At 38.0% G+C, this 57,671-nt stretch carries 51 protein-coding genes and 10 tRNA genes (2 of these 61 running past the window's edge); 16 read left to right on the top strand and 45 right to left on the bottom strand.

What is annotated here, in order from left to right; all coding sequences use genetic code 11:
• Together pta and JEP71_RS03895 are read left to right on the top strand one after the other, a co-directional pair.
• Positions 1-126 carry the end of a phosphate acetyltransferase gene (gene pta, locus JEP71_RS03890; protein WP_109374115.1) on the top strand. It extends 2,019 nt beyond the left edge of the window, so only the last 126 of its 2,145 coding nucleotides appear in the window; the start codon falls outside the window, past its left edge; the stop codon is at positions 124-126.
• 398 nt (positions 127-524) lie between these two features.
• A complete protein-coding gene (locus JEP71_RS03895) occupies positions 525-668 on the top strand; it encodes a Hok/Gef family protein (RefSeq protein WP_109374114.1) in 144 nt (47 codons plus the stop codon).
• A gap of 71 nt (positions 669-739) precedes the next feature.
• Here the strand turns inward: JEP71_RS03895 and alr are convergent, their stop codons facing one another.
• The 4 genes from alr to JEP71_RS03915 all read right to left on the bottom strand — a co-directional run bounded on the left by alr (position 740) and on the right by JEP71_RS03915 (position 4,183).
• Positions 740-1,963, bottom strand: coding sequence for an alanine racemase (gene alr, locus JEP71_RS03900; protein WP_109374113.1), 1,224 nt, complete (start codon positions 1,961-1,963; stop codon positions 740-742).
• Positions 1,964-2,155: 192 nt separating this feature from the next.
• Positions 2,156-3,412 carry a PTS ascorbate transporter subunit IIC gene (locus JEP71_RS03905; protein WP_196533828.1) on the bottom strand — a complete coding sequence of 419 codons (1,257 nt, stop codon included), beginning with the start codon at positions 3,410-3,412 and terminating at the stop codon, positions 2,156-2,158.
• 10 nt (positions 3,413-3,422) lie between these two features.
• Positions 3,423-3,710, bottom strand: coding sequence for a PTS sugar transporter subunit IIB (locus JEP71_RS03910; RefSeq protein WP_196533829.1), 288 nt, complete (start codon positions 3,708-3,710; stop codon positions 3,423-3,425).
• Between the two features lie 29 nt (positions 3,711-3,739).
• On the bottom strand, positions 3,740-4,183 hold the full coding sequence (locus JEP71_RS03915; protein WP_198619763.1) for a PTS sugar transporter subunit IIA: 444 nt from the start codon (positions 4,181-4,183) through the stop codon (positions 3,740-3,742).
• Between the two features lie 227 nt (positions 4,184-4,410).
• On the opposite strand from JEP71_RS03915, the gene JEP71_RS03920 reads away from it, so the two are divergent.
• Positions 4,411-5,457 (top strand): LacI family DNA-binding transcriptional regulator, encoded by a 1,047-nt coding sequence (locus tag JEP71_RS03920; protein WP_109374110.1) that lies wholly within the window; start codon positions 4,411-4,413, stop codon positions 5,455-5,457.
• Here the strand turns inward: JEP71_RS03920 and yfcD are convergent.
• Positions 5,454-5,996 carry an NUDIX hydrolase YfcD gene (gene yfcD, locus JEP71_RS03925; RefSeq protein WP_099073791.1) on the bottom strand — a complete coding sequence of 181 codons (543 nt, stop codon included), beginning with the start codon at positions 5,994-5,996 and terminating at the stop codon, positions 5,454-5,456. The genes JEP71_RS03920 and yfcD overlap by 4 nt on opposite strands.
• A gap of 198 nt (positions 5,997-6,194) precedes the next feature.
• On the opposite strand from yfcD, the gene JEP71_RS03930 reads away from it, so the two are divergent.
• Positions 6,195-6,809: a glutathione binding-like protein gene (locus JEP71_RS03930; protein ID WP_109374109.1), complete on the top strand. Its 615-nt coding sequence runs from the start codon at positions 6,195-6,197 to the stop codon at positions 6,807-6,809.
• Positions 6,810-6,875: 66 nt separating this feature from the next.
• On the top strand, positions 6,876-7,781 hold the full coding sequence (locus JEP71_RS03935) for a TIGR01777 family oxidoreductase (RefSeq protein ID WP_198625796.1): 906 nt from the start codon (positions 6,876-6,878) through the stop codon (positions 7,779-7,781).
• Between the two features lie 354 nt (positions 7,782-8,135).
• Here JEP71_RS03935 and JEP71_RS03940 read toward each other — a convergent pair whose 3' ends face one another.
• From JEP71_RS03940 to JEP71_RS03990, 11 genes are all read right to left on the bottom strand, one after another.
• Positions 8,136-8,717 carry a UbiX family flavin prenyltransferase gene (locus JEP71_RS03940; RefSeq protein WP_198619761.1) on the bottom strand — a complete coding sequence of 194 codons (582 nt, stop codon included), beginning with the start codon at positions 8,715-8,717 and terminating at the stop codon, positions 8,136-8,138.
• A 119-nt stretch (positions 8,718-8,836) separates the two neighbouring features.
• Positions 8,837-10,354, bottom strand: a complete 1,518-nt coding sequence (purF, locus tag JEP71_RS03945; protein WP_075670606.1) for an amidophosphoribosyltransferase — start codon at positions 10,352-10,354, stop codon at positions 8,837-8,839.
• A 30-nt stretch (positions 10,355-10,384) separates the two neighbouring features.
• Positions 10,385-10,876, bottom strand: a complete 492-nt coding sequence (cvpA, locus tag JEP71_RS03950) for a colicin V production protein (RefSeq protein ID WP_023581692.1) — start codon at positions 10,874-10,876, stop codon at positions 10,385-10,387.
• A 185-nt stretch (positions 10,877-11,061) separates the two neighbouring features.
• The gene (dedD, locus tag JEP71_RS03955; protein WP_196533833.1) at positions 11,062-11,715 is read right to left on the bottom strand and encodes a cell division protein DedD; all 654 of its coding nucleotides are present in this window, start codon (positions 11,713-11,715) and stop codon (positions 11,062-11,064) included.
• On the bottom strand, positions 11,705-13,003 hold the full coding sequence (gene folC, locus JEP71_RS03960) for a bifunctional tetrahydrofolate synthase/dihydrofolate synthase (protein WP_198625797.1): 1,299 nt from the start codon (positions 13,001-13,003) through the stop codon (positions 11,705-11,707). The genes dedD and folC overlap by 11 nt, the downstream gene beginning before the upstream one ends.
• Positions 12,996-13,958 (bottom strand): acetyl-CoA carboxylase, carboxyltransferase subunit beta, encoded by a 963-nt coding sequence (gene accD, locus JEP71_RS03965; RefSeq protein ID WP_109370914.1) that lies wholly within the window; start codon positions 13,956-13,958, stop codon positions 12,996-12,998. The genes folC and accD overlap by 8 nt, the downstream gene beginning before the upstream one ends.
• A gap of 169 nt (positions 13,959-14,127) precedes the next feature.
• The gene (locus JEP71_RS03970) at positions 14,128-14,829 is read right to left on the bottom strand and encodes a DedA family protein (RefSeq protein ID WP_109370915.1); all 702 of its coding nucleotides are present in this window, start codon (positions 14,827-14,829) and stop codon (positions 14,128-14,130) included.
• Between the two features lie 24 nt (positions 14,830-14,853).
• On the bottom strand, positions 14,854-15,738 hold the full coding sequence (gene truA, locus JEP71_RS03975) for a tRNA pseudouridine(38-40) synthase TruA (protein WP_232797506.1): 885 nt from the start codon (positions 15,736-15,738) through the stop codon (positions 14,854-14,856).
• Positions 15,738-16,748, bottom strand: a complete 1,011-nt coding sequence (locus JEP71_RS03980; protein WP_196533837.1) for an aspartate-semialdehyde dehydrogenase — start codon at positions 16,746-16,748, stop codon at positions 15,738-15,740. The genes truA and JEP71_RS03980 overlap by 1 nt, the downstream gene beginning before the upstream one ends.
• A gap of 45 nt (positions 16,749-16,793) precedes the next feature.
• On the bottom strand, positions 16,794-17,936 hold the full coding sequence (pdxB, locus tag JEP71_RS03985; protein ID WP_198625798.1) for a 4-phosphoerythronate dehydrogenase PdxB: 1,143 nt from the start codon (positions 17,934-17,936) through the stop codon (positions 16,794-16,796).
• 149 nt (positions 17,937-18,085) lie between these two features.
• Positions 18,086-18,868 (bottom strand): AraC family transcriptional regulator, encoded by a 783-nt coding sequence (locus JEP71_RS03990; protein ID WP_198625799.1) that lies wholly within the window; start codon positions 18,866-18,868, stop codon positions 18,086-18,088.
• Between the two features lie 121 nt (positions 18,869-18,989).
• On the opposite strand from JEP71_RS03990, the gene JEP71_RS03995 reads away from it, so the two are divergent.
• Positions 18,990-19,910 (top strand): DMT family transporter, encoded by a 921-nt coding sequence (locus JEP71_RS03995; RefSeq protein ID WP_109370919.1) that lies wholly within the window; start codon positions 18,990-18,992, stop codon positions 19,908-19,910.
• Between the two features lie 563 nt (positions 19,911-20,473).
• Here the strand turns inward: JEP71_RS03995 and fabB are convergent.
• A complete protein-coding gene (gene fabB, locus JEP71_RS04000; protein ID WP_088495099.1) occupies positions 20,474-21,685 on the bottom strand; it encodes a beta-ketoacyl-ACP synthase I in 1,212 nt (403 codons plus the stop codon).
• 205 nt (positions 21,686-21,890) lie between these two features.
• Between fabB and mnmC the strand changes: the two genes are divergently transcribed.
• Positions 21,891-23,939, top strand: coding sequence for a bifunctional tRNA (5-methylaminomethyl-2-thiouridine)(34)-methyltransferase MnmD/FAD-dependent 5-carboxymethylaminomethyl-2-thiouridine(34) oxidoreductase MnmC (mnmC, locus tag JEP71_RS04005; RefSeq protein WP_198625800.1), 2,049 nt, complete (start codon positions 21,891-21,893; stop codon positions 23,937-23,939).
• 207 nt (positions 23,940-24,146) lie between these two features.
• Here the strand turns inward: mnmC and JEP71_RS04010 are convergent, their stop codons facing one another.
• The 7 genes from JEP71_RS04010 to prmB form a co-directional block, all read right to left on the bottom strand.
• Entirely contained in the window at positions 24,147-24,695 is a 549-nt protein-coding gene (locus JEP71_RS04010; RefSeq protein WP_198625801.1) for a GNAT family N-acetyltransferase, read from the bottom strand.
• 109 nt (positions 24,696-24,804) lie between these two features.
• Positions 24,805-25,701, bottom strand: coding sequence for a hypothetical protein (locus JEP71_RS04015; protein WP_198625802.1), 897 nt, complete (start codon positions 25,699-25,701; stop codon positions 24,805-24,807).
• 328 nt (positions 25,702-26,029) lie between these two features.
• The gene (locus JEP71_RS04020) at positions 26,030-26,302 is read right to left on the bottom strand and encodes a YfcL family protein (protein ID WP_109370924.1); all 273 of its coding nucleotides are present in this window, start codon (positions 26,300-26,302) and stop codon (positions 26,030-26,032) included.
• A 154-nt stretch (positions 26,303-26,456) separates the two neighbouring features.
• Positions 26,457-27,011, bottom strand: a complete 555-nt coding sequence (locus JEP71_RS04025) for an elongation factor P hydroxylase (protein ID WP_088495095.1) — start codon at positions 27,009-27,011, stop codon at positions 26,457-26,459.
• Between the two features lie 17 nt (positions 27,012-27,028).
• Positions 27,029-27,829, bottom strand: coding sequence for a sulfite exporter TauE/SafE family protein (locus JEP71_RS04030; protein WP_198619753.1), 801 nt, complete (start codon positions 27,827-27,829; stop codon positions 27,029-27,031).
• Positions 27,830-27,997: 168 nt separating this feature from the next.
• The gene (gene aroC, locus JEP71_RS04035) at positions 27,998-29,083 is read right to left on the bottom strand and encodes a chorismate synthase (RefSeq protein WP_198625803.1); all 1,086 of its coding nucleotides are present in this window, start codon (positions 29,081-29,083) and stop codon (positions 27,998-28,000) included.
• Positions 29,084-29,177: 94 nt separating this feature from the next.
• Positions 29,178-30,047 (bottom strand): 50S ribosomal protein L3 N(5)-glutamine methyltransferase, encoded by an 870-nt coding sequence (gene prmB, locus JEP71_RS04040; protein WP_232797528.1) that lies wholly within the window; start codon positions 30,045-30,047, stop codon positions 29,178-29,180.
• A gap of 643 nt (positions 30,048-30,690) precedes the next feature.
• Between prmB and smrB the strand changes: the two genes are divergently transcribed.
• Complete coding sequence (gene smrB, locus JEP71_RS04045; RefSeq protein WP_109370928.1) at positions 30,691-31,233, top strand: endonuclease SmrB; 543 nt, start codon at positions 30,691-30,693, stop codon at positions 31,231-31,233.
• 88 nt (positions 31,234-31,321) lie between these two features.
• Here the strand turns inward: smrB and sixA are convergent, their stop codons facing one another.
• From sixA to JEP71_RS04065, 4 genes are all read right to left on the bottom strand, one after another.
• A complete protein-coding gene (gene sixA, locus JEP71_RS04050) occupies positions 31,322-31,795 on the bottom strand; it encodes a phosphohistidine phosphatase SixA (protein WP_196533845.1) in 474 nt (157 codons plus the stop codon).
• Positions 31,796-32,182: 387 nt separating this feature from the next.
• The gene (gene fadJ, locus JEP71_RS04055) at positions 32,183-34,339 is read right to left on the bottom strand and encodes a fatty acid oxidation complex subunit alpha FadJ (RefSeq protein WP_198619750.1); all 2,157 of its coding nucleotides are present in this window, start codon (positions 34,337-34,339) and stop codon (positions 32,183-32,185) included.
• Positions 34,339-35,643 carry an acetyl-CoA C-acyltransferase FadI gene (gene fadI, locus JEP71_RS04060; protein ID WP_109370932.1) on the bottom strand — a complete coding sequence of 435 codons (1,305 nt, stop codon included), beginning with the start codon at positions 35,641-35,643 and terminating at the stop codon, positions 34,339-34,341. The genes fadJ and fadI overlap by 1 nt, the downstream gene beginning before the upstream one ends.
• Before the next feature lie 234 nt (positions 35,644-35,877).
• Positions 35,878-36,174 carry a YfcZ/YiiS family protein gene (locus JEP71_RS04065; protein WP_006533378.1) on the bottom strand — a complete coding sequence of 99 codons (297 nt, stop codon included), beginning with the start codon at positions 36,172-36,174 and terminating at the stop codon, positions 35,878-35,880.
• A gap of 345 nt (positions 36,175-36,519) precedes the next feature.
• Between JEP71_RS04065 and fadL the strand changes: the two genes are divergently transcribed.
• On the top strand, positions 36,520-37,875 hold the full coding sequence (gene fadL, locus JEP71_RS04070) for a long-chain fatty acid transporter FadL (RefSeq protein ID WP_198625804.1): 1,356 nt from the start codon (positions 36,520-36,522) through the stop codon (positions 37,873-37,875).
• Between the two features lie 78 nt (positions 37,876-37,953).
• On the opposite strand, the gene mlaA is transcribed toward fadL, so the two are convergent.
• The 5 genes from mlaA to JEP71_RS04095 form a co-directional block, all read right to left on the bottom strand.
• Positions 37,954-38,691 carry a phospholipid-binding lipoprotein MlaA gene (mlaA, locus tag JEP71_RS04075; RefSeq protein ID WP_109370934.1) on the bottom strand — a complete coding sequence of 246 codons (738 nt, stop codon included), beginning with the start codon at positions 38,689-38,691 and terminating at the stop codon, positions 37,954-37,956.
• A gap of 208 nt (positions 38,692-38,899) precedes the next feature.
• Positions 38,900-39,094, bottom strand: a complete 195-nt coding sequence (locus JEP71_RS04080) for a hypothetical protein (RefSeq protein WP_198625805.1) — start codon at positions 39,092-39,094, stop codon at positions 38,900-38,902.
• Between the two features lie 224 nt (positions 39,095-39,318).
• The gene (locus JEP71_RS04085) at positions 39,319-39,615 is read right to left on the bottom strand and encodes a fused DSP-PTPase phosphatase/NAD kinase-like protein (protein WP_198619747.1); all 297 of its coding nucleotides are present in this window, start codon (positions 39,613-39,615) and stop codon (positions 39,319-39,321) included.
• Between the two features lie 188 nt (positions 39,616-39,803).
• Positions 39,804-39,878: transfer RNA gene (locus JEP71_RS04090), tRNA-Arg, on the bottom strand.
• Positions 39,879-40,074: 196 nt separating this feature from the next.
• Positions 40,075-40,851, bottom strand: a complete 777-nt coding sequence (locus JEP71_RS04095; RefSeq protein ID WP_109370937.1) for an AraC family transcriptional regulator — start codon at positions 40,849-40,851, stop codon at positions 40,075-40,077.
• A 104-nt stretch (positions 40,852-40,955) separates the two neighbouring features.
• On the opposite strand from JEP71_RS04095, the gene JEP71_RS04100 reads away from it, so the two are divergent.
• The 4 genes from JEP71_RS04100 (at position 40,956) to phsC (ending at position 46,286) form a co-directional block, all read left to right on the top strand.
• Positions 40,956-41,759, top strand: coding sequence for a sulfite exporter TauE/SafE family protein (locus JEP71_RS04100; RefSeq protein ID WP_198625806.1), 804 nt, complete (start codon positions 40,956-40,958; stop codon positions 41,757-41,759).
• Between the two features lie 879 nt (positions 41,760-42,638).
• Complete coding sequence (gene phsA / locus JEP71_RS04105; protein WP_198625807.1) at positions 42,639-44,918, top strand: thiosulfate reductase PhsA; 2,280 nt, start codon at positions 42,639-42,641, stop codon at positions 44,916-44,918.
• A gap of 13 nt (positions 44,919-44,931) precedes the next feature.
• On the top strand, positions 44,932-45,510 hold the full coding sequence (locus tag JEP71_RS04110) for a 4Fe-4S dicluster domain-containing protein (protein ID WP_198625808.1): 579 nt from the start codon (positions 44,932-44,934) through the stop codon (positions 45,508-45,510).
• Positions 45,507-46,286: a thiosulfate reductase cytochrome B subunit gene (gene phsC / locus JEP71_RS04115; protein WP_198625809.1), complete on the top strand. Its 780-nt coding sequence runs from the start codon at positions 45,507-45,509 to the stop codon at positions 46,284-46,286. The genes JEP71_RS04110 and phsC overlap by 4 nt, the downstream gene beginning before the upstream one ends.
• Before the next feature lie 923 nt (positions 46,287-47,209).
• On the opposite strand, the gene JEP71_RS04120 is transcribed toward phsC, so the two are convergent.
• The 8 genes from JEP71_RS04120 to JEP71_RS04155 form a co-directional block, all read right to left on the bottom strand.
• Positions 47,210-47,512 (bottom strand): helix-turn-helix domain-containing protein, encoded by a 303-nt coding sequence (locus tag JEP71_RS04120; protein ID WP_196533856.1) that lies wholly within the window; start codon positions 47,510-47,512, stop codon positions 47,210-47,212.
• 2,204 nt (positions 47,513-49,716) lie between these two features.
• Positions 49,717-49,792 (bottom strand) — tRNA-Val (locus JEP71_RS04125).
• A gap of 14 nt (positions 49,793-49,806) precedes the next feature.
• Positions 49,807-49,882, bottom strand: a tRNA-Lys gene (locus JEP71_RS04130).
• Between the two features lie 40 nt (positions 49,883-49,922).
• Positions 49,923-49,998 (bottom strand) — tRNA-Lys (locus tag JEP71_RS04135).
• Positions 49,999-50,036: 38 nt separating this feature from the next.
• Positions 50,037-50,112: transfer RNA gene (locus JEP71_RS04140), tRNA-Lys, on the bottom strand.
• A 41-nt stretch (positions 50,113-50,153) separates the two neighbouring features.
• Positions 50,154-50,229: transfer RNA gene (locus JEP71_RS04145), tRNA-Val, on the bottom strand.
• Between the two features lie 43 nt (positions 50,230-50,272).
• Positions 50,273-50,348: transfer RNA gene (locus JEP71_RS04150), tRNA-Val, on the bottom strand.
• 40 nt (positions 50,349-50,388) lie between these two features.
• Positions 50,389-50,464, bottom strand: a tRNA-Val gene (locus tag JEP71_RS04155).
• 321 nt (positions 50,465-50,785) lie between these two features.
• Between JEP71_RS04155 and gltX the strand changes: the two genes are divergently transcribed.
• The 3 genes from gltX (at position 50,786) to JEP71_RS04170 (ending at position 52,540) form a co-directional block, all read left to right on the top strand.
• Positions 50,786-52,204, top strand: coding sequence for a glutamate--tRNA ligase (gltX, locus tag JEP71_RS04160; protein ID WP_109370941.1), 1,419 nt, complete (start codon positions 50,786-50,788; stop codon positions 52,202-52,204).
• 157 nt (positions 52,205-52,361) lie between these two features.
• Positions 52,362-52,437, top strand: a tRNA-Ala gene (locus JEP71_RS04165).
• A 27-nt stretch (positions 52,438-52,464) separates the two neighbouring features.
• Positions 52,465-52,540: transfer RNA gene (locus JEP71_RS04170), tRNA-Ala, on the top strand.
• A 261-nt stretch (positions 52,541-52,801) separates the two neighbouring features.
• Here JEP71_RS04170 and JEP71_RS04175 read toward each other — a convergent pair.
• The 4 genes from JEP71_RS04175 to zipA all read right to left on the bottom strand — a co-directional run.
• A complete protein-coding gene (locus JEP71_RS04175) occupies positions 52,802-53,017 on the bottom strand; it encodes a DUF3820 family protein (RefSeq protein ID WP_023581656.1) in 216 nt (71 codons plus the stop codon).
• Between the two features lie 166 nt (positions 53,018-53,183).
• The gene (locus JEP71_RS04180) at positions 53,184-54,368 is read right to left on the bottom strand and encodes a NupC/NupG family nucleoside CNT transporter (RefSeq protein ID WP_099073755.1); all 1,185 of its coding nucleotides are present in this window, start codon (positions 54,366-54,368) and stop codon (positions 53,184-53,186) included.
• Positions 54,369-54,596: 228 nt separating this feature from the next.
• Positions 54,597-56,624, bottom strand: a complete 2,028-nt coding sequence (gene ligA, locus JEP71_RS04185; RefSeq protein ID WP_198625810.1) for an NAD-dependent DNA ligase LigA — start codon at positions 56,622-56,624, stop codon at positions 54,597-54,599.
• Between the two features lie 58 nt (positions 56,625-56,682).
• Positions 56,683-57,671 carry the 3' portion of a cell division protein ZipA gene (gene zipA / locus JEP71_RS04190; protein ID WP_409281909.1) on the bottom strand. The gene runs 37 nt beyond the window's last position, so 989 of the gene's 1,026 nt are visible here — the last part of the coding sequence; its start codon lies beyond the right edge, outside the window; it ends in the stop codon at positions 56,683-56,685.

Below are 57,671 nucleotides of genomic sequence, written 5' to 3' on the forward strand. Positions count from 1 at the left end.
ATCGGACCAATGTTACAAGGTATGCGTAAACCAGTGAATGACCTTTCTCGTGGTGCATTAGTGGATGATATCGTCTACACCGTTGCGTTAACAGCAATTCAAGCAAGCCAACAAGAAAACGCATAATTACTGAAGTTCGCTTCAAATAAAAAAACGCCAGATGATTGATTTCATCTGGCGTTTTTTTATTCTACAGATTTTTAATTTACTAAAATTCGAAGCAGTGTCAACATCGATTCTGTCTCCTTTATAAAGGAGGGTCAAGAAAAATCTCGCATATACCCCCCAATACAAACACAACTAACATATTGATTTTAATCGTTTATTTATATTGTTTTATTCAAAAAAAGATAGAAATGAGGTAGGTTTCTGTTAGTATGCAGGTGGGTGCTTGGATCATTTTGGTTCAAGCATTAGTGAGAGCCAAAAAGACGAAAGCCCCGAATTCTATTTTATTAAAATCCGAGGCAGTCCCAAACCAGACAACTTGATTCTGTCTCCTTTATAAAGGAGTGTCAAGAGAAATGGCTAAATTTGCCCTGATGGGGCTGATTGCTGTCTGTGTGACAGCACTGTGTTTATCATTACTTAGACATGAAAGATTATGCTCTTTCAATATTCGTAGTGGTCATACAGTAGTTCAAGCGACTTTATCTTGCGATAAATAGCTTTGTGGGGGAATTTTCCCCCACAATTTCTCATCACACGTTGTTGCGTTTGTGGTTACAAGCACCCTACTTTAATCCACTAATACCCGTTGGTTGGTTGCACCCCATAAAATCGACATCTCTGTAAATAATGCACCACTGATATCTTCAACTTCTTCAGCTGTAATTTCGCTATTACCTTGCTTACCAAAGAACACGACTTCATCCCCTGATTTGATATTTTTAAGATCTGTAATATCAACAATCACCGTATTCATTGACGTTTTACCTAAAACAGGCACACGTTGGCCACCAATTAAAGCATGCCCTGCATTACTAAAAACGCGGCGATAGCCATCTGCATAACCGACAGGAATATTCGCTAATACCGAGTCACGTTTTAGTGTGTAAGTACGGTCATAACCAACAGTATTACCTTTAGGATAATAATTGATTGAAGCAATATTCGATTTAAACGTCATAACACGTTTGTAATCTGTACTTGCGATAGTATCGCCATAGAAAATTCCGCCCACACGCACCATATCTAGCCATGATTCAGGTACGGTAATTGTGGCGAACGTATTTGCCATATGCAGAGTGACATCTTTACGATTTAGTCCTGTAACATCCAATACCTTTTGTGATTGCTGTTTAAAACGAGCAAGATCTTCTCTTACTTTATCAGCATCTTCTTCAGGATAGTGAGACATAATGCCAACCACTTTAAGGTTAGCTAATTGAGCAATTTGCTTCGCCTCTTCAAGCCCTGCATTATTATTCACTTCTAATCCATTACGAGACATTCCACCTGAATTTAAAGCTAAATGAATAGGGATCACTCTATTTTGTTGTTTAGCAATGGCATCTAATTTTCTAGCCATATCTAAATTACCAATCAATTCTTCCACGTTATAGCTTGTTGCCTGAGCCATCTCTTGCTCTGTGGCATTACGTACACGCATTAAACGGCCTTGGAATCCTAGATCACGAACTTCTTTTAGCTCTTGGTTATTCGTTACGCCAATACATTGCACATTATTTTCAATCATAACAGGTGCAACTAATGATAAATCATGACCATATGCATCGCCTTTTAAAACAGCACAAAGAGAGGATTTATCACCTAAAAGTGATTGTACTTTCTTCACATTAAAATCGAGCGCACTACGTGAGATTTCAATCCATGAGTTATTCACGATTGCAGGTTGAACCTGCGCCGTTTGAGTCACGGGAGGATTGTGATTAATCGGTTGTTGGCAAGCAGTGATAACAAAAAGTGGTAACAACGCAAGATATCGAATACCAAAAGACATCTTCTTTTTCCTTAGTGATTGTGATGTAAACCTATTTTTATAATTAATTAGGTACGAAAATATACACACAGTGAATATTCACTCAGGATAATAGCATTATTATTCACAAAATAAACATATAAATTCACATAAAAAAACGCCCCAATGAATTAATTTCAATGAGGCGTTTATCTATCTTAATTCTTAAAACAATCAGCGAACAATAATACCTAACAGAATACCGATAACACCAAAGTCTGCATCACTAAATGTAGTGTTAGCAATACCGATATCGCCAAGCACAGGCAAGAGGAATACAGGTAAGAAGGTAATTAATAAACCTTGAGCAAAGGCACCTAAAATAGCACCACGACGTCCACCGGTTGCATTACCAAAGACCCCCGCTGTTGCACCTACAAAGAAGTGAGGAACAACACCTGGAATGATCACCGTCCAATCTAAGGCATAAAGAATGAACATACCGATAACGCCAGCGGCAAAGCTACTTAAAAAGCCGACCAATACCGCATTAGGAGCATAAGGGAACACCACTGGACAATCTAAAGCGGGTTTTGCATTAGGGACTAACTTATCAGAAATACCTTTAAATGCTGGAACGATTTCAGCAATCACCATACGTACACCTTGCAGAATAATATAAACACCTGCTGCAAAGGTTATGGATTGCATCAATGAGAACATAAACCAGTTTTTGCCACCACTGACTTCACGAACAAAAGCATCGCCCGCAAATAAACACGTAATGATAAAAATAATACCCATTGTAAAGGCGATGGCAACAGGCGTATCACGTAAAAATAGTAAACTTTTAGGCACATTCATCTCTTCGGTTGAATGCTCTTTATTACCAAATTTACTGCCGATAAAACCAGCAACAACATAAGAGATAGTCGAGAAGTGTCCTAATGCCACATCATCAGAACCGGTAATTTTTTTCATATAAGGATGAGCAATGGCAGGGAAAAACACCATTGAAATCCCAACAACTAATGAACCTACCGCAACTAATACTGTACCTTCTAAGCCAGCGGTTGCCAGAATAACCGCCACCATCATAGACATAAATAAAGTATGGTGACCCGTTAAGAAAATAAATTTCCACGGGGTTAAACGTGCAATTAAGATATTAATCAACATGGCAAAGAACATAATCATAGCCATCTCTTTACCAAAGCTTTTTTGTGCAATAGAGACAATCGCCTCATTATTTGGCACAACGCCTTGAATACCAAATGCATGTTGGAAAATTGTTGAGAAATCACCCAGTGAGTTGATAACTAACCCTGCACCTGCACCTAAAATAACAAAACCCATAATGGTTTTTACGGTGCCTTTGATACATTCTGTCACTGGTTTTTTCTGGGCGATTAAACCAATTAATGCGATCAAACCCACTAAAATGGCTGGCTCTGAAAGCACATCACTCATTAGAAAGCGGAAAAAGTCCATGATAGGCTCCTTATAACGCGCCTAATTCACGTAATGCGACAGAAAGTTTTTCTTTCATCGCTACTTTGTCAATCATGTTATCCAATGAAACAACCTTTCCATTTACCGCTTGTGAATTGAGTTGCTCTGCAATATCACGCGTACCTACATAGATATCACTTGGTGTGCCTTTTGCTGATCCCAGATCAACGTGATCTACTTCTGCATTCACAGAAATATCTTTTAGGATACTTTTGATGCTCATTTCCATCATTAAGCTACTACCTAAACCATTTCCACACACAACTGTAATTTTCATGATATTCCCCTTGGTAATTTAAATCGTCATTAATAATTGTTGATAACGGCTAATACATCCGTTTTGCTTTTTGCATTAAATAGCTTTTGAATATCTGCATCGTTATCAAAAAGTTCGGCTAATTTCACAATGGCATTAATATGGCTATCGTTATCTGTTGCAGCCAAAACAATCAGTAATTTCACTGGATCGTTTTCATCAGCACCAAATTCAACACCTTGCTCAACAATCGTTAATGCAAGAGAAAGTTGATTAACACCATCTTCAGGACGAGCATGAGGCATCGCAATACCGGGGCCTAAAACATAATATGGCCCTATTTTTTCGTGTGATTTGTAAATTGCATCGATATAACGAGGTTCAATACAACCTTTATCAATCAATGGCTGACATGCCACTTTGACTGCATCTCTCCAATCGATAACGTTTGGAACCACTTGCACCACATCGGGCGTTAATAACGTTTTAAGCATACTTGCAACCTCGATAAGACTCTCTATGAGCTTCGTTATTAAGGATAGTAATCATTAATGGTAGCGCTATCTAGATAGATCATTCGTAATTGTGATAGCGCTATCATTTTAATGAAATGTTAATTGCAGAAAATGCCAACAATTGACACTGTATTGTTTCAGCATAATAGGAAGATTTCAGGTAGGATCTGCGGTTAATAAAATAGGCTAGGCAAGCATAATAACAAATGATCAAAACACGTAAGCGCCGAAATACAGGTCGAGTCACATTACAAGATGTCGCTAAACATGCAGGAGTCGGATCAATGACCGTCTCTCGTGCATTGCGAACCCCTGAATTAGTTTCTGATAAGTTACGAGAAAAAGTTAATCAAGCCGTAGAGGAACTTGGCTATATTCCTAATGCCTCGGCAGGTGCTTTAGCTTCAGCACAAAGTCATATTATTGCGGTACTGTTGCCCTCCTTCACAGATAGAGCCAGTGCAGATTTTATGCAATCTTTACAACAAATACTCAATCGCCATCAATATCAAATTTTAGTGGGTTGCTATGAGCACCAACCTCATAAAGCCAGCGATGTGATTAATATGCTGTTGCAAAGTAATCCTGCCGCATTAGTTGTCTTTGGTTCACAGCTTAGCCCAACTCATTTTTTGCATATCAGTAATGCCAATGTGCCTGTTGTCAGCGTTGCCAGCCAACCAGATGAACAAGCCGCTATTAGTATTGATTGTTCTTATGAGCAAGCGGCATATGATTTAACAAACCATTTAGTCACCCGAGGAAAGCGTTGTATTGGCTATATTGGTGCGTTACAAGGACAACGCCTGCACCACCAGCAAATAACCGGTTGGTCACGAGCGTTACTCAAAAATTATTTAAATGCTGAGCAAAGTGTCACTACACCTGATCCCGCATCTATGGCATACGGTCGACAAGCATTAACAGAGATTTTATTGCGCCAACCCGAACTAGATGCGGTCATTTGTAGCCATGAGAGTATTGCATTAGGTATGATTTTTGAGTGTCAACGTCGATTAATAAAGATCCCACAAGATCTGGCTATCGCTTGTTTAGAAGGCTCTGAAAATAGTGATCAGATATCCCCTTCTCTCACATCAATTCGTTTTGATTATCACAAAATGGGAAAAGAGGCAGGAAAACATCTGATAGCACTTTTACAACGTTTAAGAGACGAAGATGATAACGCTATATTCGAAGATACCGTTATCAACTATGCTTATCGATTTGAGTTAGGGCAAAGCACCCCTTAGTCCACAGTTTCTCTACTTTCTAGGCGTGTACTGTTGTTACGTGTTAACCAAAGAGAGAGGGCTTTTAATGAATCAGGCGTGAATTCATCACAGCGCTCAGTAATTTCAGAGGGAGTTAACCAACACACTTCCTCAATTTCTTCTGCTTGCAGTGCGAAGGGTCCATGAGAAACACAGCTAAACAAGCTTCCCCATACACGGCAACTTTCATCATCATAATAAAATTGACCATGCTCAGCAAAAGGGACTCCAGCAATACCTAACTCTTCTTCTGCTTCACGACGCGCACTTTCAAGTAAATTCTCACCTTGCTGAACCACACCACCCGCAGTAGCATCTAACCAACCAGGATAAAAATCTTTTATTTCAGTTCGACGCTGCGCCAAGATTTTCCCCATTCCATCATGAACAACGATATAAGTTGCTCTATGTCTTAGATTTTCAGCTCGCATTTGTTGACGTGTTGCTTGTGCAACGACTTCATTTTTATCATCAACAATATCAACCCATTCAACCAATGCCGTCTTTTCTTGTTCCATCCTCAACAAACCTTTTTTAACCGATACTAAACGATCGTAATTTTTATCCTGAATATACCAAAATCACTATTTTTCACCACTACAATAATCATACGTGACTTGTTTTATCCATCTTGCGCTTTTTTGCTTTTTATGATGTTAAAAGGCAGACTGTGATTATATTGTCTATTTAGTGCCTACTTTATTTTGGAGCTTTTAATGATTGACTTATATTATGCAGATACCCCAAATGGCCAAAAAATAACGCTTTTTCTTGAAGAAACTGGCATACCTTATCAGTTACATCGCATTGATATTAGTAAAGGCGATCAATTTAAACCTGAGTTTTTAGCAATTTCACCCAATAATAAAATTCCCGCGATTGTAGATAATTCACCTATTGATGGTGGTGAGCCTATCTCTATTTTTGAATCAGGTGCTATTCTTATCTATCTAGCTGAAAAAAGTGGCAAATTGCTCAGTCAAAATTTACGAGAAAAAACAACACAACTACAATGGCTGTTTTGGCAAGTGGGGGGATTTGGCCCAATGTTGGGACAAAATCATCACTTCACCCGTTATGCCACAGAAAAAGTCCCTTATGCGATTAAACGTTATACTGAAGAAACACAGCGTTTATATAGTGTATTAGAGAAAAGGTTAGCGCAGTCACCTTACCTTGGGGGCAAAGAGTACAGCATTGCGGATATCGCCACATATACATGGGCTCGTCTGCACGATCACCACAATATTGATTTAGCAAATTATCCCGCAATTGATAAATGGCTAAACAACATTAACCAACGCCCAGCTACGAAAAAACTCTTTAGCTAATATAAGCAATTTATATATCAGGATGATATTTATTCTTTATCAAGCAAGTAGATCAGGAGGATTGTGATGAAAATACTTATCACAGGTGGTACAGGATTAATTGGCAAAGCATTAGTTTGTGAGCTTGCGCTCGCCAATAATGATATTACGGTGCTTTCTCGTTCGCCTCAAAAAGTTTATTCGCATTTTTGTAATGAAATCACCTGCTGGACTCAACTCAACGATAAACAAAATCTTAATGAGTTTGATGCCGTTATTAATCTTGCTGGAGAACCTATTGCTGATAACCGTTGGACTCCCACTCAAAAGCAAAAACTGGTTAATAGCCGTTGTCATTTAACCCAGAAATTGGTTGATTTGATTAAAGCTAGCGATTCTCCTCCAGCAGTTTTCATTTCTGGCTCCGCAGTAGGTTTTTATGGCGATCAAGGTGATACACGAGTTACAGAAGAGACGCCAGCAAATCCTGAGTTTACACATGAACTCTGTGCAAAATGGGAACGTATCGCGCTTGAAGCTCAAACACCATTAACACGAGTTTGCTTGTTGCGTACAGGGATTGTACTTTCAACTCTCGGTGGCGCACTGCCTAAAATGAGCAAACCTTTCAAATTAGGATTAGGTGGCAAATTAGGGAGCGGAAAACAGTATATGCCGTGGATACATATCGATGATATGGTCAGTGCGATTGTTTTCTTGCTTAAGACCCAAGATGCTAAAGGCGCTTTTAACTTAACAGCACCTAACCCAGTACAAAATAAAGAGTTTACTCGCCTATTAGGAAAAGCTTTTAATCGCCCAGCATTAATGACGGTTCCCGAAAGTGTATTGCGTCTAGTGATGGGAGAAAGCGCGACATTAGTATTAGGTGGACAACAAGCCATTCCTGAAAAATTACTCAATGCAGGCTTTGAATTCCGTTATCCACAATTAGAAGAGGCATTAAAAGATATTATTACCACTGGAAAATAATCTCTTTTAATTCGAATTAGGTATTCTACCGAATAAACGTAGTCAACAACGCTGTACCTTGAAGTATGACGAGTAAATACTCTAAATAATTCAAGATGCAGCTAGGCGACAAGTGAATCTATTCCTTGAAAAAACGCCTAGGAGCATACATCAGTATGTGACTAGTGCGAATAAACGCAGTCAACAACGCTATACCTTGAAGTATGACGAGTAAATACTCTAAATAATTCAAGATGCAGCTAGGCGACAAGTGAATCTATTCCTTGAAAAAACGCCTAGGAGCATACATCAGTATGTGACTAGTGCGAATAAACGCAGTCAACAACGCTGCAACTTGAAGAATGACGAGTATACTTAGCGAGTGGGCTTATCGCCCTCCCACCTTTGAAATAAATCATCAGGTAAATCAATCTCAAACTGATCAAGTACACGATTTACTGTTTGATTAACAATATCATCAATCGTTTTAGGCTGAAAATAGAAGGCAGGTACTGGTGGCATAATCACTGCGCCTAACTCAGCAGCCTGTGTCATTAATCGCAAATGACCTAAATGCAGTGGCGTTTCACGCACACATAATACTAACTTACGCCCTTCTTTTAATACCACATCCGCAGCGCGAGTGACTAAGGTATCTGTATAGCTATGAACAATACCTGACAGGCTTTTGATTGAGCAGGGTAATATGACCATTCCATTGACACGAAATGATCCTGAAGAGATAGATGCGCCAATATCGCGATCGTCATAAATCACATCCGCTAAAGCATGAATATCTTTTAGCGAATAATCAGTTTCTAATGAAATCGTACGGCGTGCAGCTTGGCTAATCACTAAATGTGTTTCAACTGACGGCACTGATTTTAGTATCTCTAATAAACGTATACCGTAAATTGCACCACTGGCACCTGTTAGCCCAACTATCAGCTTTTTCATTATAATCCTCAGAATATATACCTTTGTTAATCATTATGATGATTAACCCTCAAAAAACAAGCGTCGATGCAGAACACACTGGCATCGACGCTTTATAAGGAAGGTATCTTACCGAAAAATCAGCCTTCGTTATAGATTTCCAAATTTTCTATTTCATTCTGATCACGAATTTTATGTTCATCATCACGACGTAGATTTTCTAAATAATCCAAGTAATCTTGATCGATATCTTTCGTAATATAAACACCGTCAAATACAGAACATTCAAACTGATTAATATCAGGATTCTCTTCTTGTACTGCGGCGATTAAATCAGTGAGATCTTGGAAAATAAGTCCATCAGCACCAATTAATTTACGAATTTCATCCACTTCACGTCCATGAGCAATAAGCTCATTGGCATTTGGCATATCAATACCATACACATTAGGGAAGCGAACTTCTGGCGCAGCTGAGGCAAAATAGACTTTCTTCGCACCCGCTTCTCTTGCGAGCTCGACAATTTGCTCTGACGTTGTGCCACGGACAATAGAGTCATCAATCAACAGAACATTTTTATCACGAAACTCTGCGCGATTTGCATTCAGTTTACGTCTAACTGACTTACGACGCTCTTGCTGACCCGGCATAATAAAGGTACGACCAACATAGCGATTTTTTACAAAGCCTTGGCGATAAGGTTTATTGAGAATATGCGCAATTTCTAAGGCAATATCACAAGATGTTTCAGGGATTGGGATCACAACATCAATGTGTAAATCATCCCATTCTTTGGCAATTTTAGCGCCTAATTTCTGCCCCATGCGTAAACGCGCATTATAAACCGAAATTTTATCGATAAAGGAATCAGGGCGAGCAAAGTAAACATACTCAAACAAACAAGGCATTAACTGCGGATTTTCAGCACATTGGCGAGTAAAGAGTTGGCCTTGCTCTGTGATATAAACCGCTTCACCCGGTGCAACATCACGTAAAAATTCAAAACCTAAAGTATCAAGCGCAACACTTTCAGATGCGACCATATATTCATGGCGACCATCTTCTAAGGTACGTTTACCCAAGACTAAAGGGCGAATACCAAAGGGATCACGAAAAGCCAGTAAGCCATGACCGATGATCAAAGCAACACAAGCATAAGCCCCGCGGAGTTTTTTATGCATTGCCGCAACGGCTGCAAAAATATTATCAGGCTCAAGCGGGAAATGGTCAAAACGGTCTAATTCGTATGCCAATACATTGAGCAGGATTTCAGAATCAGAGGTGGTATTGATATGGCGACGTGCTGTTTCAAATAATTGGCGACGTAATAAATGCGCATTGGTTAAATTACCATTGTGCGCCAACGTAATACCAAAAGGTGAATTCACATAAAAAGGCTGCGCTTCTGATGCACTAGAACTACCCGCAGTTGGATAACGGACATGCCCTATCCCGATAGTACCTTTTAAACGCAACATATGACGGGTTTCGAATACATCTTTAACCAGTCCGTTCGCTTTGCGAAGACGGAAACCGTTGTTACCGTCTATTGTTGCAATGCCTGCTGCATCTTGACCTCGGTGTTGTAACACCGTTAACGCATCATAAATTGATTGGTTTACTGGATTAGCTCCAGCGATACCGACAATACCGCACATGAATAGATCCTCATCAGCCAGACGGAGAGGTTATATTCTCTCCGACACGAAACTTGACGCATTTTGCAGGTAGTCAAAGAACCACCTAATAATATGGTTGAATTGAGGAATAAGCTCAGAACGTTGCCAATCAGCGCTATCTGCCATAGGCGTAAATGCGCCTAAAACAAAAAGTAATGCTGAAACTATCAGCACGCCTCTTAAAGCCCCGAAACAGACCCCCAATACACGATCTGTACCTGATAACCCTGTGCGTTGAACAAGAGAGCTAATCACATAATTCACAACAGCACCGACAATCAGTGTCGCAATAAATAACGTGACTATTGCAATCCCGTTACGAACCAGCTCATCTTCAAACCGGGTAAAATAGACGGCAAGATAAGGATAAAACTGACTAGCAACAAAGAAACCACAACCCCAGGTGATGAGTGACAATGCTTCACGAACAAAGCCACGGATCAGGCTGACTAATGCGGAAAAACCAATAATGGCAATGATGGCGTAATCTATCCAGACCATAAATTCTTTATCCAATAATGATGCTCCGCATTAATACGGAAGCATTCTAACAGAAAACGAAAACGTTTGCGTAATGCTAATTTTCGCTAATTTCAAAATAATTTACGGCGATATGAAAAATCATAATCGCCGCAATAAGTTAACGCTTTGTTACATCACTCATCTGATGACTCGTTTAGAAAAAATTAAGGCTTATATGCCCTTACCTCACCTTGTAAGCCCGTAAGCTCTTTTAAATGAGGCAAAATAGCCTGTAATTCTGACTTAGATGCACTAGGACCAATGTAAATTCGAGTCACTTGTCCAGCAACAGGACGTGCTGGTACGGTATATACCGGATAACCTGAGAAATGCATTTTCGCAATAATTTCTTCTACCTTCGCCGCATTTTTCAACGCACCTAATTGAACAACCCAAGCCTCGCCTTTCGGTGGCTGAGTTTCTTGTACTGGTGGTGCTGGTGGTTGTACTGGTGGCGTAACCACAGCCGGAGGCTCTGGTGTAGGCGTTGGCTGTTGTGGTGGTTGTACCGGTGGTGTAACAGGTACAACAGCAGGTGGTTCAGGTGTTGTAACAGCAGGTTGCTCGACACCTGTCACAGCTTCAGAAAGCATACCTTCAGATGCGCCTTCTGATGGAGTAGAAGGCACTGAAGTTTGCTCTATCGGGGCGATAGATTCTATTTCTTGCTCATCACCTGGTTTGGGTACTAAAGGAATAGAGGCGAACTGGTCTTCGTTATATTTCTTATCGCCGTCGAGCAGTGCAGGTAAAAAAATGACCCCTACTGCCACCAATACAACGGCACCGACTAAGCGATTTTGAAATTTACTTGCCACCCACACTCTCCTTTTCCAAAAGTTCCATCACATGCGCGACTGTATGAAATGAGCCACAAACCACAACAATATCGTTAGGAGCAGCATCGGACATTACTTGTTGCCATGCATTTTCAACACTATCGAATACCATTGGTTTCTCGAGATGTTGAGCTAACACATCCGCAGAAGCGCCACGAAATTCATTAAGTGGAGCTACATACCAATGATCAGCCAATGGTGTTAAGCACGCTAAAGTTCCTGCGATATCTTTATCACCCAGCATACCAACAACAATACGCACTTGAGTATCAGATTTTTGTGGTAATTGTGATAACTTTTCCGCTAAATATCCTGCTGCATGAGGATTATGTGCCACATCAAAGATAACCAAAGGATGTTGAGAAATTACCTGAAAACGACCTGGTAATTGTGCACGAGACATACCGTCGACAATACTTTGCTGTGTGATTGCTTGGCTGACTTTGTCATCAGATTTAAGCAAGCAACGAATAACCCCCATCGCTGTCGCCGCATTGGCTAGCGGAATATTAGGGATTGGCAGCGCATCAAATTCACAGTCAACACAACGCCAATGCCAGTGATCATCTTCAATAACAAAGGACCAATCTGTTCCACGACGGAAAAGCTTGGCTTGTTTTTCATTGGCAACTTGTGCAATGGAATGAGGCATATCTGGCTCACCCACAACAGCATAATGATTGGCTCGGAAAATACCGGCTTTCTCGTGGCCAATATGCTCTCTATCTGCGCCTAACCAATCAGTATGATCGAGGGCAATACTTGTGATAGCAGCAATATCCGCATCAACGATATTTGTCGCATCTAACCGACCGCCTAATCCTACTTCAAGAATAACAACATCAAGTTGTGCTTGTTGAAATAACTTCAGCGCAGCCAGAGTGCCATATTCAAAAAAAGTGAGCGAGATATCGCCTCTAGCTTGTTCAATTTCTGCAAAAACCTCACAGAAAGCATTTTCGGAGAGTTCTTTGCCTTGGATACGAACGCGTTCTGTATAACGAACAAGATGAGGGGAGCTATAAACGCCGACTTTCAATCCTGATGCTATCAAGATTGACTCTAGCATATGACAGGTTGTGCCTTTTCCATTCGTGCCTGAGACAGTGATTACCTTAGGCGCAGGACGTAACACATTTAATATTTTTCCTACCTTGCCTACTCGCTCTAACCCCATATCGATGGCGCTGGAGTGTAAATGTTCAAGATAAGAAAGCCACACCGACAAAGGCGATGTGGCTTTAGGAGCAGTTATGATATTAGACATCTTCTTTTTTATTCGTTTCGATGTTAATTTCTGGCTCGTTGTCTGTAGATTCAATTTCATCAGCAATCATTTCTTCACCGATGATTTCATCTTCATCTTCTACTAAATCATATTGAGTCAGCTTAGCCAGTAATTCAGCCAGCTCATCACGCATTTGAGGACGACGAATAATCATATCAATCGCCCCTTTTTCTAACAGGAACTCACTACGTTGGAAGCCAGCAGGCAGTTTTTCACGTACTGTTTGTTCAATAACACGGGGACCTGCAAAGCCAATCAATGCTTTAGGTTCAGCAACATTAATATCACCTAACATCGCTAAACTTGCAGAAACACCACCCATTGTAGGGTCAGTCATAACTGAAATATAAGGTAAACCACGCTCTTGCATTTTTGCTAATGCTGCACTGGTTTTGGCCATTTGCATTAATGACATCAGCGCTTCTTGCATACGAGCGCCACCACTTGCAGAGAAGCAAACTAATGGGCAGTTATCTTCGAGTGCTTGTTCAACCGCACGAACAAAACGCGCCCCAACAACAGAAGCCATTGAACCGCCCATAAACGCAAATTCAAAGGATGCAGCAACAACTGGCATCTTTTTCAGCGTTCCTTTCATCACGATTAATGCGTCTTTTTCTTGCGTTTGCTTTTGAGCAGCGCTAATTCTGTCTTTGTATTTTTTAGAGTCGCGGAATTTCAGAATATCTTTAGGTTCTAATTCGCTACCTAATTCTGTTGTACTTCCTGTATCAAGGAAAGTCTCAAGGCGACGGCGCGCTGAAATGCGCATATGGTGATCACATTTAGGGCAAACCTCTAAATTGCGCTCTAATTCTGCGCGATAGAGTACCTGCCCACAGCTATCACATTTAGTCCAAACCCCTTCAGGGATATTGGCTTTACGTGAACTTGTGATAGTGCTTTTGTTTAGAATTTTTTCAATCCAGCTCATTAATGGACCTTTTCGTCTGAATCTGACCTTCGCCAGTAAAATTATTGTTAGCGTATCAACCACAATACACTGGCTGTGTGGTTAGCAAAGTTTATGATGATACCGCTTACTGAATTTCAGCGCATCTCTTTATTATGGCTATTCTACGGCAAAAACTGATGATAACTGCTCAAACCTCTTTGTTATCACTTTCTTTCTTTGCTTTTGCACTCGCTCTACGATGGCGTAAGATCTCAATAACGCCCGGTAAAATAGAAATAACAATAATGGCAACAATTAGCAATTTTAAGTTCTTTTGAACTATATCTAAGTCACCAAAAAAGTATCCTGCATAAGTAAATAGCAGTACCCATGCAATTGCCCCAGTAACATTATAAAAGGCAAAGTGACGATATGACATTTTACCCATTCCTGCAACGAATGGCGCAAAAGTTCGGATAATCGGCACGAATCTTGCCAAAATTATTGCTTTACCACCATGCTTTTCATAAAAAGCATGGGTTTTATCTAGATATTCACGACGGAAAATCTTTGAATCAGGCTTACTAAACAGTTTTTCGCCAAAAAGTCGTCCAATAGAATAGTTAACCGCATCACCTAAAATAGCTGCACAAAGTAGCAGTAAAACAATAATATGAACATTCACATCATTAGTTTCTAATGAAGCTAAAGCGCCAGCAACGAATAATAAGGAGTCTCCGGGTAAGAAAGGCGTTACTACCAACCCTGTTTCACAGAAAACAATAAGAAACAAAATGGCATAAACCCATGTACCATATTGAGCAACAAGCTCAGCTAAATGGGCATCAATATGTAAAATAAAATCGATTAGAAATTTTATTAAATCAACAAATTGCGTTAATATTTCCATAAATCCTCAGAAAACTGGGTGTTTTTATGATTGAGATATCTCAATAGGGTTATCCGCTAAAAATAGTGGCCCCATTGCAGGTTTTGGTAATTCAAATTGCTCAGGATAATCCACAGATACCAAGTACAGTCCATTTGCTTTGGCTGTTGCAGCCGCTTTGGTTCTGTCTTTTAAGGCTAATAATTCAGCCATCCAAGTAATATTCTGATTGCCACACCCTATTTCTAGAAGACTGCCAACAATATTTCTCACCATATGATGAACAAACGCATTCGCTTTAATATCCACGACAACATAGTCACCATATCGAGAAACATTGACATGCATAACGTTACGCCATGGCGTTCGAGATTGACATTGGACAGCTCTAAAAGAGGTAAAATCATTTTCACCCAGTAGACATTGTGCTGCTTGATGCATGCGTTCAGCGTCTAAAGGATAATGAAAATGTGTCACTCCAGATGACAAGATAGCGGGACGATAGCGATGATTAAAAATCACATAGCGATAACGTCTTGCTGTTGCACTAAAGCGAGCATGAAAATCGTCAGAAACTGTTTTTACCCAACGTACTGCAATATCCGCAGGCAAATGGGTATTCACTCCCATAGTCCAAGCGGGATCTTTGCGATGTGCCGTTGTTTCAAAATGGACAACTTGCCCCGTTGCGTGAACACCAGCATCTGTCCTTCCAGCACAAAAAACCGATATAGGCTCATTAGCCACTTGTGAAAGTGCTTTTTCTAGCCGTTCTTGTACACTACGCACTTCATTTTGGCGTTGCCAGCCATAATAGCGACTACCATCATATTCAACGCCTAAAGCAATTTTTATTGTTGTGCTTTCAGAGGCAACCGCTGACTCAGTCAAGGGCTGTTCTGTCACTTCAGCACTCACTTGCACATTCATTAGTAAAACTGCTCCTGCATTAATTGCTCTGCTACTTCAACAGCCATTAATGCCCCGCCAAAGCGCACGTTATCTGCTACTGACCAAAATTGTAAGGCTTCTGGCATACCATAATCATTACGGAAACAACCTAAATTCAAGCTCACATTGCCTGAAGCATCAGTCACTTGTGTTGGAAAATCATTTTCATCACTGATATTCAGATCTTCATTTTCTTGTAATGTCTCACGCGCTTCATCACTCCCCATTGGACGAGATGTTTCTAATTGCACGGATTGCGCATTACCATAAAAAACGGGTGCTTGTAATGTGGTGACAGAAATAGGCAAACCTTCGTCTTGCAAAATTTTACGAATTTGGTCAACCATGCGACGCTCTTCTTGTATAGAGCCTTCGTCATCAACCATTAAAGGTAAAATGTTAAATGCTAATTGCTTATTAAAACGACCTAATTCAGGAGGAATACCGTTAAGTAAACGGGCACTTTGCCCTGCCAGTTCATCTACGGCTTGTTTTCCAAAACGAGAAACAGACATTAAGTTTGTCACGCTAAGGCGTGTTAAACCCGCAGATTCTGTTAATGGGTTAATGGCGCGTAATAATTGGCTTACCATGCTATCAGCTATTGAAACAATATTACGAGTACGGTATTCCGCTAGCATTGCACTGTTCACGCCAGGAACAACCAATGGTATATCCCAATCCATTGCAAAAATGCCACTACAATCAATAACAATACAGCCAGCATCAGCCGCTTGTTGTGCATATTGCGCACTGATTTCTGTTGGTGCGGCAAAGAAAGCTAATTGAATATCAGCCCACTCGATATTGTGAATACCTTGAACCGCAACACTTTTGCTGTTTACACGCACCGATTTTCCAATGCTATCTTCACTTGCGATTGCAGTTAATTCACCAATGGGAAATTCACGCTCTTGTAGCAGTTCTAAAATCGCTTCACCGACAGCGCCTGTTGCACCAACAACTGCAATATTCCAACCTTCTCCCATAAGATATCCTCCAATAACATAAATTTTTAAAAATAATATTTTGCTTTATTTGTGTGTAGTACTTTTATATGTAGCACTAAAGCCAATTGCATTTAATGTATCAACCGTAGTTTGATTATCACAAATGACATGGAGTGAAGACCACTCACGACGAACAGGATAAAATTTGCGTAATTTATCAAACTCCCCTTTTATTCCTGCTACTTTTCGTAATGGAGCATCATCACGACGCACATCATAAACAAGATGAATCAGTTGTTTTAAAAGTGTTTGAGTTAACTCACCTTGTACTGAAATGGTGGAAATAGTAGGTGCAGGTAACAGAGTTGATAATTCAACTTTTTGAGGCTGTCCAATAAAATCACAATAAGCTTCAAAAACTTGAGTTGTACCACGCGCCTTACCTTCTAAGGTGTAACCCGCAATATGTGGTGTTGCGATATCAACTTTATTTAATAACTCAATAGAGAGATCTGGCTCTGGCTCCCAAACATCCAACACAACGCGTAAGGATTTATCTTTCTCAAGTACAGACAATAATGCTTGATTATCAACAACCTCGCCACGGCTCGCATTAATTAAAATACGACCTTCAGGCAATTTTTCGAGGTTGCTCTCATTAATTAAATGATAACTTTTGTATAAGCCTGATTTATTGAGAGGTGTATGGAAAGTTAGAATATCTGCTTTTTCTAACAATGTTTCCAATGGATGAAACTCTTCATCATCACCATTATCCGCTCTTGGTGGATCGCAAAGTAAAACATTTACACCCAATACGCGAAGGCGCGTTGCTAATCGACCGCCCACATTTCCCACACCGACAATACCAACGACTTTATCGGTCAATTGAAAGCTGTCTTGCTCTGCTAACATCATCAGAGCAGAAAATACATATTCAACAACCGCGATAGCATTACAACCTGGGGCTGATGAAAAACCAATTTGTTGCTGTTTTAACCATGCAATATCTACATGATCGAAACCCGCAGTCGCGGTTCCAACAAATTTTACTGGCTTGCCTGATAATAAGGATTCATTGACTTTAGTAATTGATCTCACCATTAAGGCATCAGAATCATTAAGCTCATCAGTAGGTAATGGGCGACCAGAAACAGCTTTTACCTCACCTAATTGGCGGAAAAGTTGTTCCGCATAAGGCATATTTTCATCAACCAGAATTTTCACGGTGTTATCTCACTGATTTGGTATTTATGTGTGTAAACAATCAATCGAAAAACAAAATTAAGCGGTCTATTTTGCCACTTATTCACAGTAAAGCCTATTATTGACAGTAAAATCCGCCTAGATTTTAAGTAAATATATGAAAAGAAGACTTAACAATTGTTTAATCGACGAAAACGTTCCGGTGTTGTGCCAGCATATTGTTGAAACATCGCAATAAATGAGGATGAAGAGCTATATCCCACATCAAATGCTATTTCATTCACGCTTTTCCCTTGTTCTAATAAAGAAATTGCATGTAAAAAGCGTAAGCGCTTACGCCATTCACTAAATGACATGCCTAATTCTTGTTGGCAACGACGAGAAAGTGTTCTTTCTGAGGTATAACGCTTTTTAGCCCATTCTTCTAACGAGGTATTATCCGCTGGATCCTGCTCTAATACAGAAAGTATGGGAGCAAGTAATTTATCTTTAGAAGACGGTAAATAAGTATGATGTATTGGCGAAACTTTAAGTTGATCAATCAGTACTTGAGCTAAGCGAAAATCTTCTTCTGTTTGTGGTTTACACACACCACGATGAAAAAAGTCGGAAAATATAGTTGAAAAAATAGCACTTAATTGAATCAAACAAGGTTTATCTAATAATCCTTCACACCAACTTGGTGCGATATCTAGCACCTTAAAAGAGAGTGTTTTTTTATTGTAACTAGCATGCCCTACATTTTTGGGTATCCATACACTAAATTCTGGTGGCGCTAAAAACCGCTGTCCTCCAGCTTCTAAATCCATGACACCAGAAATCACATAAAGTAACTGACCAAAATCATGTTGATGATAAACAAACTCTGTTTCAGCTAATAGTTGTTCATCACGAAATCGAACTGTATCTGGATCAGACAATAACCATTGCATTTTTTGTTGTTCAATTGTCATCTTTATGTTGTTCTCTTGTCATGTTGTCTTTATTGGCCTATCTGTTGTCTGGTTTTCATTATATATATCTAATCAGACAGACTTACAATAGCGACCTGGTTTAAAAATAGATGTGAGAACAATGAAAAATGCAATTTTTCCGCTTTTAGCGGTGTTAATCTGGTCCATTAATGCAGTTGTCAATAAAGCAGCCGCGTCTGTTATCGATCCTGCTGCAATCTCTTTTTATCGTTGGTTCCTCGCCTTTTTAATTATGACACCTTTTTTGGTCATGCCAGTTTGGCATCATCGTAAAACCGTCAAACAATATTGGTGGAAATTATTTATTCTTGGTGCATTAGGGATGGTGATGTACCAAAGTTTAGCTTATTATGCGGCACATTATGTTAGCGCAACATTTATGGGGATTCTGAACTCTCTCATCCCATTATTAACCGTTATTATTAGTATTTTTGTTTTACGTGTTGTACCTACGGTAGGTATTGTTTTAGGCACAGTGCTTTCAATTAGTGGCTTAGTTTGGCTAATTAGCCGTGGCGAACCTTCTCAATTGCTTTCTCAAGGTTTGGGTTATGGTGAGCTGATGATGTTTATTGCTTCGGCGTCATACGCCCTTTACGGTGTATTAACAAAACGATGGTCAATTGCACTACCTAACTGGCAATCACTTTATGTGCAAATTGGATTTGGTGTTCTGCTATTATTGCCAAACTTCTTTCTTGCCGAAAGTGTTGCGTTAACAAAAGATAATATTGGATTAGTTATTTTCGCAGGTATCGGAGCTTCTATTCTTGCACCTTATCTGTGGATTTTAGGTGTGATGAAATTAGGTGCAAATACGACCTCTATTTTTATGAACCTAATGCCATTATTTACTGCAATGATTGCTATCGCGCTTCTCGGTGAAGAAATGCATAGTTATCACTTAGTGGGTGGTGGTATTGTGTTACTAGGTGTGCTCTTAGTGCAACAACTTAGAACGCCGCTGAATTTCCGACGTCAGTCTGCTCAGAAAAAAGCAGATTGCCATCAGGAGATGTGAGTCAATGTCAAAAAGACAACAATAAAAAATGCCGGCTAAATTCTTAGCCGGTCACATTCATAATGTTAGGTTTAATAAATAAAACTGACACAAGAAATCAAAGTATAAAATATAAAGTAATACAAGTATCCGAGGCAAACATTACCAACTTTTATATTAAATAGCTCCTACTTATTTGTAATAAAATAACCCAGATCAATTTTTTTGCACTCTTTTTGTCTTATTCAACTTTTCCATTCACCTAACTCCATATAAAACAAAATATTTAATGATTTTGGATAGAATTAAATTAAACGATTGAAATAAAATGAAGCTAATTTATTTTTCTCAATATAAACAACATATTAACAAAATTTGTCTATTTTATTAGAATAATAAAATGAGTAACTATTAGGAAAGGTATTTTTAAACGTTATTTATATAATCTTTTTTTTATGATTTTTATTCGAAAAATATCTTTATTAGAATAATAAATTATTTTTCATAATAAATTTCAAATAAAAAAGCAGACTCCATTAAAATGAAGTCTGCTTTTTTTAATAAGTAAATATAAGTATATCTAACTATTTTTTATATTTACTCATGACTAATGAAGCATTTGTACCGCCAAAACCAAAGCTATTTGACATTACAGTCTCCAGCTTCTGTTCTGTTGGTTGAGTAATGATGTTCATCCCCATTGCTTTATCGTCTAATTCTTCGATATTAATGCTTGGTGCAATAAACCCATGCTCTAACATCAGTAAGCTATAAATTGCTTCATGCACACCAGCAGCACCTAACGAGTGACCAGTCATTGCTTTTGTTGCTGAAATAGCTGGAGTATGCGAACCAAACACTTCCGTGATAGCTTCAAGCTCTTTTAGATCACCAACTGGCGTTGAAGTACCGTGTGTATTGATATAATCAACTTTATCAATACCTTGCATCGCCATTTGCATACAACGCACAGCACCTTCACCTGAAGGAGCAACCATATCTGCACCGTCAGATGTTGCACCATAACCTACGACTTCACCATAGATGTGTGCACCACGCGCTAATGCGTGTTCTAATTCTTCAACAACCACAATACCGCCACCACCTGCGATAACAAAACCATCACGATTTTTATCGTAAGTACGAGAAGCTTTGGTTGGGGTTTCGTTATATTTAGTTGAAAGTGCACCCATTGCGTCAAATTCGCAGGTCATTTCCCAACTTAACTCTTCACCACCACCAGCAAATACAACATCTTGTTTGCCTAACTGGATAAGCTCAACAGCGTGGCCAATACAGTGTGCTGATGTTGAACAAGCAGAACTGATTGAATAGTTAACGCCTTTAATTTTGAAAGGTGTTGCTAAACAAGCTGAAACACCTGATGCCATTGCACGAGTTACCATATAAGGACCTACACCACGTAGGCCTTTAGCTCTCATGCCATCAGAACCTTGCACTTGGTTACGTGGAGAACCACCACCAGAGCCAACGACTAAGCCAGAACGAATATTAGAAACTTGGTCTTCTGTCAGACCTGAATCAGCTATCGCCTCTTGCATAGATAAATAGGCATAAACCGATGCGTCGCTCATAAAACGGCGGATTTTACGGTCAATAAGACCTTCAGTATCAAGCTTAACGTTGCCCCAAATGTGGCTACGAAGCCCCATCTCTTTAAATTCTTCTGAGAAAGTTATCCCGGAACGACCTTCCTTTAAAGAATCCAGCACTTCTTTCTGGTTATTACCAATGCTCGAAACAATACCCAGACCCGTGATCACTGCGCGCTTCATTCATACCTCTTTACAATAATAGTTGTAGCTGCGGGATTTCTGACTAGCACTTTAGCGTACAGTTGTACGCCGAACAAGTCCGATCAGGATCTTTTTTACAAAAATACAGATAACCTAATAAAACGCTTTCCCCTTTAAGGCTGGCACAAGCTACCTAACAGCGCTAAGATGTTGGATAATTTTTTCGAGAAATACAGGCAGTTCCGTGAATAATAGCCCGATAAATACTGCGTCTTTAAGTTGGAATGAACTTGGTACGCCTATCTCTGAACAATTTGGCGATATTTACTTTTCAAACCAAGACGGTCTAGAAGAAACTCGACATGTGTTCTTACATGGAAATCATTTTCCATCACGTTTTGGTACACATGTACGCTCTGAATGTGTTATCGCAGAAACAGGATTTGGTACTGGGCTTAACTTTTTAACACTATGGCAAGCTTTCGAGCAATTTAGACAAACGTCTCCTGACTCTCGTTTAAAACGCCTTCATTATGTAAGTTTCGAAAAATTCCCTCTGACTAAAAGTGATTTACTATCTGCACATCGCCATTGGCCTGAACTCGAAAAATATTCACAAGCGCTTTGTTCTCAATGGCCATTAGCCATTGCAGGTTGCCACCGCATTATTCTTGCTGATGGAACAATCACATTGGATTTATGGTTTGGTGATATCAACACCTTGTTACCCCAAACTCGCCAAGCGCTACATAACAAAGTGGATGCATGGTTCTTAGATGGTTTTGCTCCTTCTAAAAATCCACAAATGTGGAGTGAAACTCTCTTTCAATCGATGGCTGATTCAATGAGAGAAAACGGCACATTTGCAACATTTACCGCCGCAGGGATCGTCAAACGAGGTTTGCAAAATGTTGGTTTTGAGATAAATAAAATCAAAGGATTTGGTCAAAAAAGAGAGATGCTGACAGGTGTTTTTCCACATACTCCATCCCCTGAGTTTCTCCCTTACTATGCAAGACCAAGTGCAACCAAAGCACAGAATATTGCAATTATAGGTGGCGGTATTGCCAGCACATTTACGGCACTTTCGTGCCTAAGAAGAGGCGCCAATGTCACCTTATATTGTGAAGATAAACAACCTGCAACTAATGCCTCAGGCAATCGACAAGGTGTGTTATATCCTTTACTTAATGGCAAATCCGATGAACTAGAACAATTTTTCACAACCGCATTTCTATTTGCTCATCGCACTTATGACAATTTGAGTAAAGCAGGTATTCCTTTTTCACATCAATGGTCTGGTGTCGCACAGATTATTTATAACGAGAAAGTTCGTAAAAAAGCACAGAGAATTATGGATAATTCTATACCTTTTGCTCAAATAGCATGTTATCTCGATGAAAATAAAATCAATAAACTCAGCGGAATAGATGTTAATTGTGATGCATTGTTTTACCCACAAGCGGGATGGCTTTCACCGACTGAGCTCACGATCAATACATTAAAATACGCTGAACAATTAGGTTTAACGTTGCGATTTAATCATCAAGTCACTCAAATAAGTGCGCAGAAAGCATCTTGGTGCTTAGATATTCTTCATCACGATGGAGTGAGTGCGACACAATTTCAATCACAATATGATTGCGTTATTTTGGCAAATGGACACCGAATCACAGACTTTACTCAAAGTGCAAAATTACCCATTAGCGCAGTTAGAGGTCAAGTTAGCCATATTCCAACAACAAAGACATTATCAAAACTAAAAACGGTACTTTGTTATGATGGCTATTTTACGCCTGTTGATCACCAAGATAATTTGCATTGTGTAGGAGCAAGCTTTCGCCGCGATCGATTAGATTTAGCTATTTCGACTCAAGAGCAAGAAAATAACCAAGCTCATCTTATACAGTGTTTAGCAAAAGCCCCTTGGGTTAAAGAAGTTGATTTTAGCCGAAACGAAGCGCGAATTGGGATTCGTTGCACTATTCGCGATCACCTACCGTTATTAGGTGAAGTACCTGATTTCGAAAAATTGCGCGTGGCATACACGCACTTAGATAGATTTAAGCGTAGAAGACAAACACCCGCTTTAGCTCCTGCTTATCATCAACTTTATATTATCAGTGCGTTGGGCTCTCGTGGATTATGTTCAGCGCCTTTATCAGCTGAAATTCTGGCAAGCCAAATTTTTGATGAACCTTTTCCGGTTGAAGATGATGTATTGAATGCCTTACACCCTAATCGTTTTTGGGTAAGAGCATTACTACGAGGAAAACCGATTGAAGTGAAATAGCCAAGGTGATAAGTAGTATTGAAGCACTTAATTGAAATGATTATTAATAATAAAAGAAAATATTTTAGCCAAATAACTCATATCATACCTCCAAACGCCATAAAAGTAGCTACAATGTAGCTACTTTTAATGGTGACTGCTCCCCGCCCGCATTGGCCGAGGGTTTACGGCGTTTTTCGCTAAAAAACGTTTCTTTGTATAAAAAAACTAAACCTCAAATTTCATTGCACAGCGCGTTTCTTTTACAAAACCCCCGCTTTCAACTTCATTATTTAAGATTTCTTGCAAAGAATGAGGAATTTCGCTTTCTGACAAAATAGAAAAACCTAAGCGTTGATAATACGGCGCATTCCAAGGAACATGGCGAAATGTCGTCAACGTAACGGCACTAAATTGATGTGCCTTTGCTTCATCTTTTACTTTTTGAATAAGTAATTTACCAATACCTCTATTTTGCCAAGCTTCACTCACTGACAACTCATGAATAAATAAACTTTCAGGTAATGGCATCGTCATAATAAAACCAACTGGTTCATTATCACTATTAACCGCAACCCAATGCCCTTTATGGTTAATAAAGGCTAAATGTTTTTCAACACTTTGTACGCCACTCTCACTTATCCAACTTAAATCTTCTAAAGTACTAAAAAGTTGCCCTGCTGATTGCTCGATAGCAGGCAATTTAATTGCATCATCAATTTGTGTGGGGCGAAGAGTAATATCGTTATTTTTTATTTCGTTTTGTGTTGTTGTCATCTCTTTTTCCAGCTCAGGTGTTTTTATACTTTTATGCTTAATTTATTAAAAAGCCATCCCGTAGGATGGCTTATGTTAAAGCTAAAATAATTTCTTATTTTTTAAATCGTTAATCTTTAGGTAATATGCCATAAGATTGAAATTTACCACTATCTTCCATAAACTGATTATAATACTTGTTGTCTTCTACAGAGTCTTTCACGGCTCTATTAGCATACGCGCTAGAGACAGCGAGTGTCGCCTTATAAAGTTTATCTTTTAATGTGTTATGGATCTTCGGATCTTCACTTTCTTGAATTTGATTTAATAATGAAACTAGCTCTTCTGCTTCAGCTTGAATATCAGGATCAGTAAATTCTGCTGTCGGTAACATATAGTCTAAATCAAGATTAACAGAATCGTTATATTCATCTTCTTGAGTAAACGGAGCTAAATCTTTACTGTATTCCGCTGAAATATATTTAATAAATTCAGGTTTATCAAAGCATTTGTTTTTTATGCTACCGTCATTATTTTTATTGCGAGTGCGAATTTCATTAGGAAATGGCTCGCCTAAGGCATAAGTACACTGAAAAACATTACCATCAATTAATGTGGCATTAGTACTACGCACTGGAAGTTCAAATTCATAGCCATTAATAATAACTGGGTAATCGACAGGTTTAAATTGATCTGTTTTTCCCTTAACTGCATAAACTTCAGAAAGGGTGTAATACATAAAATTATCAGGATTTAATATGCCACCATTATTATGGTCATAAACCATAAATCGAGCATCATTACCGGCACTATCTTTTAAATTATGCTCACCAGGTGATAGTGTTATGTAGCCATTTTTACCCGGCTCTACCTGATATTCTTTACCATCGACGCTAAAACTAATGACTTTTTCACTTGGATTACTGTAATAAAACTTATTTTTTTTATTATCTAAATCAAGTTGATCACAAGCAGATAAAAATAAAACAGCGCTAGTCAGTAGTCCTATTTTAAAGAAATTTTTCATCGTATCGTTATCCTTATCATAAATATTCTATGCAAATCATTTGCATCCCGAGAAACATTCCTAAAAAACATTTAAAAGTAATTTTACAGAAATGGCAAGGAGTTACAAAAGATAGCACTATTATGCTTAATCAATGAGAGATACATCGACTTTGAAAAATCAAATAAAAACAATTGATAAATAGTAAGGATCAATTTTTGTATAAAAACCAATCTAATTCAACAGTAAATATCTTAAATATAACTTAGAGGCAGTGATCTTAATAAGATTTTAAGAAAGAAAAAAACAACCGATTTATGCCGGTTGTTCTCTTAGTAGACATGCCGAATTAATTAATTGAGTTAACTAAATCATGCCATGTAGACAAAACTAACGCTTGATCTGGAGGTGAAAGCTCGCCTGCTTTTATCGCCTTTTGAATGCTCTCTTCTACACGCGTTCTTAACGCTTCTAACTGTGTGTTATTTTCTTGCTCAAGTTCAGCAATAGCCAGTGTAATATGGCCTTGTAAATACCCGCCTGCAAATAACTCATCGTCAGAGGCATGTTCAACACGGCTATCAATTTTATCTAATAAGTACGCTTCATACTCAGAAAGCATTATTTATCCTCAATATATAATGTTGCTACTTTTTTATATTTACCTTGTATTAGCAAAGCATAAATACGTATGTTCTAGCAACCTTACTACTTCAGACTCCACCCTATTGGGTAAAACCTTCACAGTGGATAGGCGATAGTTATTCTCGCAATCCTTAATTAACTAAAGGATTTTCCTGATAAGGAAACATCTCTTCCGTTAGCTCTGGGGTATTGTAAAACAAATGTAACGCATTAATAAATAGCTGTGCTCGAGGTGGCGTGTTTTTATCTCGTAAATAAGCGAGTACTTGTTCTCTAACTTTATTTCTAAATTCATAGCGGTCAGGTTCAAAGTTACCTTCTAAATTGTCACAACTGACATTAAAAGGATAACCAGCAGCTTGGCAAAATAACCAATCCAATGCTTGAGGTTTGATTTCTACAACTTCAAACTGTCCTTGAGTGGTTTCATCTCGTCCATCTGGGCAATACCAGTAGCCATAATCAACTTGTTGACGACGAGCCTCTCCGGCGATACACCAATGTGATATTTCATGTAATGCACTGGCATAAAAACCATGAGCAAAAATAATTTGGTGATAAGGTGTCTCTTCATTTGCAGGCAAATAAATCGGCTCATCATCCCCTTTAACTAAACGGGTTTGGAAACTTTCGCTAAAACATTGATTAAAGATATCAATTAACTGTTGATAATGATGTGCTGACATTTAAAAACCATCTATTCCTAATTAAAAAGAGCAGAAAACCAAAGTGCAATAGTATCGCCATGATTGTCATGTATGAGTTTGATGCTCATCAAAAAGGAGATAATGACCAGCATAGGTCTTATTAATTTTTGCCCTTTTGTTAATACTAAACCTGCACCTAAGCGAGCACCAATAAACTGTCCACAAAGCATAACTAAACCAATAGTCCAAATAACCTGCCCACCAATAATAAAAAACAGTAAAGAGCCAAAATTAGAGGTGAAGTTAAGTAACTTAGCATGAGCTGTTGCTTTTGAAAGATTATATCCAAGTAACATGACATAACCTAAAGCGAAAAAAGAGCCTGTTCCTGGTCCAAAAATACCATCATAAAAACCGACGCCACCACCAAGCACTGCACCAAATGTATAGTAGCCAATACGTTGTTTACTGTCTTGAGCGCCTATTGATGGAGTAAGAAGAAAATAGAGACCAATAGCTATGGTAAGAATAGGAAGCGCTTGTTTAAGGATTTCTGGATTAATAAATTGCACCAACATGGCACCAGAAACCGCACCAATAAAAGTCATTAAAATTGCAAATCGCTGCGCTTTTAAATCAATAACTTTTCGACGTATAAAATAGAGCGTAGCCGAAAACGAGCCACCTACCGATTGCAGTTTATTCGTTGCGAGAGCCTGAACAGGCGGGATCCCAGCAGATAACAAAGCTGGAATAGTGATTAACCCACCACCACCAGCAATCGAATCAATAAAACCTGCGATTAAAGCAACAAAGAAGAGAAGAAGGTAGATGCCATCTGAAAAGAGCCAATCCATTTATCTATCCGAATTATTAGGAATGAAGGACGTGTTGCTGTGTTTATCTCATTTATTTAAAAAAGCTACAGCAACACGATCTGAGCATAATAAAATTAGGCGCTCACACCTTTAAAGCTAACATCAAACTTACAACAGTTTATCGACTACGTTATTGACGTAGAATGATTACCATTGCATTAATGGAGGTACAACGTCACCACATTGACCACGTTGGCGCAATGCATGATCGAGCAACACAATTGCCATCATTGCCTCTGCAATCGGAATAGCGCGTATTCCCACACAAGGATCATGACGACCTTTGGTTATCATATCGACTTCTTCGCCATCACGATTTATCGTTTTACCAGCAATAGTAATGCTAGATGTTGGTTTTAAAGCGATATGAGCAACAATTGGCTGACCACTGCTAATTCCACCTAAAATGCCACCTGCATGGTTGCTAGTGAAACCACTCTTAGTGATTTCATCTCTATTTTCAGTGCCTTTTAATGTCACAACACCGAAACCATCACCAATTTCAATTCCTTTAACAGCATTGATACTCATTAATGCGTGTGCTAAGTCTGCATCTAGTCTGTCAAAAACTGGCTCCCCAAATCCTGCTGGCACACCCTCTGCAACCACAGTCACTTTTGCACCAATCGAATTACCTTCTTTTTTAAGCGCACGCATATATTCATCAAGTGCTTCTAAACGAGAAGGGTCGGGGCAGAAAAACGGGTTAGTTTCAACGATAGACCAATCAACAAGATCACAAGTAATTGGGCCTAGTTGAGAAAGATAGCCTTTTACTTCAATACCCATTTTCTCTTTTAGGTATTTTTTTGCGATTGCACCAGCAGCAACACGCATTGCGGTTTCTCGTGCAGAAGAGCGCCCACCGCCACGATAATCACGCAAACCATATTTTTGCTCGTAGGTATAATCAGCATGACCAGGACGAAAAACATCTTTGATTTCACTGTAATCTTGAGAACGTTGATCCGTGTTTTCAATCAGTAAACCAATGCTTGTTCCTGTTGTAACACCATTAAATACACCTGATAAAATGCGCACTTGGTCAGGTTCACGGCGCTGAGTGGTATAACGTGATGTTCCGGGTCTACGTCTATCTAAATCAACTTGTAAGTCAGCTTCTGTTAAAGGCAATCCAGGAGGTACACCATCAACAATGCAACCTAATGCAATACCATGAGACTCACCAAAAGTCGTGACTCTGAATAATTGTCCGATACTGTTTCCTGCCATCCCTTTATTCCTATCTTTTACTGTGTGATGTTGTCAATATGTTATTTGCAATAAGTAACAATCTACCGTCTCATTGCTGTTACATCAACGTTTATCATTGGATAAAACAGTGTGAGTGTTCAACAAGTTGTTCACGGGTCAACATGAAAACACCAAGTCCACCATTTTCAAACTCAAGCCATGTAAATGGAACTTCTGGGAATTGCTCAATAAGATGAACCATACTATTACCCACTTCACAGACTAAAATACCTTTTTCACTCAGATATTCAGGGGCTTTTAGTAGGATTTGTCTCGTAATATCTAGACCATCAATACCCGAAGCTAATGCTAATTCAGGTTCAACTTGGTATTCATCAGGTAAATCACCCATATCTTCGACGTCGACATACGGAGGATTTGTCACAATAATATCGTAAGGCGTTGGAACAATAGCGTTAAATAGATCTGATTGCATTGGATAAACACGATGCACTAAACCATGATTTTCAATGTTAAATTCAGCCACTTCCAGAGCATCTTCAGAAATATCAACCGCATCGACTTCAGCATCTTCAAACTCATGAGCACAAGCGATCGCAATACAGCCACTTCCAGTACATAAGTCGAGAATGCGTGTTGGCTCTTGCTGAATTAAACCATCAAAATGGTTATTGATTAATTCACCAATAGGAGAGCGAGGGATAAGCACACGTTCATCAACATAAAATTCGTGACCACAAAACCAAGCGCTATGAGTTAAATAAGGGACTGGAATTTTTTGCTCAATTCGGCTTTCGATAAGCGTAATGATTTCCATCTTTTCAGAAGTTGTTAACTTGGTTGATAACAGTGCATCTGGAATATCTAAAGGAAGTGCAATGGTTGGTAATACAAGCTGTAATGCTTCATCCCACGCGTTATCTGTGCCATGACCATAATAAATATCAGATGAATTAAACTGACTCATAGCCCAACGTAACATATCTAGGATAGTGCTTAGATCAGCAACCGCTTCCTCTTTTAGTGTTATATCCAAAACTGTTGTCCTCTGAAGAAATAGAAAGTCTGTAGTTTGCCATGAAGATGGCGATAAATCAGCGGGAAACCATAAAAAAACATCACTACATTATTATTCTCTTTACCATAACCACACACTTACTATGGTTTTAAACTTCAATCAGCTAATTAAAAGCAAAATTTACGATCTACCCATAAATAAAAATTAGTGTTTTATACTTTTAATTTAACTTTTATTAGCAAGTTAATGAAATTGAACCATACTTAAAACATGAAAGAATTAACTGTGTACTAAATGCGCCTATAGATTTTTTTCATTCGATATGCAGTCATTTTAAAGCAAATAGCTAATTTTAAAGACTATTTTTGATATCAATTTATCGTTTTTTATCGCAACCTGAAGATATAACAACGTTTTATGTTCCACAGATATCATGAGTAGAGCAACTTGTTAACCAGCCTATATTTGCTAACTATGTGACTATTTCGGCAGGGTAAATTCCCTGCCTTTTTTTATGCTAAATTTATAGTCTATATTTTTTATCTCTAACACTATTTCATGTACTATTGCCTGATAAAGACAGTAACACTATGAAGAATCGTAAAAAATGAATAAAAAATTTTCATTGCCACCTTCTGAAATTGAGTTATTTCAGGAGATGATAAAAGGCACTAAGAAATTAGCTCAAGATAAAATACTTCATTCACCAAAACGTAAAAAAGTGACACACTACGCTGTTGAACGTTTACAACAAGAGCAAGTTGACGCCTCTTATTATTTTTCAGATGAATTTCAACCTAACTTAGCCACAGAAGGCCCCATGCGCTATTTAAGAGAAGGCGCTAATGCTTATGAATTAAAAAAACTACGTCGTGGTGATTATGTACCTGAGTTTTTTCTAGATTTGCATGGATTAACACAACTAATTGCAAAACAAGAGATTGGCGCATTAATTGCGGCATGTAGACGAGAGCATGTTTATTGTGCCTGTATTATGCATGGTCATGGCAAACATATTTTAAAACAACAAACGCCACTTTGGTTAGCACAACACCCTGATGTAATCGCTTTTCATCAAGCCCCAAAAGAATGGGGAGGCGATGCTGCATTATTAGTCTTAGTGGAAAACGACGATATCGCTCGCCGCTAAACCCCAAAAATTCTATCGCATTAACCCTTAAATCACCTATCAGGTGAAATAAGGTGTTAATTACTTTCTTAGATAATTGATTTAAATTTCATTTCAATGTTGAGGGTGACACTTGCCATAGCAACTCCCCTGCTCCTTTTGATAAGTCAAAATCAACACAAGCAATGGTTGATGTTGAAAACATAGGAGCACACACAGCTGGGCAGAGTTCAGCGACAACATAGCCAACTAAAGGTAAGTGAGAAATAACAAGAATATTTTTATATCCTGTATCTCCCAAGGCACGTAAGTAATGTGCAACATGTGAAGGATTACCACCGGGGATAAGCCCATCATCTATTTCTATTTTACTAGGTAGCGCTAAATCTGCTTTTACGGCATCCAATGTCTGTTGAGCACGTAAATAAGGACTAACTAAAACATAATCGATTGTATGTCCCTGCGTTGTCATCCATTCAGCCATTTTTATTGATTCACTTTTCCCACGTTCAGTCAGTGGTCTTAGTGCATCGCTAGCAGCATCAAGAGCCGCTTCTCCGTGGCGCATAATAAAAATTTGCATAGTAAATTATTAAACCTATTTTATTTTTGTAATTACTGGTATTTACACTTGTAAGATACTTAATTTAATTCATTTTAAATCAATATGTTCCCATATAAAATCGTCAATACCCTAATTGCAATAGCATTATTAATCTTTTTAAGGTCATGCCCTTGGTTTACAAATTAACATCATTTTCAGAATTTTATTTTAAAAAGCTTTGTTTTTAAATTTATTTTCAAATAACTATTTTGCCATATCTGGCTATAATTAACACTTTCGACCTCTTTTTCCATTAAAAATTCACCAATTATTAATCTGACGCAAAGAGTACAAGAAAAAAGGCGCCTAAGCGCCTCAATCAAAACAAATGTCACAAAAGGAAAAAGCAATGGTAAAGAGATGATATTAATCGTAAAAACGTTCATTTCGTTTAGCCATTTCCACTAAACGCTCACAAGGGCGATATTTTTCTCCATATTTATCGGCAAGTTGGTTAAGTTTTTCTTCCACCTTTGTTGTTCCCATACTGTCCATATAACGGAATGGGCCACCAAAAAAAGGAGGAAAACCGATACCAAATACAGCACCAATATCACCATCTCGTGGTTGCTTTATAATATTCTCATCTAAACAACGAACCGCTTCATTTAACATTAATAATAAACAGCGTTCCGTAATTTCAGAGGAAGACAATTGGTTTTTAGGCTTAATTTGTAATAGTCGATATATGGCTGGATCAGGTTGTTTTTTATTTTTACTGAATGAGAAAGGTAATGCATGTTTTGCATAAAGATAAAAACCTCGTCCATTTTTACGACCTTTTCTATCATCAGCAATAATGGCATCCACAGCAGGAGGAGAGGCAAATCTTTCACCAAATGCATTCACTAATATTGGTGTTATTTTTGTGCCAATATCAATACCCACTTCATCCAATAACTGAATAGGCCCTACAGGGAAACCAAACTGGACAAGTGCTTTATCAATATTCTCAATAGGCTCCCCCTGTACTAAGCAGGTCAATGCTTCGCTGATATAAGGAGCAAGGATACGGTTGACGTAGAATCCAGGTTTATCACCAACAACTATTGCAACTTTGCCCTGTTTTTTAGCAAAAGCTACCGTTGTAGCAATCGTTTTTTCATCCGTATTTTCATGTGGAATAACTTCAACCAAAGGCATTTTTTCTACTGGACTAAAATAGTGAAGCCCGATCACTTTTTCTGGGTATTTTGCTGTTTCTGCAATTTTATGAATAGGAAGCGAAGAGGTATTTGAAGCAAAAATAATTTTACCTTTCCCCACGCCTTCAATATCTGCGACCATCTTCTGTTTTAAAGCAAGATCTTCAAAAACAGCTTCAACAATAATATTTGATTGATGGAAACCGCTGTAATCCAAGGAGCCCGAGAGCAACCCCATTTGGCGCTGACGTTCACGTGCAGATAATCTTTTTTTACTCACTTTGGCTGAAAGCGCTTTCCAACTATAATTAAGTGCCTGAGCAATTCCCTTATCACTGATATCTTTAATTCTTGCTGGTAAATTACCTTTTGTCGCCGTGACAAAGGCAATACCACCACCCATTAATCCACCACCTAAAATACCGATATGATGCAAATTATCTGGTTTTTCGGATGATCCTGTCTCATTCTTAAGTGCCGTAGAAGCAAAAAAGAGATGTCTTAATGCAGATGAAACTGGCGTCATAGCAAGTTCACCAAACGCATTTGCCTCTTCTTTAAACCCTGCTTGAATATCTTTTTCAAGACCACGTTCTATAACATGAAGAATACGCTCTGCTGCTGGATAGTGGCCTTTTGTCTTTGCCAATGTACGTTTTTTCGCTTGCCCAAAAAGAATATTTCTACCTAACGTTGTATTGGCCCAAAAACGATCCATCACTGAATGTTTTTTCTGTTCTTTTTTACCCAATAAAATCCATTTAGCAGCAACTTCTAATAGAATATCTTGTGAGACAACATCATTTACAAGACCTAATTTTAAGGCTCTCTTCGCATTAACTTGTCTCCCCGTTAAGATCATATCTAACGCAGATGTCACACCAATAAGACGTGGTAAGCGTTGAGTACCACCGGAACCAGGCAGCAATCCAAGTTGCACTTCAGGAAGCCCTAAACGCGTTTTGCTATTATCAGAACAAATTCTCCCATGACAGGCTAAGGCCAATTCAAGCCCTCCGCCAAGGCATGCGCCATTAATAGCGGCCACAACTGGCAATGGGTAGTTTTCAAGTTGAGTAAAAAGATCCTGTCCTGCTTTTGCTAATGCACTCGCCTCTTCTTTAGTTTTACAACCCGCAATCATGGAGATATCCGCACCCGCAATAAAACTGTCTGTTTTACCTGAGGTGATAATTAATCCTTTTACACCAGAATGTTGCTGAGCTTGCCTTAAAACATCTTGAAATTGCTGCACAAACTCTGCTTTTAGCGTGTTTACTTTTTCACCAACAACATCGATGCTGATAACACCCACTTTGTCATTACGAACTGAGAACTGAAAAACAGATGATTTTTCTAGTGTTGTTTGTTGTTCCATTATTCCACCTCCAAAATCATCGCTGCACCCAATCCACCCGCAGCACAAGCAGTGGTTAACCCAAAACCTCCACCTCGACGTTTAAGCTCATGTAGTGTCTGTGTGACCATTCTTGCGCCAGTCGCAGCAAAGGGATGTCCATAAGCAATAGAACCGCCTAGTACATTAAATTTATCCATATCCACTTCTCCAATCGCCTTGGATAATCCTAGTTGCTCTTTAGCAAACCGTTCACTGGCAAACAGCGTCAAATTACTGAGTGTTTGTGCGGCAAAAGCTTCATGCATATCAATTAACGTTAGATCACTCAATGCAAGACCTGCGCGAGAAAGCGCAAGTGGTGTGGCATATGATGGCCCCAATAGCATATCTTTCCAGACATCTGTCGCTGTAAAAGCATAACTGCGTAAATAACCTAAAGGTTGATAACCAAGACTTTTAGCAACAGATTCTTTCATCATTAATACCGCGGCTGCGCCATCCGTTAATGGCGTACTGTTTGCGGCGGTGACACTACCATGTCGACGATCAAATGCCGGTTTTAGTTTGGCGTAAGAATCAAGAACAGAGTTTTTACGGATATTATTATCTTGATGGAAACCTTCTTTGTAAGGCGGAAAAAAAGCGGTCATCACTTCATCATTTAGTTTTCCCATCTCCCATGCTTTAGTTGCTAATTGATGGGAACGATGTGCTAATTCATCTTGAGCAACTCTAGAAATATGATAAGTCTTTGCCATTTGCTCTGCGGTGTCTCCCATGCGTAATCCTGTTGAATACTCAGCAACGGCAGGCGCTACAGGGAGCAAATCTCGAAATCGTAATTGGCTTAAATAACTTAATCGTTGACCTAATGATTTAGCCTTATTAAGACTTAATAAAACATCTGCAAGCTTTTTACTAACACCAATAGGCAAAACTGAAGACGAATCTGCGCCACCAGCAATACCGACAGAGACATGTCCTGCCATCATACTTTCAGCAACATTAGCAATCGCCTGAAAGCTTGTTGCACATGCTCTTGTTACACTATAAGCATCAGTTTTTACACTTAATCCTGCACCGAGCACTATTTCTCTAGCAATATTAGGTGCTTCTGGCATTTGAACCACTTGTCCGAAAACAAGTTGATCAATAATTTCGGGAGGAATTTCATTGCGAGTCACTAATTCTTGAACCACTGAACGCCCTAATTCAACCGCAGGTATTCCTCGATACGCAGTCGCTTGTTTAGCAAAAGGTAAACGTAGCCCGCTGACAATGGCGATGCGATCTTTCATAGCACTGTTCGTTGATGACTTCATAACGGCTCCTGACAAAATGATTTCCTAACACCAAAGAGGTCTGACCTGATAATAGTGTTAACAAAAATTTCACTTTTCAGAAACGTCATTTTACGAGAAGTGGGAGTTAGCGCTCAATATTTCGATGAAATGTCTGAAACTTAACAATAATGATAGAAAAGATAATGGTGTGATCGAGAGAGATAAAAAAGGCTGTTGAATTTCAACAGCCTTAAATCTATTAATTTCAGAGGATTAACGTAATCCCAGCTGGAAAATTAGGTTTTCTGCTTCACAAGAGAATGTAAAATCAGCGGTTAGTTGAACACCACCATCAACATCAGCAAATTGTTGATTAATTTTGCAAGGCTCTGAAGCGATAGATTGTGCTTTTGCACTAAGTTGATCTAACATTGCTTGCGCCTGTACTTTATCAGCGAAGACATGCTGATATGACGCTGTGCAATTCTTATTGTCAATAATAGTACCCACATCTACACAACAGCAAGCAGCGGTTTCTTCTGCACTACAACGATTAATTGCGTCTGCCATTTTAGTCTCCCAACGAAAGAAATGTTAATTATCTATCATAATCATAAAAAAATAAAATAAACTGCTTTAGCTCAAATTTTATTACAATTTTACAAAAATAATTGATTTTTCTGTTTATTTAACAATCAAAAACATCTTTATCGGGATATTTTGTGAAAAATATGTTAACCAAATCCCAATTATTGAATCAAAATGGAAATATTTGTAAAACATACTTGCAACATTTAGGGTGATCAACTTTATACTTAATCAACTGGTCTGATTTGTCATAACGACAACCGCACCTAAAATCCAGCGCTTCTAATCAGAAGTTACTAACTTAAAAAAATTATGAGGGTTTAGGTCATGAACCGTAAAAACCTGTTTACTCGCACAGCACTAGCTGCCATTGTAGGAGCAATCTCCTCTCAAGCAGGCGCTGCCGGTTTTCAGTTAAATGAATATTCAACTTCAGCACTAGGGCGTGCATTTTCAGGGGAAGGCGTTATTGCCGATGACGCAAGCGTAGGTAGCCGAAACCCAGCTGCACTGACTATGTTTGATCGCCCCGAATTTTCTGTCGGTGCTATTCTCATTAACCCAGGCGTTGATGTTAAAGGTAAATCACCTCTTACAGGTACTGATACCACTGCAAAAGATATCGCACCAAGTGCATTAGTACCTAATATCCACTTTGTAGCACCCATCAATGATAAATGGGCCATTGGCGCATCAGGTACAACAAACTTTGGTTTAGCGACAGATTTCCCTAACGATTATCCTGCAGGACTTATCGGCGGTAAAACTGATCTGAAAACCATGAACTTAAACTTAAGTGCAGGTTACCGTGTAAATAACCAATTTAGTGTAGGTTTAGGGTTAAATGCTCTTTACGCTGATGCGGAAATTACTCGTCATGTTGGTGAAGCGGGTAAAGTGTTAGGTGGCGCATTATCTCAAAAGCCTGGCATGGAACAATTAGGTGGTTATTTATCAAGCTTATCTCCTAGCGATCGCTTTGCTCAGTTAAAAGGTGATGCATGGGGCTTTGGCTGGAACGCAGGTCTATTATACGAATTTGATGAAGGTAACCGTATTAGCTTCACTTATCGCTCTAAAGTAAAAGTGAAATTTAAAGACGGTGAATATCAAAGTGATTTGCGCCCTATTCCACAACTCGAAGGAATGGGAATTGTCGGCACTAACGGCGAAACCATTAAAGGTAAGCTGGATCTTAACCTACCTGAAATTTGGGAATTTGCAGCTTACCACCGTGTCGCACCAAAATGGGCTGTTCACTATAACTTCGCTTACACCAGTTGGAGTGCGTTTGAAGAGTTAAGAGCAACACGTAAGAGCGATGGTCAACAACTGTTTAAGAAAGAAGAAGGCTTCCGTGATGCATGGCGTGTGGCTTTAGGTACAACCTATTATCACGATGATAACTGGACATTCCGTACCGGTATTGCCTTTGATGATAGCCCAGTTCCCGCTGATAAACGTTCTATTTCCATTCCAGACCAAGATCGCTTCTGGTTAAGTGCTGGTACAACTTACGCATTTAATAAAGATATGTCTGTTGATGTGGGCTTAGCGTATATGCACGGTAAAAAAGTCACAATCAAAGAGAAATTATCTGAAGATTTACCATTGCCTGCTTATGAATTTGAATCATCAGGTAAAGCATGGTTATACGGTATGAACTTTAACTACCGTTTTTAATTTCCACTGTATTTTTATACAAAAAATGGTCTTTTTTAAGACCATTTTTTTATTTATACATAAAACTAACAGCAAAGGTTAGTCAATGGAATCTAAGTCATCTTCGATAGCTTTCGCATTAGGGTTTTCTTTTACTGTACCCGCTTGGAAGTCATTACTTTGGAAATAGGCTTCACGCATCATTAGATAAGGATCAGACGAGTTTTGTAAAATTGCATCAGAGTCGAGCAATTGTGCTCGTGTTTCAATGCCTTCTAATGCCCATTTACCCGCCGACATCCAAAATGTTAAATAGCTCAGCATAGGATACGTTAAATCAGCCCAATCACCACCTTCTTCACGGACAGTAAAGCTACCATAGCCCGGAACAACAACATAAGGGCCATAATCCATACCATAATGCCCTAATGTGCTACCAAATCGCATTGGGACTTCTTTTTCCATCGTCTCTTTAGACATGCCAGCAACATCTATTAAACCGCCCATACCAAAAACGGTATTAATCCAGAAACGACCAAAATGTTTTGCACCTTTTTCAAAGTCACCACGCAATACGCTGTTTACCATACTTGCAGGCTCTTCTAAATTACCTAAAAAGTTAGATAAGCCATTTCTTGCTGGTGGTGGCACATAATCACGCCAAACAACGGCAACTGGACGTAAGATATAGGGGTCTAAAACATAGTAGTTAAAATCAAACATCTGGCGGTTAAACCCTTCTAATGGGTCAGAGCGCCCCTCCCCATTATTAGGGGTACTTGCACATCCTGAAAGTAAGGCGACTGAAAGAGCAACACCGCACAGGCGATACTTCATAATGTTCTCCGCTAATTATCTTATGATGAGCAGCATCATAGTTCGCATATTCATAAACTCTACACATAATACTGTCAATGCATGATAAGTGGTACTTTTATTAGGTTTTGATCTTATAAGATAATTCGGGTTTTGTGATTACCTTATCGAGCTGATTTAAAATATTAGCCCAATATTATTAGGCTAATATAAAAATACATGGTGTGATTTAATTATATTCTTTTATCGCTAATAGCTCTTCTGGATCTAAATATGAAAAATGCTTTTTTAGTGAGGGCTTACCAGAAATATGAAAATCATCTTTAACCACTAACGTGCCATTTTCAGTATAAAAATTCACTAAATACTCAAGATTTTCGTCAGTAACAGCTTGGTCTGCATTGGTTATTAATTGCGTTAGCAATTGGGTATATTGTTCCAATTCTTCAGTAGTGAAAATTTTCCTCTCCTTATCTTTAAGCCAGATAAGGAATTTAAATAAAAAAAACGCTCATCAGGAGAGTTCTTAAATACAATCAATTACCACCACTAAGTGATGGTAATAATAATTGCTGGAAAAGTTGTATAATATGACATAAAAATAAACCTTATAAATAGACTAAATAAAATCTAGCAGTAATTTATTTTTTAAACAAAAAATACAGGATCAGACGTGCTATTTATTTTACGCAATATCTCAATAACGTCCTTATCAGTAATTCTATTAGCGTTCATTTTTACTTGGAAGGTTTCTAATTGTGTCCCTTTTGCATCATCACTATCACTATGATATTCGCGTAAGTTAATAATCGTTTTGATGCCTTGGGCTTCTAACCATTTCATTTCACCCGGTGTTGGCTGTCCTGAACGATAAACTTTTTCTGAAACTTGATAGAAATTTTCAGGAGGTACAAGAATATCAATTAGCCTAGAGTTACACCCCACCAGTAGAAAAAAATAAGTAATAAATAAAAATTACAGATATCGAATATCATTAATTGATTTTATGTCCATATAAAAACCTAAATTTATTATTGGTGATTGAACGAAGAAGTAAAACAAGGGTGATAATAGCGTGAACTGATAAACACTGCTCTAGGAATAATATTTAAATTTACAGGATGGGTAATAGATGGCGTTCCCTACAGGAATCGAACCTGTAACTAGCCCTTAGGAGGGGCTTGTTATATCCATTTAACTAAGGGAACATACGTAATAAAATTAAGTACAACTGATGGACGGGCTATATTCTACCCCCCTCACTCTCTATTAATCAAGTTTTAACGCACTGATATTGGAAGGAATTTTTTTGTTTCTTTTTTGAACAATGTAATTTGGCTTAAAAACCATCTGATAAATATCAGCATCAATGATTATGGTTTGTTCTTATATATGTCTGTTCTATTAAAACTCTTTCAGTTGTTTTAAAAACAATTTCGGTGAATATCCCATCTCTTTATTAAACATCGCACTAAAGGCGCTCGGATTTTCATAACCCAGTTCTAAAGCAACTTCAGTAACTGAATCACCTCTCTTTAAAGCGGTTAACGCATACATTAAACACGCTTTTTGACGCCAGTCTCGAAAAGAAAGACCCGTTTCTTTATGAAAAAGACGGGTAAAAGTACGTAGGCTCTTATTTAATTTTTCAGCCCACATTTCTGGTGTCGTGCGAATATTAGGTTGTGACATAAATTCAGTACACAATTCATCTAATAAAGCATGTTGCGGTAATGGTGTAAAATAAGGCAATGGCTTAGCATGAGCTAATTCATGACAAAGCAAAGTCAATAATGCACTATCTCGTCCACCTAAATCATAAAGTAAAGGAAGTTCATTGGCCGAAAGTAATAGCTGATGAAGCAGAGGGGAAACTTGTAAAACCTCACAATATTCTGAGTGACGAGGAATTTTATTAGGCTCAATATAGAGACTATAAGTACTACTCCCCAACATCAGTACTTGATGTACCTTTTCTGCTGGGATCCACACACCACTGTAAGGTAATACAATCCATTGACCATCTTCTGTTTTAACTTTCATTACCCCATTAGGGGCATATAAAAATTGAGCTCGTCGATGATGGTGAGCTTCAAGTAATGTGTCATAAGGATAATCAGAGCCTAATGCTAAAATATCACGAGGAAGGTTATCCACACTGTTGATATCGATATTACGCATAATATTTAAATTGTCCTAAATTCGTATAAATTTGTCATTATCGCGTGGGTAAGCCATCATTTTATTCTATATTGTTAATCTCCTGACTCAACAGGAGATTTGAAATGACACTCTGGCTGATTTCTTTTGGTTTAATTTCAGGCATCACAACATGGTTATTTGGCTTTGGCGGTGGCTTTGTCACTGTTCCCTTACTCTATACACTTATTCTTACACTCTGGGGAATAGACAGTTTACCTGCTGAACATGCTATGCAAATCGCAGTTGCTACCTCTGCATTAATTATGTTGTTTTCTGCGACAGTCACAACCATTAAACACCATAAGGCCAAAAGGCTTGATTGGAATATCATGTCCATTTTGTTTATTGGTATCGCTTTTGGTGGGATCTTAGGTGCTCTTCTCGCCTTAACAGTTGAAGGTGTGTGGATCAAATGGATCTTTATTGGTTATCTTTTTGTCACTATATTAGACTGCTATTTTCGCCCCGGTTTTATGGCTCCTACTCACAACTCAAAAAAAGTGACCAAAGCAAAAGAAAGCATTAATGGTACAGTAATTGGTATTATTGCCGCTTTTCTAGGGGTTGGTGGAAGTGTGATGACAGTACCTTTATTGCGCCGTAGAGGAACACCAATGGCACAATCAGCAGCAATCGCCAATGCATTAACCTTACCTTTAGCACTCACTGCAACATTCACTTATGTCGCCCTCTCTTTTACGTCACCTTTAAATAGTGAATCTGGTTTTATTGGTTATATTTGGCTAAAAGCTGCACTTATTCTGATTTGTAGCACTTGGGTTGGCTTGAAGATCTCTGAACGCTTTTTATCTCGTATTCCCGACAAATGGCATGCAAGAGTCTATCCTCTGTTACTGAGTCTTGTTTTGATTGTCATGCTGTTTTAAATCCTTTCTTCTATGAAGAGACAAAGGCAATAAACAACGAAAAAAACAATAATGGCTACACATAAAATAGTGGCAAATGGTGGTTTTTAGTATTCAAAAAATCGCCATTTTTTAACATTTCACCTTATCTTTTTCCTACGCACCTTCACTTAGCATTAATGATATTAAGACACATAAAACAAAAAATATCTCTTTTTGACAATCACGATACAGTTCCATAACTATTAATATCATTAATTAATATTTAAACATAATGAACAATAATTTATAAATTGTCTCGTATTTAGCATCAGTTTGTTCACGTTTTACTGAGCCTTTTTTGTATTATTAATCACCAATTTATTTTTCTTTTTTATTTGTATTTATCATCAAAATAATAAGTTAGCTGTTTTTCAAAAGAAAATAATTTAAGAAGAAACTGGATTTAAACAAAATAAAAAACATTATTTATTCTGATTTTTAAATAACAAATTATTTACAATATAACGAATTTCCGATATATAAATAATTATATATCGATAGGCTTTTTTGTCAAATTTAAATTATTATTAATCATATATTTTAAATACACTTTAATAAAATAGATTGATAATATAAGCTAGTGAATTTAAAAGAACAATCTACAACTGTTATATCCCTTAAAATCTCCTATTTCTTCTCCAAACTTTTATAATAGTATCCAATGGAGGAAAATAATTATCATTTGATTTTGTCTATTTTAGTTAAATTATTTAGTGACATTTATTAACGTCTTATTCTCTATTATTTATTATTTACAACCAAGTCATCACTTATGGATTAATAAAATGGAGACGCCTTCAAATATTTATTTAACTGTCTGTATATAATATTTAGCTATAAGAAGAAACTGGAGGTTATATGAGTATTAGTCGTCGTTCTTTTATTAAGGGGATGGGAATAGGATGTGTGGGTTGTACCGTGAGTAGTTTACCACCAGGTGCACTTGCATTTAATCCTGTAGATTCTCTTAAGGGTCAGTCAAAATTAACACCTAGCCTGTGTGAAATGTGTTCTTATCGTTGTCCGATAGAAGCTCAGGTTGTTAACAACAAGACCGTTTTTATCCAAGGAAATAGAAATGCGGAACACCAAAGTAGCCGAGTTTGTGCAAGAGGTGGAAGTGGCGTTAGCCTAGTTAATGATCCAAATCGGATTGTCAAACCCATGAAACACAAAGGCCCTAGAGGTGCTGGTGAATGGGAAGTAATAAGCTGGGAACAAGCTTATCAAGAAATTGCAGAAAAAATGAATGCCATAAAACAAAATTATGGTGCAGAAAGTATCTCTTTTTCATCTAAATCAGGTTCACTCTCTTCTCACCTTTTCCATTTGGCAGCCGCATTTGGTTCACCGAACACGTTTACACACGCATCGACTTGCCCTGCGGGTAAAGCCATTGCAGCATCAGTGATGATGGGTGGCGATCTTGCGATGGATTTAGCAAATTCTAAGTATATTATCTCTTTCGGTCATAACCTTTATGAAGGTATTGAAGTCTCTGAAACACACGAACTAATGAGCGCCCAAGAGCGTGGTGCAAAACTAGTCAGTTTTGATCCTCGTTTATCTGTCGTTTCAAGTAAAGCAGATGAGTGGTTCGCAATCCGCCCTGGCGGGGATTTACCTGTTTTAATGGCAATGAGCCATATTCTTATTAAAGAAGATCTTTACGATAAAGATTTTATTGAGAAATTTACCGTTGGCTTCCCACAATTAAAAGACGTTTTACAAGATACAACACCTGAATGGGCTCAAGCACATTCTGATGTTCCCGCTGAAGATATTGTTCGTATCACACGCGAAATAGCAGCAAAAGCACCTCATGCACTGATTATGCCTGGTCACCGCGCAACCTTTAATAAAGAAGAAATCAATATGCGCAGAATGATCTTCACCCTCAATGCCTTACTCGGCAATATTGAACGTGAAGGCGGTATGTATCAGAAAAAAGCAGCTTCAAAATATAATAAATTAGCAGGCATTAATGTTGCTCCTGAATTAGCGAAACCAAGCGTTAAAGGTATGCCTGAAATTACCGCAAAACGCATTGATGCAACAGCACCTCAGTTCAAATACATCAATAAAGGTGGTGGTATTGTTCAGTCCATTATTGATTCAACTTTAGATGGTGTGCCGTATCAAACAAGAGCATGGATTATGTCTCGTCATAATCCATTCCAAACGGTCAGTTGTCGTCCAGAGTTGGAAAAAGCAGCACAGAAATTAGATTTAATTGTTAGCTGTGATGTGTATTTAAGTGAAAGTGCTGCTTATGCAGATTATCTGTTACCTGAAACCACTTATTTAGAGCGTGATGAAGAGATTTCTGATGTTTCAGGGCTAAATCCTGCTTATGCCTTACGCCAGCAAGTTGTTGAACCTATTGGCGATACAAAACCAAGCTGGTTAATTTGGATGGAACTAGGTAAAAAATTAGGTCTAAGCCAATATTTTCCTTGGGAAAATATGGGAGTTCGTCAGTTGTATCAAGTTAATGGCGATGAGGCACTGTATAAAGAAATCCATAAAAAAGGCTATTTATCTTATGGTATTCCATTGCTATTACGTGAACCTACCTATGTTAAAGCGTTCGTAGAACAATATCCTGATGCGATTAAGCATGTTGATGACAATGATATGATGGAAAAAGCTCTCTCATTTAAATCACCAAGTGGCTTAATTGAAATTTACTCTGAAGAATTAGAAAGCCGTTTAGAAAACTATGGTATTCCACGCTTCCACAACTTCCCATTAAAAGAAAAAGACGAGCTTTATTTTATCCAAGGTAAAGTCGCCGTTCATACTAATGGTGCAACACAATACGTACCATTATTAGCTGAATTAATGTGGGAAAACCCAGTTTGGCTACACCCTGAAACAGCTAAAAATCATGGAATTAAACATGGTGATGAAATCATTCTGGAAAACAGTATAGGCAAAGAAAAAGCACATGCTTTGATCACTGAAGGCATTCGCCCTGACACCGTATTTGTTTATATGGGATCAGGTGCAAAAGCAGGTGCGAAAACAGCAGCGACTACAACAGGCGTTCACTGTGGCAACTTATTACCTCATGAAATTAGTCCTGTATCAGGTACTGATGTGCATACATCAGGTGTCAGAATTAGTCGGGCTTAAGGAAAAAATAACGATGAACAATAATGATAAACAATTTGTCATGTTACATGATGAGAAACGTTGTATTGGCTGCCAAGCTTGTACTGTTGCGTGTAAAGTCATCAATGACATTCCAGAAGGATTTAGCCGACTTCAAGTCCAAATTCAAGGTCCTCATGACGACGAAGCGGGTAACCCACATTACCAATTTTTCCGTGTTTCTTGCCAGCATTGTGAGGATGCACCTTGTGTTTCTGTTTGTCCTACTGGTGCCTCTTTTATTGATGAGAATGGTATCGTTCAGGTGAAAAAAGAGCTGTGTATCGGCTGTGATTACTGTGTTGGTGCTTGTCCTTACCATGTTCGTTATATCAATCCAATGACGCATATCGCAGACAAATGCAACTTCTGTTCTGATACTCGATTATCTGAGGGTGAATTACCTGCATGTGTATCAGTATGCCCAACAGATGCACTTGCTTTTGGTCGCATCGACTCACCTGAAATTCAGGCTTGGATCAAACAAAAATCCGTTTATCAATACCAATTAGATAATGTCGGAAAACCAAGTTTATTCCGTCGTAAAGAAATCCATCAGGGAGATAAAGCATGACTAGTATCTGGGGAGCAGAACTCCATTATACGCCAGATTATTGGCCTGTATGGTTAATGGCAGCTGGTTTATTAATCGTTGCTATGATAGCAGTATTAGTTATTCATGGCTTACTACGCTATGCCCTTGCACCAAAACACTCTGGTCATTATGAAGAAGAGCGAGTTTATTTATATTCTAAAGCAATTCGTTTTTGGCACTGGGGTAATGCTTTACTGTTTATCCTATTACTATTAAGCGGATTTTTAGGGCATTTCTCTATCGGAAATGTCACTTCAATGGTGCTATTACATAAGATCTGTGGTTTTGTACTTATCGCGTTCTGGATTAGTTTTATTTTTATCAATCTAACAACCAGTAACGGTGTGCATTACAAAGTAAGATTTAGCGGATTAATTGGTCGTTGTATCAAACAAGCTCGCTTTTATCTTTACGGTATAATGAAAGGTGAACCACATCCTTTCGCAGCAACTGAAACTGATAAATTTAACCCACTTCAGCAACTCGCTTACTTAGGTGTGATGTTTGGTTTAGTGCCACTGTTACTTGTTACTGGATTATTATGTTTATATCCTGAAGTCCTCGGTTATGGCTATTGGATGCTAAAAGCACACTTAGTATTAGGAATAGTGGCATTAATGTTTATTTGTGCACACTTCTACTTATGTACACTGGGTGATACTTTCACTCAAACATTCCGTAGCATGATCGATGGTCATCACCGTCACCAGAAACATGATGATCATGGTTCCATAGCAGAAAAAACAGAGCATTAATTTCTCAATATTCCTTCTGTTACGTTTCATTTCCTAAAATGCCCGTTTGAACGGGCATTTTTTTGATCTTAATTCAGAAATAATTTTATAGTTTTATTATTAGCAAATATATCATTTTATTTACATGTTATTCGGTGTATAGTCGGCGCCCACTCTCGCTATATAAATATTTATGCAATGATATACATTGCATTTGCGATGGGTATCATGAAGATTGGCAAATGAGTGCAGCAATTGGTTATCAAACAGCTTATCGTGCTGGTGGATCAAATCATACCGAAAATGGATTAAGTCCTGCTGTCACATTAATGTTTAAACCTCTCAAAGACTAACTGTTACCGTCTCTTCATATTCACAGCGAAGAGGCAACAATAGTCCATCCCAATGTGATATTAACTACTATTATCCATAGATAGTCATTTAATGATAAATACTTAAATTTTGATCTAATAACGTATTTCCTCCAACGCACACATTTTGTCTTTATCATATTAAAATTCATTCTTTTTAAATTTATTGGTATAAAAGGCATAAGTTATCCGTTTAATAGCTTCAAAAATGTTATCAGGAGGTGAAATCATGGTGGGTAATATAAGAGGTAATTTTATGGGAAGCTTATTCTAAACAAGTATTAATTAGCTGTTTTTTTCTCATACAAATAAATACGAGAATATATTTCTCTAAGTATGAAATTCTCAGTTCATTTGTAATAAAATTATTCTTTTTTTCTTAAAATTAAAAATTCTCATTCTCTATATACGTAAAATGCCCTAATAAGGGCATTGGTTTCATATAGAGGCTTTATTTCATCTATTAAGAAAATTCTTATTATTAACTAACCAGAGAGACACACTTACATATAAGAATTATCTTACTCAATTTAGTTATTCTAAAATGAGTTACTTTCTAATTTAAGAATATTATTAGAAGATAGAAAGAGCCTTGCTATCGAAATGAGCTGGAATATGTTGTTCATTACGCTCAGTTTCTTGAGCTATTCCACCTGTTACTTCTTCAAAGAAGCTACCAATATTAACGCCTAGTACTTCAAGTACTCTAACTAAGCAATCAATATCAATACGGTTTACACCACGCTCATAACGAAATAACTGTTGTTCACTAATATCAATCTCTTTTGCTAACTGAAATACAGTATAACCTTGAGATTTTCTTAATGACTTAATTTTTTGTCCAACTGCATAAGCGACTGGATACTTGCTACTCATAATATTGTTCTCGCTTTTCACTTTGATTGATATCTAATTTTATAATGGTGTGTTCCTGCGTAATAATATATAAAAATATATACTATCGAGGACACCTTTTTGTTTTAATAAAATATTATTTTTAGTAGATAAGAAATATTACAATTCATAACATGACTTATCATATGTAAATAATATACTACGCATTTAAACACTTTCAACTAGTCGAAAAAAGACAGTGCAAGCACAATGATTTACTCACACTAGTAAAGAATACCTAGGATAATGGTATATTTCCTTTATTTTCATGCATTTAAAATATTTTATTTATAAAATTACGCTTTTTTTCCCTTAAACTTTACTCATTAATTAGAATTATTATCTACTACAAGCTTAATTTAAAGTGCGATTGTTTGAATTGTGTAAAAATAAATCAACTTATATCAGTCTAATTTATTTAAAATAATAAATTAACCTCATAAAGGTAACGATTTTCTTATTTTTATTAAATAGCTTAAGCAATATCAATGAAATCTGATGAGTTTATAAAAAAGTCAATATTACACTTTAATTTCAATGAATTACATGCATTACATTGAAATATGGATATAAATCTCATTTTAAACATTTGTTAATTAATTTATATAAGCATAAACCCTTACTCTTTCAACTAAATATATTTCAAGATCCACAATTCTTTATTACTCCAGAATAAAAAATTATAGATTTAATTACGCATTTTTTTTGAATTTTTATTAATGAATAACTTATTTTAATTTTCAATTAGATTAAAAATCTTCTTTATGAAATAGAAAAAAGGTGAATGTGAATATAAATATTTTTGTTTTATCAGTAAGTTATTTGAAGATTATGCTTATTACCATAAAAACCATTCTTTTTATGAGCATAAAATACTATTCTTTCTTTTTCACTCAAATACCCGTATTTGATGCATTACAAAAATAGTGTAATCATCGCATCTTAAGCCAAATTAACGAGGGAATGAACTATTAAATATCGCCTTTAGCATGATCTAATTTTGTTAAAAAAAACAAAAATTAATCTTTTTACGTCCTAAGTAATCACACCTATTCCATATAAGAGTTATTCTTAGGGTAAAATAAACATTAATATTTTTATATAATTTATATTCCTACTAAATGCACAATTTTCTCCATTTTTCGTAAAAAATGAAATTAACCACTTCAGGACAAATCACTTAATGATGAAACAAGTGTTTTTTGCTTTATATCATTTACTATCCAGTTCATTATGATGAAAAAAATTGATAAATATCAAATTTTAAGATTAATTTATTTTAAATCATGGAGTTAAATAAGATATTCCGTTCTATCATATCTTTAAAAAAGAAGAATAAAGAAGATAAAACATCATTATATTTTATCTTTCTTCTTGTTAGCGCTATCCTATAGTTTATAAAAAGTAAGAAGTATTAACTATAAAGCCCTATTTTTATCTTTTAATCTTCTGAATTTTTTCTTAAAAAATGCGTGCCACATATTTTTCAATGCTGATTTAAAATGTTTTAACTTACTCATTTTATGAGAGATATTGCTCATAAAAAGTGCTCAAATAATTTATAACCGTGTCTCTGAGGTTATTTAATTTTATTAATAAACTGAAAATGCCTATTTCTACGCCTAAAGAGAGTAGATCTTTCTTTTTCAGTTAGAGTAATTTTTTTAATATTTTCGGCTCAATATTTGAGCTCCACTCAAAAATAAATACATACTTTCTACTGAGCCCCCTCATCCCAAATGATTAACTTAACAATAGAAGAGAGTGATTTTCTTTTTAAGCGCCTCCACTTTAAATGATAAAAACACAACAGAATGTAAAAAAGCGTAATAAAGAAACCGACTAATGATCACTTTTCACAGAAAACACAATGCAATAGCAAGTTAAAACAGCCTTAGAAACGAATAGCACCAAAGGAACAAAATAAGCCGCTAAGTATTGCCTTGGGTATAGGGTATATGCCAATACAAGGATTAGGAAAGCATGTGAGTAAGGATATGCGGTCATGAACGGGGCATGTATGAGCAAGATGATAAAACAACAGATATAGAAAAAACAATTAAGGCTTAAAAGAATGCAACTAAACGGCAATAACACAGGTATTAAAAACAAAATAACTATTGTTGCTTGTTTTTGAGAAGTACTAGGGAGAACAAAGAAGAAATTATAACGCAGGAATAAAGAAGTGGTGGGCGGTATTGGGCTCGAACCAACGACCTCCTCCTTGTAAGGGAGATGCTCTACCAACTGAGCTAACCGCCCGCTTTATTATTAAATGGTGGGTCGTGGGCGATTCGAACGCCCGACCAATTGATTAAAAGTCAACTGCTCTACCGACTGAGCTAACGACCCATTTAATAATTTTGCGTAAATCTGTAAGTAGCTTTGTGAATGGTGGGTCGTGGGCGATTCGAACGCCCGACCAATTGATTAAAAGTCAACTGCTCTACCGACTGAGCTAACGACCCGTCACAATGTTCACTACTTTATGTTGTATTTTTAGGAATGGTGGGTCGTGGGCGATTCGAACGCCCGACCAATTGATTAAAAGTCAACTGCTCTACCGACTGAGCTAACGACCCATACCTAACTGTGTGATATTGCGCGAAATAACCGGATGAAGTGGTGGGCGGTATTGGGCTCGAACCAACGACCTCCTCCTTGTAAGGGAGATGCTCTACCAACTGAGCTAACCGCCCACTTCATGATGACTAAATTCTCACTACCACGCTTTAATGTAATTGGTGGGCGGTATTGGGCTCGAACCAACGACCTCCTCCTTGTAAGGGAGATGCTCTACCAACTGAGCTAACCGCCCAATTACACTAAATCATACAACTTATCACAACGAAAAATAATGGTGGGCGGTATTGGGCTCGAACCAACGACCTCCTCCTTGTAAGGGAGATGCTCTACCAACTGAGCTAACCGCCCGTCGTGATGGGGTGCATTATAGGGATACTGCGCTATGAGTCAACGATTTTTATCAGTTTTTTATCGTGAAAATGATCGTTCGTTTTATTTTTAGTCAAGATGCTTTTTTTAGCACCATAAGTGACACAGCAATTAACCAAAGTAATCCTACGGATACTCTTCGTCAAACAAAAAATCATCAATTTGAAAAATTTATCTCTGTTAAAAGCTTAATGCCATTGAGGAATTAGCATCCAGTGATAAAATAAGGCAACCATTTCGTTTTTTTGATAATCACGATTACTTATCTATATATAAGTAAGACGTACAAAGGCAATCCCAATGAGTAAAATAAAAACCCGTTTTGCACCAAGTCCTACTGGCTATCTACATGTTGGTGGTGCGCGTACCGCACTTTATTCCTGGTTATATAGCCGTCACAATAAGGGCGAATTTGTACTGCGTATAGAAGACACCGACTTAGAACGCTCTACACAGCCAGCCATCGATGCAATCATGGACGGTATGAATTGGTTAAATCTGAATTGGGATGAAGGTCCTTATTATCAGACTAAACGCTTCGATCGCTATAACCAAGTGATTGATCAAATGTTATCTGCGGGTACTGCATACCGTTGCTATTGTTCTAAAGAGCGTTTAGAACAACTACGCGAAGATCAAATGGCGAAAGGTGAAAAACCTCGTTACGATGGTTGTTGCCGTGGCGGTAACCATAATCACAGCGCTGATGAGCCTCATGTTGTGCGTTTCTTAAACCCACAAGAAGGTTCTGTTATTTTTGATGACAAAATTCGTGGCCCGATTGAATTTAGTAACCAAGAGCTTGACGATCTGATTATTCGCCGTACTGATGGCTCTCCAACTTATAACTTCTGTGTTGTTATTGATGACTGGGATATGGAAATCACTCACGTCATTCGTGGTGAAGATCATATCAATAACACACCTCGCCAAATCAATATTCTCAAAGCATTAGGTGCGCCTGTACCTGAATATGCTCACGTATCAATGATTTTAGGTGACGATGGTAAAAAACTATCTAAACGTTATAACGCAGTCAGCGTAATGCAATATCGTGATGACGGCTATTTACCAGAAGCACTATTAAACTACTTAGTACGTTTAGGCTGGTCCCACGGTGACCAAGAGATCTTTACTATTGATGAAATGATTGAACACTTCACTTTAGAAGCTATCAGTAAATCAGCAAGTGCATTTAATACTGATAAATTACTTTGGTTAAACCATCATTACATCAATACACTGCCAGCAGAGAAAGTTGCAGTTCATTTAGATTGGCATATCAAACAACAAAATATTGATACCAGTAATGGTCCATCATTGGTTGAACTGATCAAATTATTAGGCGAACGTTGCAAAACATTAAAAGAGATGGCTGAAAGTTGCCATTACTTCTATGTTGATTTCGAAACCTTTGAAGAAGCTGCCGCGAAAAAACATTTACGCCCAGTAGCTCGTCAACCATTAGAAGTTGTTCGTGATAAGTTATCAGCAATTACAGAGTGGACGGCTGAAAATGTTCACCAAGCCATTCAAGATACTGCTGATGAATTAGAAGTGGGTATGGGTAAAGTGGGCATGCCATTACGAGTTGCTGTAACAGGTGCAGGTCAATCTCCTGGCTTAGATGTTACCGTTCACGCTATTGGTAAAACGCGTAGCATTGCACGTATTAATAAAGCATTAGACTTTATTACTGAAAGAGAAAACCAAGCTTAATTGCCACGTTAATCTTGCTTATTAAGAAAGATACATTCCTAAAATGGGGAATGTATCTTTTTTTTGTACTCTTTTTCAGCAATCAATAAATAATGTGAGATTAACTGATTGACAGTATTGTGCTTGTTGCCTATTATCAAGCCCGTTCCAGTATGTTGGGGCTATAGCTCAGTTGGGAGAGCGCTTGCATGGCATGCAAGAGGTCAGCGGTTCGATCCCGCTTAGCTCCACCAATATACTTCTAGAACAATCTAATATGTGGGGTTATAGCTCAGTTGGGAGAGCGCTTGCATGGCATGCAAGAGGTCAACGGTTCGATCCCGTTTAGCTCCACCAGAATTTTAAGATCCTGAAGAGAAATCTTCGGGATTTTTTGTTTTCTACTCCCTCTACTTTTTAATATTGCGGGTAAGCCCATATTCAAGCCATAAAAAATGAATGGCCTGATAATATTAACTTTAGTTAACATAATTCATGAGATGGCATATTTATGAAAAAGAGTGAATTAGAAAATGTATTGTCATTATTTATTGAATTAAGCCAAAAAATTATTAATGCATTACCACCTGAAAAATCAGGTATAAACAATAATTAGCATCACCGCTTTAATGGCTTTAATAACCCTTCTAGACCTTCAATTTTAATTGCTAAGGTCATCTCCATAAGTTGACCAAGCTTACCTTCAGGAAACTCGCCTTTCTTTGCAAACCACAATAAATATTCTTCAGGTAAATCAACCAACATACGCCCTTTGTACTTACCAAATGGCATTTGAGTGTTTGCTATATCGATAAGATGCTGTTTCTCTAACATGTTTTCTACCACGTTGTCATTGAAGGAATAGAACCGATTATAGGGCAATTTAAAGATAAAAAAAGCAGTACCCAAAGGTACTGCTTTATTTTCTGTTACTTGATTAACAAGTGACGCTGTTTACATTGTTATTTTATTCACATGCTATCTGTTTTATCTTCAGAGATTAAACAAACAGACCTGCGATAGCGGCTGATAAGAAGCTTACTAATGTAGAGCCGAACAGTAATTTCAGACCGAAACGAGAAACAACGTTACCTTGTACTTCATTCAGACCTTTAATCGCACCTGCTACAATCCCGATTGAAGAGAAGTTAGCAAATGAGACTAAGAATACAGATAAGATCCCCACAGAGCGTGGTGTTAACTCAGAAGCGATATCTTGTAAGCTACCCATTGCAACGAATTCATTAGACACTAATTTTGTTGCCATCACACTACCAACACGTAATGCATCTTGTTCTGGCACACCAATTACCCATGCTAATGGATAGAAAACGTAACCTAAACAATCTTGGAAGCTGATACCAAAAATCATGCTGAAAATCGCATTCACAGCAGCGATTAATGCAATGAAACCAATCAACATTGCAGCAACGATTAATGCAACTTTGAAACCCGCTAAGATGTATTCACCTAACATCTCAAAGAAGCTTTGGCCTTCATGCAGACTACCCATTTGAATATCTTCTTCATTTTCAACAGAATATGGGTTAATCACAGAAAGAACGATAAATGTACTGAACATATTCAGTACCAGAGCAGCAACAACGTATTTTGGATCTAACATTGTCATGTATGCACCAACAATTGACATAGATACTGTCGACATTGCTGTTGCAGCCATAGTGTACATACGACGCTGAGACATTTTGCCTAATACATCTTTATAGGCAATAAAGTTCTCTGATTGGCCAAGAACCAGTGAGCTCACCGCGTTGAATGATTCCAGTTTCCCCATACCGTTCACTTTAGAAAGCACAGTACCGATAATGCGGATCACGAAAGGTAATACTTTGATATGTTGAAGAATACCAATTAATGCAGAAATAAAGATAATTGGACATAAAACATTCAAGAAGAAGAATGCTAAACCACCTTTCATCATGCCACCGAATACAAACTCAGTACCCTGTGCGGCGTAGCCTAATAAGTGATCAAATAATCCAGCGAAGCCACGAACAAAGCCTTCACCAACATCAGAGTTGAGGAAGAACCATGCTAATGCGATTTCAATAACTAATAACTGCACGATATAACGCAGACGGATCCCTTTGCGGTTGTTACTCGCAACGAATGCTAATGCGCCAATAACGGCGAGTGCTAAAACGAAGTGAATGATAGAGGACATGCATGCTCCAAAAATAAAAATAAATCTTGTAGAGCATTTTATGTAACGCGTAACATTACGATGTGACTACTGTCACAATCTCATGAAACCGCATACACACTATTTATTAAATAAGATAGGTTGATCACACTTTGAAAGTTACTTAAGAAACATTAAATGTGAATTTAGCTTAAGTGAAAATGCCACTGAGAAGATTTCCCCAGTAGCATTTATTAAATATTAGGATGATTATTTCGATTGATCAAGTAATCGTATCATTTCATCTTCATCGATAACAGTTATCCCTAATTCGTTAGCTTTCACTAACTTAGAACCAGCTGCTTCACCCGCAATGACCATGTCAGTTTTTTTAGAAACACTTCCACTTACTTTTGCGCCTAACGCCACTAATCTGTCTTTTGCTTCATCACGCGTTAACTGTGCAAGTGACCCAGTTAACACAACGGTTTTACCCGCAAAAGGATTATCACCCGCTTCATGAGTCACAATAACAGGCGCTTGCCATGTAATACCGGCATCATTGATCAATTGATCTATAACCGTTCTATTGTGTTCCTCTTGGAAGAAATTAACGACATGTTTAGCGACGACATCACCCACATCAGGGACTAATTTTAGCGCTTCTACATCTGCATTTCGTAATTCATCAAGGGTTGAGAAATGTGTTGTCAATCCACTTGCTGTTGCTTCACCGACTTCTCGAATACCAAGTGCATAAATAAAACGTGCAAATGTCGTTGATTTAGCCTTATCTAAAGCAGTGATCAATTTTTTAGCTGATTTTTCACCCATTCTCTCTAAACCAGATAGAATTTTTTCATCTAAACGGAAGAGATCTGCTGGTGTTTTGACATATTCTTTCTCAACCAGTTGGTCGATAATTTTATCGCCCATTCCATCGACATCCATAGCTCGACGTGAAACAAAATGTTTAAGTGCTTCTTTACGTTGCGCTCCACAAATTAAGCCACCAGTACAACGAGCAACCGCTTCGCCTTCAATGCGCTCAATATCAGAATCACAAATAGGACAATGTGTCGGAAAGACAATTTCTTTAGCATCATCAGGGCGCTTTTCTTCAATCACACTGACAACCTGAGGAATAACATCACCAGCTCGACGAATAACGACCGTATCGCCAATGCGTATTCCTAAGCGTTCAATTTCATCAGCATTGTGTAACGTTGCATTACTCACAACAACACCTGCAACTTGAACAGGTTCTAAACGCGCAACAGGTGTAATCGCTCCAGTGCGCCCTACTTGGAATTCGACATCTTTGATAATCGTCATTTGCTCTTGAGCTTGGAATTTATAAGCAATAGCCCAACGTGGTGCTCTTGATACGAAACCCAGTTCCTCTTGCAATGCAATATCATCAACCTTGATAACAACCCCATCAATATCAAAACCTAAATTGGGGCGAACTTCTTCTACATGGTGATAAAAATCAAGTACTGCTTTGCTACCAGTGCAAAGTTTTACAGCATCGCTAACAGGCAATCCCCACTTTTTAAATTGTTGTAGGCGCTCATAGTGACTTGTAGGTAATTCGCCACCTTCAAGTACACCGACACCATAACAGAAAAAGGTTAATGGACGTTTTGCTGTAATACGAGGATCAAGCTGTCTTAATGAACCAGCTGCGGCATTGCGAGGATTAGCAAAAACTTTTCCGCCTGTGCGGCGCGCTTCTTCGTTTAAATATTCAAAGCCTTTTTCATTCATAAAGACTTCGCCACGAATTTCAATACGAGCAGGAATATCTTCACCATATAAACGCAGTGGAATAGCTTTGATTGTTCTCACATTCTCAGTGATATTTTCCCCTGTTGTGCCATCACCACGCGTTGCAGCTTGTACTAATACTCCATTTTCATAAAGTAAACTCACTGCCAATCCATCTAATTTTAATTCACAACAGAAAGTGATCTCTTCACTATTTTTTAAACGATCACGTAAACGCTTATCAAAAGCCAGATAGCTTGTTTCATCAAAAGCATTATCTAAGGAGAGCATCGGAATTTCATGTCTCACTTGCTCAAATGCCGTTAGGGGTAAAGCACCAACTCGCTGTGTAGGCGAATCAGAGGTAATTAATTCAGGGTGTTCAGCTTCTAATGCTTTTAGCTCATTCATTAAGCGATCGTATTCAGCATCAGGTATTTCAGGTGCGTCCATGACATGATAGAGATATTCATGGTGACGTAGAGTAACGCGAAGTTTATCAATTTTTTGTTGAGTGTTTTTATTCATGATTATCACCAAAGAAGAAAAACCCCCGCAAGCGGGGGCTTTTTTTACAGATATAAAGCTATTGATTTAAATCCAGCGTCCTGCGAATTCTAGATTTATAAAGCTCGATTTTTTGTGGCGTTAAGAGTTTGCGTTCATCATCCAGCACAACACCACCTACATCAGATGCTATTCGTTGAGCCGTAAGTAACATCAATTTAAAGTTTTGATTAGCATCACCATAAGATGGCACCATCATAAACATCGATACACCTGGTGTCGTTAATTCAGCCATCGTATCAATGTTAAATGTTCCTGGTTTCACCATATTCGCTAAACTAAACAACACAGGCCCATTGGCTGTTGGGTTGAGATGACGATGGAAAATATTCATTTCGCCAAACTGGAATCCAGCTTGAATGATACTTTGCATCAACACTTCACCATCCAGCATTTGACCATGATGTGCACTTACGTTTAGAACAATAACCAGCTCTTTCTCTGCTTCTGTTGCTTGCGGAGCAGATTCAACTTTTGGCTCTTCAGCCGGAGCATGATGCGAAGCCTCAGTTTCAACAGGAGTCACATGAGCCGTTGTCTCTGAAATTGAAGGCTCAAAACTCGCTGATGGGCTTACTGTATTAACGTGTGATTTTATTTCACTCGCAACATTAACCACAGGAGCTTGTTTTGGCTCATCCCTAACAATCGGTACAGGCTCATTTTCAATAACATCAAAAACACCAAGGCTTGGCTCTTGCTGTAATGAAGTGTCGTGAGAATTCCCTTTTGTTTGGTTTTCAGACATTAATGGATCTCTATCTACCACTGAAATTTCAGGTTCATGTAGAGGCTCCGATTTTATCGGTGGCTCACTCTCCCGCTTTTCAGTAGAGGATAAAGTTGATGTCTGATGACTAACCTCAGCATATTGTGGTTCGTCATCGTTCTCATCTGACTGATAATTCTGTTTCTGACGTTTTACTGGGCGATTACGGAAAAGCTTAGAACGCTCTTTTCGACCAATCCATAAGCCGTGTAATAACAAAGCTATGATTAAAATCGCAC

The organism is Proteus sp. PR00224, from assembly GCF_016238105.1.
In the GTDB taxonomy this organism is placed as follows: Bacteria; Pseudomonadota; Gammaproteobacteria; order Enterobacterales; family Enterobacteriaceae; genus Proteus.

Excerpts from the sequence above, each read along its gene's own strand:
- JEP71_RS03895 (WP_109374114.1), top strand. The coding sequence starts at position 525 with ATGGCTAAATTTGCCCTGATGGGGCTGATTGCTGTCTGTGTGACAGCA.
- alr (WP_109374113.1), bottom strand. The coding sequence starts at position 1,963 with ATGTCTTTTGGTATTCGATATCTTGCGTTGTTACCACTTTTTGTTATC.
- JEP71_RS03905 (WP_196533828.1), bottom strand. The coding sequence starts at position 3,412 with ATGGACTTTTTCCGCTTTCTAATGAGTGATGTGCTTTCAGAGCCAGCC.
- JEP71_RS03910 (WP_196533829.1), bottom strand. The coding sequence starts at position 3,710 with ATGAAAATTACAGTTGTGTGTGGAAATGGTTTAGGTAGTAGCTTAATG.
- JEP71_RS03915 (WP_198619763.1), bottom strand. The coding sequence starts at position 4,183 with ATGCTTAAAACGTTATTAACGCCCGATGTGGTGCAAGTGGTTCCAAAC.
- JEP71_RS03920 (WP_109374110.1), top strand. The coding sequence starts at position 4,411 with ATGATCAAAACACGTAAGCGCCGAAATACAGGTCGAGTCACATTACAA.
- yfcD (WP_099073791.1), bottom strand. The coding sequence starts at position 5,996 with ATGGAACAAGAAAAGACGGCATTGGTTGAATGGGTTGATATTGTTGAT.
- JEP71_RS03930 (WP_109374109.1), top strand. The coding sequence starts at position 6,195 with ATGATTGACTTATATTATGCAGATACCCCAAATGGCCAAAAAATAACG.
- JEP71_RS03935 (WP_198625796.1), top strand. The coding sequence starts at position 6,876 with ATGAAAATACTTATCACAGGTGGTACAGGATTAATTGGCAAAGCATTA.
- JEP71_RS03940 (WP_198619761.1), bottom strand. The coding sequence starts at position 8,717 with ATGAAAAAGCTGATAGTTGGGCTAACAGGTGCCAGTGGTGCAATTTAC.
- purF (WP_075670606.1), bottom strand. The coding sequence starts at position 10,354 with ATGTGCGGTATTGTCGGTATCGCTGGAGCTAATCCAGTAAACCAATCA.
- cvpA (WP_023581692.1), bottom strand. The coding sequence starts at position 10,876 with ATGGTCTGGATAGATTACGCCATCATTGCCATTATTGGTTTTTCCGCA.
- folC (WP_198625797.1), bottom strand. The coding sequence starts at position 13,003 with ATGTCTAATATCATAACTGCTCCTAAAGCCACATCGCCTTTGTCGGTG.
- accD (WP_109370914.1), bottom strand. The coding sequence starts at position 13,958 with ATGAGCTGGATTGAAAAAATTCTAAACAAAAGCACTATCACAAGTTCA.
- JEP71_RS03970 (WP_109370915.1), bottom strand. The coding sequence starts at position 14,829 with ATGGAAATATTAACGCAATTTGTTGATTTAATAAAATTTCTAATCGAT.
- truA (WP_232797506.1), bottom strand. The coding sequence starts at position 15,738 with ATGAATGTGCAAGTGAGTGCTGAAGTGACAGAACAGCCCTTGACTGAG.
- JEP71_RS03980 (WP_196533837.1), bottom strand. The coding sequence starts at position 16,748 with ATGGGAGAAGGTTGGAATATTGCAGTTGTTGGTGCAACAGGCGCTGTC.
- JEP71_RS03990 (WP_198625799.1), bottom strand. The coding sequence starts at position 18,868 with ATGACAATTGAACAACAAAAAATGCAATGGTTATTGTCTGATCCAGAT.
- JEP71_RS03995 (WP_109370919.1), top strand. The coding sequence starts at position 18,990 with ATGAAAAATGCAATTTTTCCGCTTTTAGCGGTGTTAATCTGGTCCATT.
- fabB (WP_088495099.1), bottom strand. The coding sequence starts at position 21,685 with ATGAAGCGCGCAGTGATCACGGGTCTGGGTATTGTTTCGAGCATTGGT.
- JEP71_RS04010 (WP_198625801.1), bottom strand. The coding sequence starts at position 24,695 with ATGACAACAACACAAAACGAAATAAAAAATAACGATATTACTCTTCGC.
- JEP71_RS04015 (WP_198625802.1), bottom strand. The coding sequence starts at position 25,701 with ATGAAAAATTTCTTTAAAATAGGACTACTGACTAGCGCTGTTTTATTT.
- JEP71_RS04020 (WP_109370924.1), bottom strand. The coding sequence starts at position 26,302 with ATGCTTTCTGAGTATGAAGCGTACTTATTAGATAAAATTGATAGCCGT.
- JEP71_RS04025 (WP_088495095.1), bottom strand. The coding sequence starts at position 27,011 with ATGTCAGCACATCATTATCAACAGTTAATTGATATCTTTAATCAATGT.
- JEP71_RS04030 (WP_198619753.1), bottom strand. The coding sequence starts at position 27,829 with ATGGATTGGCTCTTTTCAGATGGCATCTACCTTCTTCTCTTCTTTGTT.
- aroC (WP_198625803.1), bottom strand. The coding sequence starts at position 29,083 with ATGGCAGGAAACAGTATCGGACAATTATTCAGAGTCACGACTTTTGGT.
- prmB (WP_232797528.1), bottom strand. The coding sequence starts at position 30,047 with ATGTTACGTTGGGCTATGAGTCAGTTTAATTCATCTGATATTTATTAT.
- smrB (WP_109370928.1), top strand. The coding sequence starts at position 30,691 with ATGAATAAAAAATTTTCATTGCCACCTTCTGAAATTGAGTTATTTCAG.
- sixA (WP_196533845.1), bottom strand. The coding sequence starts at position 31,795 with ATGCAAATTTTTATTATGCGCCACGGAGAAGCGGCTCTTGATGCTGCT.
- fadJ (WP_198619750.1), bottom strand. The coding sequence starts at position 34,339 with ATGGAACAACAAACAACACTAGAAAAATCATCTGTTTTTCAGTTCTCA.
- fadI (WP_109370932.1), bottom strand. The coding sequence starts at position 35,643 with ATGAAGTCATCAACGAACAGTGCTATGAAAGATCGCATCGCCATTGTC.
- JEP71_RS04065 (WP_006533378.1), bottom strand. The coding sequence starts at position 36,174 with ATGGCAGACGCAATTAATCGTTGTAGTGCAGAAGAAACCGCTGCTTGC.
- fadL (WP_198625804.1), top strand. The coding sequence starts at position 36,520 with ATGAACCGTAAAAACCTGTTTACTCGCACAGCACTAGCTGCCATTGTA.
- mlaA (WP_109370934.1), bottom strand. The coding sequence starts at position 38,691 with ATGAAGTATCGCCTGTGCGGTGTTGCTCTTTCAGTCGCCTTACTTTCA.
- JEP71_RS04095 (WP_109370937.1), bottom strand. The coding sequence starts at position 40,851 with ATGCGTAATATCGATATCAACAGTGTGGATAACCTTCCTCGTGATATT.
- JEP71_RS04100 (WP_198625806.1), top strand. The coding sequence starts at position 40,956 with ATGACACTCTGGCTGATTTCTTTTGGTTTAATTTCAGGCATCACAACA.
- phsA (WP_198625807.1), top strand. The coding sequence starts at position 42,639 with ATGAGTATTAGTCGTCGTTCTTTTATTAAGGGGATGGGAATAGGATGT.
- JEP71_RS04110 (WP_198625808.1), top strand. The coding sequence starts at position 44,932 with ATGAACAATAATGATAAACAATTTGTCATGTTACATGATGAGAAACGT.
- phsC (WP_198625809.1), top strand. The coding sequence starts at position 45,507 with ATGACTAGTATCTGGGGAGCAGAACTCCATTATACGCCAGATTATTGG.
- JEP71_RS04120 (WP_196533856.1), bottom strand. The coding sequence starts at position 47,512 with ATGAGTAGCAAGTATCCAGTCGCTTATGCAGTTGGACAAAAAATTAAG.
- gltX (WP_109370941.1), top strand. The coding sequence starts at position 50,786 with ATGAGTAAAATAAAAACCCGTTTTGCACCAAGTCCTACTGGCTATCTA.
- JEP71_RS04175 (WP_023581656.1), bottom strand. The coding sequence starts at position 53,017 with ATGTTAGAGAAACAGCATCTTATCGATATAGCAAACACTCAAATGCCA.
- JEP71_RS04180 (WP_099073755.1), bottom strand. The coding sequence starts at position 54,368 with ATGTCCTCTATCATTCACTTCGTTTTAGCACTCGCCGTTATTGGCGCA.
- ligA (WP_198625810.1), bottom strand. The coding sequence starts at position 56,624 with ATGAATAAAAACACTCAACAAAAAATTGATAAACTTCGCGTTACTCTA.